Genomic DNA, 57,222 nt, shown 5'->3' on the forward strand with positions numbered 1-57,222 from the left:
TCGCCCGGAATCGAGCGATAGCGGCGCAGCGATCCATGCAGCAGTGCGTCGGTCAGCGGTGCCGCGATCGTCGCCAGTCCTTCGCCGAAACGGCGTGGACCCGGGCGGTCGCCCATCAGCAGGCCGGGCCGCAGAATGTCGAGCCGTTCGAAATCGAGCGCGCGGAGCGCCGCCTCGATCTCGCCCTTGGTGCGGAGGTAGAAATTGCTGCTGCCAGCCGACGCCCCGACGCTGCTGACGAGGATCATGTGGCGAGCGCCCGCTTCCTTCGCAGCGCGGGCGGCCGCCAGCACCATATCATGATCGACGGCGCGGAACGCGGCCTGCGACCCCGCCTGCCGGATCGTCGTGCCCAGGCAGGAAACAAGGGTGGCGGGGCGGTTCATCGCGATCACTTCGGGCCAGTTTTCCGGCGGCGCCGCGATCGCGGGATGGCCGGGAACCGGCGCGTCGGGCATTCGGCGCCCGAGCGAGGATATGCGGTGCGAGCCGGCGCCCGCGAGCACCGCCTGCCCGACCATTCCGGTCCCGCCGATCATCAGGATGGCGGGCGGCGCGTCAGGCATGCGCCAGTGCCTCGGGAACTGCACCGCGGCCGAATATCTCGGCATAGCGATCGATGGCGAACCGGTCGGTCATCCCGGCAATATAATCACCGATGTGACGGACTGTCGCGCATTCTTCTTCGGGCAGGCGCGCCGACCAGTCCTCGCCCATCAGGCGCGGATCGCTGGCATAGGCCTCGAACAGCCGCCCCACGACTTCGCTTGCCCCGGCGGCCGCAGCGAGCTGCGACGCATGATGGTAGAGATTGGCATACATGAAACGCTTGAGATCGCGTTCCTGCCGCGCCAGTCCAGCCGAGAAGCCGCCTAGCGTCCGGCCAGCCGCGCGCACGTCATCGACGCTGCCGACGCCCGCCGCCGCGACATTCGCTTCGGTGGTCGTGATCACGTCATTGACCATCACGCCGATCTGGTCGCGCACCAGCTCACGGAGCAGCCGGTCGCGCGGCGCGCCTGGGAAACGCGCCTCGACCGCCGCGAAATTGGCCGCGACGAACGGCTGTTCCATGAGCTGGTCAAGGGTCAGCAAACCGGCGCGCAGGCCGTCGTCGATATCGTGATTGTCATAGGCGATGTCGTCGGCGACCGCCGCGATCTGCGCCTCAAGGCTGGCATGGCTCGCAAGGTCGAGCGGAAATTCGGCGTCGATGTCGGACAGCGCCCAGCCGGGATGGCGGACGGGTCCGTTATGCTTGGCCAGCCCTTCCAATGCTTCCCAGGTCAGGTTGATGCCGTCAAAGCGCGGATAGGGGCATTCGAGCCGCGCGAGCGTACGAAGCGTATGGCCATTATGGTCGAAGCCGCCATGCGTCTTCATCGCCGCCTTAAGCGCATCCTCGCCCGCATGACCGAAAGGCGGATGGCCGATGTCGTGCGCGAGGCAGAGCGCCTCGGTCAAATCCTCGTTGAGCCCCAGCGCCCGCGCGATCCCGCGGCCGATCTGCGCGACCTCGATACTGTGAGTCAGACGAACGCGGTAATGATCCCCGTCGGGCGCGACGAAAACCTGCGTCTTGTGGCGCAGGCGACGAAAAGCGATCGAATGGATGATGCGGTCACGGTCGCGCTGGAACACGTCGCGCGGGCCACGCACGACGCGGCCCGCCTCCTCATGAAAGCGCCCGCGGCTCTGGTCGGGTCGGCTGGCGCAGTCGGCGACGCTCACTTGAGGGGGTCGACGTCCTGGCCGGCTTCGCTGTTGAACAGGAAGCCGTCCCCGCCCGCCTTCTTATAGTCCGTCAGCCAGTCCTGTGCCGCCTTGCGGTCCTTGAACGGGCCGACGAGCAAGCGCCGCGTCTTGCCCCATTCGGTCGTGCCACCCGACTTGCCCTTGAACACGGGAGGGCTCTTCTTCGCGAATTTTCCGAAGTCGGTTGCCAACGCCCTGGCATTGGCGCCGGTGGCAATCTGCACCCAGATGCGCGCCGGGTTTGCCTTCTTTTCAGCCGCTTCGGCCTTGGCCTTCGCATCGGCTTCGGCCTTGACCTTCGCGGCCGCGGCGTCCTTTTCGCGCTTCGCGTCCTCGGCGGCATCGGCGCGCCTCTTGTCTTCGCGCAGCTTGGCGAGCGTGTCGGCGCCGATCGCATTGTCGACCTGTGCCAGCTCCTCGGCGGGAATTTCGATCGAGCTGGCGATCGCCGCGAGCGAAGCCAGCGGCGCGTCGGCCGATATGGCCCCCGTGCTGCCCATTGTCGGCGAAGGGGCGGCGGAAGCCGTGGGCGCAGGCGCTTTCGGCCCGATATCGGCGATCGAGAATCCCGGGCCGACCGGCTGTGACGTTTGCACCGGATTGGCCCCGATCGGTGCGGATGTCGGCGCAGCGGGGGTCGGTGTCGCAGAGGACGGCGGCGATGCACTGGCCAGCGCGGGGCTCGGCGCCGGTGTCGCAGGGGCCGGCGTCACAGGAGCCGGAGCGGGCGTCAGGACAGGCTTTGGTGCCGGCGTAGGCGTCGGCGCGGGCTTCGGGGTCGAGACGGTCGCTTCAAGCTGCCGCTCGGCATAGGCCGGGCCGGGACGACGGAAAGACGATGCCGGCGGCGTCGGCGAAGGCTTGGTCGCGGCGACAGGCTTTGCCCGGTCACGCGGCTTCGCGCCCGTTGCCGAAGGCGGCGATGGCGCAGGGGTTGCCGCAGCGATCTGTACCGGCTTGCGCGGCGGTCCGAGCTGACCACCGGGGAAGCGTCCGAAATGGGCGGCGGCCGCCTGCTGCGCCGGATTGAGGCGGTCCATCTGGGTCAGATAGGGCAAGATATTCTGCGCGAGGGCGGCGGGCATCGTCGCGTTGACGATTTCGGTCGCCTCGCCGTTGCGGCCGTTCATCGCAAGAATCATGGCCCGCGTTCGCCATGCGGCGCGGTCCTGCGCGCGAAGCTGCGGCGTCAGCAACTGGATCGCGCGATCGGCATCGCCGCTGATCCCGAGCGACACGGCATAACGCCGCATCACCTCGTCATTTGGGGCCACCGACAAGGCGAGCTGATAATCGCGCTGCGCGGCATCCTGCTGCCCGAGCAGATCGCGCGCAAGGGCGCGATCGGCGAGAAAAAGCCGCTCCGGCGCGCCCAGAAGCTGAGCCTCGCCGAAATAATCCAGCGCGCGGGTCGGGCTTTCCATATGGACCATCGCCGAACCAAGCGCGGCCTTGACCGCGCCGTCGCGTGGGCTCGCCTTTTCGGCTCGGGCCAGAAAGTTCAGCGCCGCGCGATAATCCTCAAGCTCGATCGAGGCACGACCGGCATCGAGCAGCGCCACCCGGTCCTCGCTGTTGGTTGCGAGACGCCCGATCGCCGACGACAGCATCGCGCGCGCAGACGTGCGGCGATCCATGGCCGCCTTCGTCGCCGCATCGGGCGTCGCCGCCTGCATGGCATACACGGGCGCGGCGAGCGCGCTCGTCAGCAGCAATGCGCCGAGCGCCGCTGCCATCGACCGCGTGCGCCCGGAAGCAACGCTCCAAGAGGGTCGCCGCATTGCTTTTCGTAGCCGCAAGGGCAAGTCAGATCATCCCGATTTCCGGCGCGCCTTGCCCGGGGCAGCGGCCGCTAGAACCCTGTTACTGGCGCGCCCTGTTACTGGTTATTCTGCCGGCCGAGGAAGCGCGGAATATCGACCCCGTCCTCCTTCGCATCTTCGCGTTCGGTTGCCGAACCGCGCGAAAGCCGCGACATGCGTTCGAACAGCGTGCCGCCGCCCACGGCGCGGGCCGGGCCATCCTCGGCAGGCGCAGCGTGCGGAGCGGCTTCACCCGCGGGGGCCTGCGACGGCTGATAGCTACTCGCAACCGGAGCTTCCGGTTCACTGAGCACCAGTTCATCGGAGGTGTCGTCATAAGTCGCGGCGACCTGCGACAATTCCATCGGTTCGTCCTGAGCCGCTTCGCCAGCCACGGAGGTTTCCGATCCGCCACCGAGCGAGAAGCCCGGCGTGGGGTCGCTATCGCCCTCGTCCGCGGCCTCGACCGGGACTTCGGGCGCGGCCCGCTCGACCGTCTCTTCAGCGACCGGTGCGGGCGCTGCCGTGCGGGCGGGCTGGAACGAGAAGCTGCGCGTCGCGGGTGCCGGCTGGACCGCGGCGTCGCCGCTGCCGTCGATGCCGGTCGCGACGACCGAGACACGAATCTTGCCGTCGAGATTGTCGTTGAACGCGCTGCCCCAGATGATGTTGGCGTCGGGATCGACCAGCTCGCGAATATGGTTCGCCGCCTCGTCGACCTCCATCAGGCGCATGTCCTCGCCGCCGGTAATCGAGATGATGACGCCCTTGGCGCCCGCCATCGACACGCCGTCGAGCAGCGGGTTGGCAATCGCTTTCTGAGCCGCTTCGAGCGCGCGGCCGTCACCTTCGGCTTCGCCGGTGCCCATCATCGCCTTGCCCATTTCGCGCATCACGCTGCGCACGTCGGCGAAGTCGAGGTTGATGAGGCCGGGCATGACCATCAGGTCGGTGATGCCGCGAACGCCCTGCTGCAGCACTTCGTCGGCCATCGTGAACGCTTCCTTGAAGGTCGTGTTCGGATTGGCGACGAGGAAGAGATTCTGGTTCGGAATGACGATCAGCGTGTCGACATGGTCCTGCAGCTCGGCAATGCCGGCTTCGGCCGACCGCATGCGGCGGTTGCCTTCGAAGGTGAAGGGCTTGGTCACGACGCCGACGGTCAGGATGCCGCGGTCGCGCGCAGCCTTGGCGATGACCGGGGCCGCACCGGTGCCGGTGCCGCCGCCCATGCCCGCCGCAACGAAGCACATATGCGCGCCGTTCAGCGCCTCTTCGACCTGCGCGATGCTTTCCTCGGCAGCCGCGCGGCCGACCTCGGGCCGCGAACCTGCGCCCAGACCCTGGGTGATCTGTGTCCCCAGCTGGATGCGGCGCTCGGCCGGCGAAGCGTTCAGCGCCTGCGCGTCGGTGTTCGCGACGACGAAATCGACGCCTTCCACCCGCGCGGCAATCATGTTCGCGATGGCATTGCCCCCGGCGCCGCCGACCCCGATGACCGCGATCCGCGGCTTCAGTTCATCGACCTGCGGCGGGCCAATATTGATGCTCATCCACTAATCTCCCTGCGACGGCGGACCAGCGCCGCGTCCCTCACCTTGCGACCCTGCCGGACGTTAGTCCCACCGTCCGGCATTGTGTTACCGCATTGCACTATTGTGACGCGGGAATCATCCAAAAAATTAACCTTTCCGGCGTCGCTCGCTTAAAAACTGCTTTTCAAAGCCGCCATCAATCGATTGATGATGCCGGGGTTCTTCGGACGGTACACATCCTGCGCCATCATCGGCAGATCACGCAGGTCCACCGGGTCCGACGCCGCATAGAGAACCAGACCCGCAAGCGTTGCGAAAGCGGGTCCGCCATGGGCATCGGGCAGTCCGTGCAACCCGCGCGGTCGTCCGACGCGCGCGGCGCGGCCAAGCGCGCTCTGTGTATAATCGGCGATGCCCTTCAGATCGGCACCACCGCCGACAAGCACGACCTGACGCCCGACGGGCCCGACGAAATGCAGGTCTTTCAATGTCCTGCCGATCTCTCCCATCATCGCGTCGAGGCGCTCGCGGATGACGGCCACCAACTGCGCGCGCGTGATGCGCGGCGAATCGCTGCCCGCCGGTGCGCCGGGATCGAGTTCGATGATCTCGTTATTGTCGCGCGGGCTGGCCGAGGCCGAGCCGTAGAAGCTCTGCAGCCGCTGCGCCTGGCTGCGACGAATACCGAAAGCCGAGGCGATATCGTCGGTGATGTCGCTCGCGCCGAAGGGAAGCGACGCCATTTCGACGAGCATGCCACCGGCATAGAGCGATACGGTGGTGACCGCGGCGCCAAGCTCAACGAGCGCCACGCCAAGATCACGCTCTTCGTCCGACAGACAGGCAAGCCCCGCTGCGATCGGCGAGGCGACGACGGCGTTGACGTCGAGGTGCGCCTGCCGAACCGCGGACTCGAGGTTCCTTACCGGTGCGCCGTCGGCCATGATGATGTGAATGTCGACGCCCAGCCGGTCGGCATGGAGCCCGATCGGATTCTTGACCCCGGTCAGACCGTCGAGCGTGTAGAGCGCCGGCTGGGCGTGCAGGATCATCCGCCCTTCGGGATCGATCCCCGCGCGGCCCGCAGCGAGCAGGTCGTCGATATCTTCCTGCTCGATGCGGTGCCCGCCAAGCTCGCTTTCGATCGGCGCGACATCGCTCAGCAGGCTGCCCGCCGAAAAACCGACCCAGACGTCATCGATATTGAGCCCGGCGATCCGCTCGGCCTGTTCGATCGCTTCGCGCACGACATGCTCGGTCTGCTCCATGTCGGCGACATAGCCGCGCTGGACGCCGCGGCTTTCGCGCTGACCGGTGCCGAGCACATGGAGCTGGCCGTCCGCCGCCTGCCCCGCGATCAGCGCGCAGACCTTCCACGACCCGACATCGAGCGCGGTGATGATCTTTTCGATGCGCGGCGGCGGCACGGGTTATCCCTTCCCTTCCGCCGCGGCGACCGCATCGGCGGCATCGCGCGCGTCGTCGAGCTTCGAGGGCGCCACCTGCCCTTCATGGGGCAGACGCAGCACGAAGCGGTTCGGGTCGCGCATGTCGAAGCGCAGGATGCCGCGGCCAAGCAGCCGGTTGGCGCCGTCCATATGCGCGAATTTGGCGAGCGCCGCCTTCGCGTCGGTCTCACCCTCGGGCAGCGACAGCGTCTCGCCGCTGCGGAAGCGAAGATCCCAGCGGCGATTACCCACCCAGGTCGCGCCCGCCAGAAGCTCCTTGAGGCTGCTCGCTTCGGCCAGCAGGCGTTCCAGATCCTGCGCGCGCTGATTGGCTTTCGGCCCGATCACGAGCGGCAGGTCGGGCATCGTCGAAACACTCACGGGCTCGAGCACGACGCCCTTTTCGTCGATCAGCGACAGGCGACCCGAATGTTGCCAGATCGCCGCGGGCGTGCGCTCGACGATATCGACGACGAGCGTGTCGGGCAGGCGGCGCGACACACGCGCGTCCTTGATCCAGCCATATTGCATCAGGTCGTGGCGGACATTCTCCAGATCGACCGCCGCCATCGAACGGTCCTTTTGCGCCAGCGCGATGTCATAGACCTTCAGCCGGTCGATCCGGTCGGCGCCGACCACCTCGACTTTCTTGACCTGAAACCCCGCGCGGCCGACCGCCTGGGCATATTCCTCGTGGATCTTCGCCGTCACACCGGTTGCGTGCGCGGCGAGCGCCACCGCCGCAGCGAGACCGATACCGATCGTCCAGTTCGCAGCACGCTGGAGCGTCGCGGGACTCATCGGCAATGCGTTGATCAGCGTGTTGAGGCGCGACTTCTGGACCGTACGCCGCCTTTGCGGCCCCCGCGAAGGACGCCGCGGCGGAGATTTCGCGCGCTTGATCCGCGTGCTGCTCATAACGCTTCCTCCACGATCCGCTCGACCAGTTCCGCATAGTCCATACCGATCGCCCGCGCCTGTTCGGGCACAAGGCTGAGCGGCGTCATGCCGGGCTGGGTATTGACCTCGAGCAGGAAGATGCCCGCGAGGCCATGCTCGTCATCCCAGCGAAAGTCCGAACGCGATGCGCCTTTGCAACCGAGCAGGCGGTGCGACTGGACGGCCAGATCCTTCATCCGCTGCGCGACCTCATCGGGGACGTCGGCGGGGCAGACATGCTCGGTCAGCCCTTCAGTATATTTGGCATCATAGTCGTAGAAGCCCGACTTCACGCGCAGTTCGGTGACGCCGAGCGCGGTGTCGCCCAGCACCGCGACGGTCAACTCGCGTCCCTTGATGAAGGGCTCGGCGAGCAGGCGGTCGAACTCCTGCCACGGCCCCACCGCTTCGCGCGCGATCGGGTTGCCGTAATTGCTGTCGTCCTTGACGATCGCGACGCCGACCGAAGATCCCTCGTTGACGGGTTTCAGCACATAGGGGCGCGGCAAAGGGTCGATCGAAAAGAGGCTTTCGCTGTCGACCATCGTCCCCGTCGGCATGGGCACACCATGCGGCACGAGCGCCTGCTTCGTCAATTCCTTGTCGATCGCGATGACCGAGGTAACGAGCCCGCTGTGGGTATATTTCAGCCCCATCAGGTCGAGCATGCCCTGCACCGTTCCGTCTTCGCCCGGAACCCCGTGGAGCGCGTTGAAGACGACATCGGGTTTCGCGTCGGCAAGCCTGCGCGCCACGTCGCGATCCATATCGATCCGCGTCACTTTGTGCCCGCGACTTTCAAGCGCGTCGGCGATGCCCTTGCCGCTCATCAGCGACACTTCGCGCTCGGCCGACCAGCCGCCCATCAGGACGGCAACATGCCACGGACCCCGGCTCATTCGGGCTTACCCACGCGTTGAATCTCCCATTGCAATTCGATGCCGCTCTTCGCTTTCACGCGGCGGCGGACTTCTTCACCGAGCGCCTCGATGTCGGCGCTCGTCGCCTCACCCGTGTTGATGAGGAAATTGGTGTGCTTCTCGCTGACCCGCGCGCCACCGACAGCGAAGCCGCGGCAACCCGCTTCGTCGACAAGCTGCCAGGCCTTGTGGCCATCGGGATTCTTGAAGGTCGAGCCGCCGGTTTTCGAGCGCAACGGCTGCGAGGCCTCGCGGCTCGCCGATATGCGGTCCATTTCGGCCTGGATGGCGGCGGGTTCGCCGGGACGCCCGCGGAAGGTCGCACCGATCACGACCGCGCCTTCGGGCAATTCGCTATGGCGATAGGTGTAGCCAAGGTCGATGAGCGGCAGCGTCTTGCGCCCGCCCGACCGCAGAACGACCTCGCAATCGATCAGGATATCCTTGACCTCGCCACCATAAGCGCCGCCGTTCATGCGGACGAAGCCGCCGACGGTGCCGGGGATCGAGCGCAGGAATTCCAATCCCGCAATTCCGGCGTCGCGCGCCGTCGAGGAAACAAGGATGCCCGACGCGCCGCCGCCGCAGCGCAGCGTGACACCATCAAGTGCTTCGACCTTCGCAAAGGCCTTGCCCAGCCGGACGACCACACCGGGAAAGCCACCGTCGCGCACGATCAGGTTCGACCCGAGCCCGAGCGCCATCACCGGAACCGCCGGATCGAGATCGCGCAGGAAATCGGCAAGATCGTCGGCGTCCTTCGGCTCGAACAGCCAGTCGGCGGGGCCGCCCGACTTGAACCAGACGAGCGGCGCCAGCGGCGCCTTTGCCGTCAGCTTGCCGCGCACGGCCGGGAGGGTGGCAGTGGTCATATTCCACCGCCCATATTTTCATCGTCACCCTGAACTTGTTTCAGGGTCCATGGCCGGACCTCGAAACAAACGCCGCGGTGACCGAGAAGACCGGCCATGGATGCTGAAACAAGTTCAGCATGACGAGTGATAGAGAGGTTCATTTCTGTCCCTCCACCGCCGCAGCGAGGCCCGCCGCCATTTTCGTGATGTCGCCCGCGCCGAGGCAGATGATCATGTCGCCCGCACCCAGATTGCCCGCACGGATCGCGTCGGCGATGGTCGCGGCTAGCGCGGCGGCGTCGGTTACGGTCGACGCATGGCGATGGCCGCGATCGCGCAGCCCTTCAGCCAACGCATCGGACGATACGCCGTCGATCGGGCTCTCGCCCGCGGCATAGACCGGCAGCGCCAGCACCATGTCGGCGTCGTTAAACGCCTGCTGAAAATCGTCCATATGGTCGCGCAGACGCGTGAAGCGATGCGGCTGAACGACGCCAACGACACGCCCGGCCCCTGCCCCCTCGCGTGCCGCCGACAGGACAGCGCGGATCTCGACCGGGTGATGCGCATAATCGTCGATCACAGTGACGACGCCCGCACCGGCCGCAATCTCGCCGACCTTGGTGAACCGGCGCTTGACCCCGGCGAAGCCGTTGAAGCCGGTAGCGATCTTTTCGTCCGACACGCCCATGTGCAGCGCGACCGCGATCGCCGCGAGCGCATTCTGGACATTGTGGCGGCCTGACATCGGCAGGTGGATGCCCTCGATCGTCCGGCTGTTGCCGTCACGATCGCGGACAACGACGTCGAAGCGGTTGCCGTCGGCGCCCGGCGCCACATTGGTGCCGCGCACATCGGCCTGCGCCGAGAAGCCATAGGTCACGATGCGGCGGTCGCGGATGCGCGGAATGATCGCCTGCACCTCGGGATGGTCGAGACAGAGCATCGCAGCGCCATAGAAGGGCACATTTTCGATGAACTCGACGAAAGCGTCCTTGATCGCGTCGAAGCTGCCATAATGATCGAGATGTTCGGGATCGATATTGGTGACGACCGCGATCGTCCCGTCGAGGCGCAGGAAGCTGCCGTCGCTCTCGTCGGCCTCGACCACCATCCAGTCCGATGCCCCGAGCCGCGCGTTCGAGCCATAATTGTTGATGATGCCGCCGTTGATCACGGTCGGGTCGATCCCGCCCGCGTCGAGCAAGGCCGCGACGAGGCTGGTCGTCGTCGTCTTGCCATGGGTACCCGCAATCGCCACCGTCGATTTCAGACGCATCAGCTCGGCGAGCATTTCGGCCCGGCGAACAATCGGGATGCGATGCGCGAGCGCAGCCTCGACCTCCGGATTGCCGCGCTTGACCGCGGTCGAGGTCACGACGACCGCGACGCCGTCGACGTTCGACGCTTCATGCCCGATCGCGACCTTGATCCCGCGTTTGCGGAGTCCCTCGACGACATAGCTGTCGGCGATGTCGCTGCCCTGCACCTGATAGCCGAGGTTGTGCATCACCTCGGCGATGCCCGACATGCCGATGCCGCCGATGCCGATGAAGTGGATGATGCCGATATCGGTCGCAACGCCGCGCATCAGGCACCTCCCGCACGCGTGGCGGCGACGCCGGCGGCGACCGCCGCGCTGCGCGATCCCGTTCCGACGCGGATCACGTCCATCATCGGCGGCGCGGCAAAGGATTCGACCAGATCGGCAAGGTCGCGGGTCGCATTCGGCAGACCGCAACTCGCCGCACGGTCGGCGGCTTCCGCCAACGCACCGGGTTCGAGCGCCATGCGCTGGATATGCTTTGCCACCTCCGCCGCGGTGAAATCGGGCTGCTGGAACGAAATCGCCCCGCCTGCCTGAACCAGATCGACGACATTATAGGTCTGATGATCGTCCATCGCGTGCGGGTAGGGCACGAAGATCGCCGGTCGCCCGGCGCAGGCCAACTCGGCAACGGTCGAGGCCCCGGCGCGCGCGATCACCAGATGCGCCCAGCGCAGCCGCTCGGGGAAGTCGGCGATATAAGGCGCGCATTCGGCCGCGACACCAAGCTCGTCATATTTGGCGCGCACCGCCGCGATATCATCCTCGCGGCACTGCTGGACGACCTGTAACCGGTCGAGCAGCGCGCGCGGGAGCATCGCGATGGCGGCGGGGACGACATCGCTCAGCACGGTCGCGCCCAGACTGCCACCGACGACGAGAAGGCGGACGATGCCGTCCTCGGGCAGCGGCGGAAAGCCATCGTCGCGGATCGCAACAATCTCGTCACGCACCGGATTGCCGGTGATGTGAAGCTTTGCCTCGTTCCCCGCAGGAAAGCGCTGGATGTTATGATAAGCGACCGCGACCGCATCGACGCGCGGTGCCATCAGGCGGTTGACGCGGCCCAGCACGGCATTTTGTTCGTGGATGACGCGCGGACGCCTGGTTGCGCCAGCGGCGAGCAGGCTGGGAAGCGAGGGGTAGCCGCCAAAGCCGACAGCGACCGCCGGGTCAAAATCGCGGATCAGGTCGATCGCCTGCCGCCGCCCCTTGCGGATCGCAAGCGCCGCTTTCAACCAGCCGATCGGCCCGCCCTGTACGCGGCCAGCAGGCAGCACATGCGCCTCGAGCTCTGCAGGGGCGCCGGGGATCTTGAGCCCGCGGTCGTCGCTGACCAGCGCGACGCGGTGGCCGCGCGCGATCAATTCGCTCGCAAGGGCATAGGCCGGCAGCATATGTCCCCCCGTCCCGCCAGCGGCGAGCAGGAAGTGGCGCGTCGCTGTCATTTCGGGGCGCTCATTTCTTGTTCCAGTCTCGGGTCATCGATACCCGAGCCGCATAGGGGTTTCGCCGGGTCAGCGACAAGAGCAAACCCATGCCGATCGACAAGGCGATGAAGGAGGATCCGCCATAGCTGATGAAGGGCAAGGTCATGCCCTTCGACGGGAAGAGCTGGGTGTTCACCGCCATGTTGATCGTCGCCTGCCCGCCAAACTGGGCGATCAGGCCCGCCACCGCGAGTATCAGGAAGCTGTCGTCCTCGTCGAGCAGGCGAACCAGCACGCGGACGATGATCGCCAGGAACAGGATGGCGATCGCGATGCAAGCGATGATCCCGAACTCCTCGCCGATGACCGAGAAGATATAGTCGGTGTGCGCTTCGGGCAGCTTGAACTTCGCGAGACCCGCCCCTGGGCCGGTGCCGATCAGGCCGCCGGCGGTGATCGTCGCATGGGCGCGATCTTCCTGAAAGCTGTCGCCTTCGCCGAAGAGCCAACTGTTGATGCGCTGATGCGCGACCGAATAGGTGAAATAGGCGACGACGAGCCCCGCAAGACCGCCCGCGGCGAGCAGCCCGATAATCCGCATCGAAAGCCCCGCGACCATCACGAGCACCAGCCAGGTGCCGATGAAGATGATCGTCTGGCCAAGGTCGGGCTGGCCCATCAGCAATACGCCGATGATGCCCGTCAGGACGAAGGACAGCGGGACGACGGGCAAGCTCTGATCGTGCAGGCGCAGCGACAGCACCCATGCCAGCGACACCGCGAAGAAGGGTTTCAGAAACTCCGACGGCTGCAACCGGAAGACGCCGCTGCCGATCCAGCGCTGCGCGCCGTTCACCGAGGTGCCGATCAGCGGCACCATGAAGAGCAGGAACAGAAAAGCGATCGTGCCATAGATCGCGAACCGCCGGGCCTGTGCCTTCGGCAGCATCGACACGCTCAGCATCACGGGCACGCCCACGATCACCCACATCAGCTGGCGGTAGAAATAATAGAGCGGGTCGAGGCTGGCGGTGGTCGTCGACAGTTTTTGTGCCGCGACCGGCGATGCCGCTGCGACGGCGACAAGCCCCGTCGCGATCAGCATCGAGACGAGCAGCAGCAGGACGCGGTCGATTTCCCAGAACCACAGGCCGAGCGGCGTGCGGTCGGCGCGGCTGAGGCGCGGACCGCGACGTTTCGTCGTGCGCGTGGTCGCCGCGATGACCGGCCGTTCGGTGGCATCCATATTGTCGGTCCCCCCGCTCATATCGTCATCCATGCCCCAATGCCTGGACCAGCTCGCGGAAGCGGTCACCGCGCTGCTCATAATCCTTGAACTGATCGAACGACGCGCAGGCGGGCGACAACAGGACGATATCACCCGGCTCGACCGCCGCCGCCGCATGCGCCACCGCCATCGCCAGATCGCCCGACCGGTCGACCGGGATTGCGTCGCCGATCTCGGCGGCGAAAGCGTCCATCGCCTCGCCGATCAGATAGGCGCGCTTGACGTGCGGGAACCAGGGGCGGCAGGCGTCCAGCCCGTCGCCCTTGGCCTGCCCCCCGGCAATCCAGTGCAGACGCTGGTCCGGCGCCGGCGGAAAGGCCGCCAGCGCCGGTGCAGCGGAAGCCGCGTTGGTCGCCTTGCTGTCGTTGAACCAGCGGGCACCAGCGGCTTCGCCGACCAATTCCATACGGTGCGGAAGCGCTTTGTAAGTTGCGAGACCATGCTCGATCTGTTCGTCGTCCAGGCCGAGAGCGCGGCAGACGGCGATCGCGCAAACGGCATTCTGCGCATTGTGCGGTCCCTGCAACGCGGGCCAGCGCGTCTGGTCGACGGGATCGATATCCTTTGCCGAGACGCGGTGGAGGCGGTGGTTGATGCGCCCCGCGATCATCTTCGACGGATCGTCGTCGACCGCAACGATCGCGACCTGATCGCGGTGCTGCAGCGAGAAGAGCCGCGCTTTCGATGCCGCATAGCCCGCGAAGCCGTCATAACGGTCGAGATGGTCGGGGGTCAGGTTGGTGAGCACCGCGACGTCGCACGCCAGGCTGTGCGCAAGGTCGATCTGATAGCTCGACAGCTCGAGCACATAGACGCCCACGCCGTTTTCATTTGGGGTCAGCGGATCGCGGCTGAGGATCGGCAGGCCGATATTGCCGCCCATCAGCGTCGGCACGCCGGCGCTTTCGAGCATGTGGGTCACGAGCGCCGTCACGGTCGACTTGCCATTGGTGCCGGTGATCCCGACCACCTTGTGTGGCGGCAGATCGGCGCGCGCCTCGGCAAAGAGTTCGACATCGCCGAGCACCGGAACATGTGCCTCGCGCGCATGAGCCGCGATCGGATGGCGGTTGAGCGGGACGCCCGGCGACACCACGACACCCGCGAAGCCGACAAGATCGATGGTCAGCGGATCGCCGATGTCGGCGTTGAGCATCATCGCCTCGTCGCGCGCATTCTCGCGGTCGTCCCACGCGGTCACGCCGGCGCCGCTGGCGACGAGCGCCTCGACAGTCGCGAGGCCCGAGCGCGCCAGCCCCAGCACCGCATAGCGGCGGCCGGCAAAGGCACGCGAGGTGATCACCGGAGCTTGAGCGTCGCAAGCCCCGCGAGCGCCAGAACGATCGAGACGATCCAGAAGCGGATCACCACGGTCGATTCGGGCCAGCCGAGCTGCTCGAAATGATGATGGATCGGCGCCATGCGAAAGACGCGCTTGCCGGTGCGCTTGTACCAGAAGACCTGGATGATCACCGACAGTGCCTCGACCACGAACAGCCCGCCGATGATGACAAGCACCAGCTCATGCTGCGCGGTGACCGCGATCGTCGCGAGTGCGCCGCCGAGCGCGAGGCTGCCGGTATCGCCCATGAACACCGCCGCCGGGGGCGCGTTGAACCACAGGAAGGCCAGGCAAGCGCCGATGATCGCGGCGGCGAAGATCGCCAGCTCGCCGGCGCCGGGAACGTGCGGAATCCCCAGATAGCCCGCGAATTTCACGTTCCCCGAGAGATAGACGATGACGAGGAAGGCCAGGCTGGCAATGATCACCGGGAAGGTGGCGAGGCCGTCGAGACCGTCGGTCAGGTTCACGGCATTGCCGAAGCCGACGATCAGGACCATCGCGAAGACATAATAGAGCGGCCCCATCGGGATCACGACATTGCTGAAGAAGGGCAGATAGAGGTCGGTGCCGGTGCGCGACACGATCAACAGCACCGCGACAGCCGCGATCACGAACTCGATGAGCAGCCGGATTCGTCCCGGAATCCCGCGGTGGCTGGCCTTGGTAACCTTGTCCAGATCGTCGAGAAAGCCGACCGCCGCGAAGCCGCCGGTGACGAACAGACAGGCCCAGACGAATCGGTTCGACAGATCCATCCAGAGCAGGGCCGAAATCATCAGCGAGATCAGGATCATCAGGCCGCCCATGGTCGGCGTGCCCTTTTTCGCGAGGTGGCTTTGCGGGCCGTCGTCGCGGATCGGCTGCCCCTTCCCCTGCCGCATGCGCAGCATCAGGATGAAACGCGGCCCGATCCACAGGCCGATGATGAGCGCGGTCGCGACCGCAGCGCCCGAGCGGAAGCTCAGGTAGCGGATGAGGTTCAAAGCCCCCGGAAAGCCCAGCCACTCCGCCAGCCAATATAGCATCAATTGTCCCCGTTGATCAGCGCCGTCACAACGTGTGACAGGCCGACGCTGTTCGATCCCTTGACCAGCACCGTGTCGCCGGGGCGGATCAAGTCCTTCAGCCGCGTGACCGCCGCCGAGTGGGCGGCCACATGCTCGAAATCGATACGCCCCTCAAGCGCTTTGGCGAGCGGCGCCATCTCTTCGCCGACAAGCAGGGCGAATTGCACCCCTGCCGCGACGAGCGGAGCGGCGAGCCCCTCATGATAAGCCTCTCCACCCGGCCCGAGCTCTTTCATCGCGCCGAGAATCGCGACCTTGCGGTCCCCGGATTCGCTGCCGAGTTGCCCGATCGTCGCTGCCATCGAAGCCGGATTGGCGTTGTAGCTTTCGTCGATGACAAGGATATGGCCGCCGGGCACGGCGACCCTGTGGCGCGCGCCGCGGCCGGCAAGCCCGCCCATCTCGGCAAAGGCCAGCCCTGCCGCAGGCAGATCGCCGCCGACCGCTTTCACCGCAGCAAGGACGGCCATCGCGTTCGATACCCAATGTGCGCCCGCCTGCGCGATCGTGAAGCAGAGGAGCGCCTCCTGCACCTGCGCGGTGACGAGCGAACCGCCCTGTCCGTCGGACAACCAGTCGACCGCGCGCACGTCGGCGCCCTCGCCGAGACCAAAGCTGACGACATGCGCCGCATACTGTGCGGCTTTCGCGCGGAGCCGCGCATAATGCGGACTGTCGAACGGCACGATTGCGGTACCGCCGGGTTCCAGCCCTTCGAAAATCTCGCCCTTCGCGTCGGCGATCGCCTCTTCGCTGCCAAAGAATTCCATGTGCGCAGGGGCGATGGTGGTGACGATCGCGACATGCGGGCGGACCATCCGCGTCAGCGCGGCGAGTTCCCCGGCATGATTCATCCCCATCTCGAACACCCCGAAATCGGAGGTCGATGGCATGCGCGACAGGCTGAGTGGAACGCCGACATGGTTGTTGTAGCTCTTGACCGATCGATGCGCCTTACCGGGACGGAAGCGGTCGAGCGCGGCGAACAGAGCCTCCTTGGTTCCGGTCTTGCCGGCCGATCCGGTGACGCCAATGATCCGGCCATGGCTACGCGCGCGCGACGCGATGCCGAGGGCGTTCAGCGCGGCGGCGCTGTCTGCGACGCGGACATGCGGATGGGCGATGTCGGTCTCACAAACGATACCCGATGCGCCTGCTGCAATCGCCCTGTCGATGAACTGATGGCCGTCGGCGACTTCGCCCTTCATCGCGACGAACAGGTCGCCCTTCGTCACCTCACGCGAATCGAAAGCGACGCCCTGCACGGTGAAGTCGGCGCTGGCGGTGCCGCCGGTGGCAGCCGCAATGGCGCGGGCGGTCCAGAGCGGATTCATGCCGCCTCCTCGCGCGCGGCCGCTACATCGTCGAAAGGAATGACCCGCATATCGTCGCCGCGCCCGACAATCTGCCCCTGTTCATGCCCTTTGCCGGCGATGCAGACGATGTCGTCGGCCTTTGCCTCGGCGATGGCAGCCGCAATGGCGGCGCGGCGATCGCCGATCACCTGCGCCCTCGGTGCGCCCGCGGCAATTGCGGCGCGGATGGATGCCGGATCTTCTCCCCGCGGATTGTCGTCGGTGATGATCAGCACGTCGGCCTTTGCCGCAGCGACCTTGCCCATTTCGGGGCGCTTCGCCTGATCGCGGTCGCCGCCCGCGCCAAAGACAAGGATCAGCCGACCGGCCGCATGCGGGCGAAGCGCGTCAAGCGCCGCCTCGATCGCGTCGGGCGTATGGGCGTAATCGACATAGACGGGCGCGCCGGTCCGCGAGATCGCAGCGCGTTCCAGCCGGCCCCGCACCGGCTGGAGCCGCCCGAGATTGGCGAGCGTCTGCTGCGCGTTACCGCCAGTGGCGATGACGAGCGCCGCGGAGACGAGCGCGTTGGCGACCTGATAGGCGCCGATAAGGGGAAGATCGACCTTTTGCGTATGATCACCCGCCGCAATGACGAGCGACTGGCCAAGCTGGGTCGGCTCGCGCGCGACGAGGCGCAGGGTTTCGCCCTTCGCGCCGACGGTCATCAGGCGGACGCCGCGCGCGTTCACCGCATCGATCACCGCCGACGAATAGTCGTCGTCGGCCCAGACGACCGCCGTGCCGTCCTGCTCGACAACCTCGGTGAACAGGCGGAGCTTCGCCTTCAGATAGGCGTCCATCGTCCCATGATAATCGAGATGGTCGTGGCTGAGATTGGTGAAAGCAGCCGCCTTCACCGTCAGTCCCTCGGTGCGATACTGGTCGAGCCCGTGGCTCGACGCCTCGAACGCCGCATGCGTGACACCCTCAGCCGCCAGACCCGACATGTTGGACAGGAAGGTCACGATGTCGGGGGTCGTCAGCCCGGTCGAGGCGCTGTCGTTCGAGGTGGTGATGCCCAGCGTGCCGATCGAGGCAGCATGAAACCCTGCCATCCGCCACAACTGACGCGTCATTTCGACGGTCGATGTCTTGCCGTTGGTCCCCGTCACCGCGACGCAGGTAGCTGGGAAGCGGTGAAAGAAACGTGCGGCGATATGCGCGAAGGCGCGGCGCGGGTTGGCATCGGCGATGTGGACCGCACCCTCGACCTTCGCCTCGGGCCGCGCGACGATCGCGATTGCGCCCGCCTCGATCGCTGCGGCAATGAAATCCTCGCCGTTGAATTTCTCACCGACGAATGCGCCGAAGATCGTGCCGGGTGCGATTTTGCGATGGTCGATCGCGAGCCCGGTCACGACCGGGTCCGTCCCTGCCAGACCATGACCGTCGAGCAGTGCGGCGAGGCGCATTATTCGATTTCCCCGTCTCTCCGCACGAGAGGAATGAGTTCGGACACATCGACGTCGCGGGTTTCGTTGGGGAAGACGCCGAGCATCGGCGCGGCGCGCATCACGACCTTGCGGACGACCGGCGCCGCCGTCCAGCCGGCGGTGCGCTGACCCGAGCTATAGGCATTGCCCTTGGGCTCATCGACCATCGCGACGATGACGTAGCGCGGATTGTCCATCGGGAAGGCGGCGGCAAAGGTCGCCACCACCGACGTGCGGCGATAACCGCCGACGCCGGGCTTCTCGGCGCTGCCCGTCTTGCCGCCGACGCGGAAACCCGGCGCGTCGGCCTGCTTGCCCGTGCCGTCGGTCACGATCAGGCGGAGCAGCTGGCGCATCCGCGCACTGGTGGAGGCCTTGAATACGCGGCGGCCCTGCGGCGGCGCCTTGTCGCCCAGCTTTTCCAGCGTCGCCGGGCGCCAGATGCCGCCGTTGACGAGCGCCGCATAGGCGCTTGCAAGATGCAGCGGAGTCACCGCGATGCCGTGGCCATAGGCGGTGGTCATCGTGGTCAGCCGGCCCCAATCCTTGGGCCAGAGCGGAAAGGCGCGCTCCTTCAGCTCGATTTCCGGCCGCTTGTTGAATTCGAGGCTGCGGAACAGCGTCTCCATCTTTTCGCGGCCGAGTTCGTCGGCGATGCGCGCGGTCGCGATGTTCGAGCTTTGAATCAGCGTTTCGGGCACATTGTACCAGCGCCCCGGATGGCTGTCGCGGATGCGAAAACCCGCGATCGCCAGCGGTGCGCTGGCGTCATAGCGGCGCGCCATGCTGGTCACGACGCCATCGTCGATCGCGGCACCGATCGACAGCGGCTTGAAGGTCGAACCGAGCTCGTAGAGATTATAGGTCACCGCGTTGCGGCGGCCGGCGGCGTCCGCAGCGACCAGCTTGTTCGGGTTGAAGGTGGGCAGCGAGGTCATCGCCAGCACTTCGCCGGTATGGACGTCGAGGATGACGCCCGCGCCGCCGATCGCCTCCAGATTCGTTACCGCGCTCGAAAGTTCGCTTTCCAGCACGCCCTGGACACGCGCGTCGATCGACAGCGTCAGCGGACTGCCGCGCGTCGCCTTGTCGGTGAGTTGCTTCTCGAACGCGCCCTCGATCCCGGTGACACCATGACCCTGCGCATCGGTGAAGCCGAGCACCTGCGCCGCCAGGCTGAGCTGCGGATAGAGCCGCTCCTTCTCGCGCGGGAAGTCGAAACCGACGTCGCCGATCGCGTTCACCGCCGCGACCTGATCGGGCAGCGCACGGCGGCGGATGTAGGTCGGCTTCGAACCCGACAGCTTCGCGACAAACTCTTCGCGCGGGGTGTCGGGGAAGATCTTGACCAGCTCGTCGGCCAGATATTGCCGGTTGTTGAGCAGCTTCGACGGCACAACACGGATCGAATAGCCATCGATCGTGCGCGCCAGCGGAACGCCGTTGCGGTCGACGATGTCAGCGCGCGCCGGGATGAAGGTTGCGGCACCATTGCCCGCGCCCGACGAGGTGTCGAACAGCGCGAAATAGAGCAACCGCATCGAAACGAGAAAAAAGGCCGCCATGAACAGCAGCATCAGCATCATCAGGCGCTGCTGCGCGGTCAGCAATATCTGCTGCCGCACCCCTGCGGTTCGTACCCGGGTCGGACGGACGACCAGCGTGTTCATTGGGCCGACTTGCCCTCCTTCGCCTCACGTGCCGCAGCGCGTTTGAGGTCGGCGAGCGTCGATTCCGCCAGCAACTGATCCTCGATCATCTTGAGCTGTTCGCGGCGGCGCGTCGGCGCCAGACGCGCGGGGGTATCGCTGCGCACGCCGGTTTCGGCCTGCGCCAGCACGACGGGTTTCGCGGCAGCCTTGCTCACAGGCTTTGCCGGCTCGGCGGCGCGCTCGGGCGTGCCGACCGGGCTTACCATCGCCATAAGCACCGGCGCGACTTCGTTGGCGCCGCGCGCGCGTGGCAGGCGGTCGAGCGAAGCCAACTGGCGTTCATTCTCCAGATATTGCGAGGCGACCGGCGCCGAATAGCCGAAACTTTCGGCGTTCCATTGCTCGAGCTGGCGCATCGAGGCGCGCACCGCGAGTTCGGATTCGAGGTAGCGGATGTTCGCCCGGGTCCGGTCGATCTGGCGCTCGATACGCGTCAGCTCGCTGCGCGTTGCCGCGACCTTGAGCGAGACGGGATAGAGCGCCATCGCAAAGACGAGTACAAGCAGGACCAAGCCGATCCCCTGCAGCTTTCGGGCCGCCATCAGCATGACATGGACTCCTTCGTCGATTCCCGGCCGGGCCAGGCGGGGGCATTGGTGCGAACGGCGCTTCGTAGCGTCGCCGAGCGTGCGCGCGGGTTGCGCGCCTCTTCCGCCTTGGACGGGCGCACCTTGCGCGCCGGCGGACCGAAAGTTGCGGCCCGCGCCGGAGCGTGTGACGCGGGCCGGTGACGCGAACCGCCGGCGTCGCCGCCGCTGCGTTCGCGCAGGAAATTCTTCACGATGCGATCCTCGGTGCTGTGAAAGCTGACCACTGCAAGCCGCCCGCCGGGACGCAGCACGCGCTCGGCAGCAGCCAGACCGTCGACCAGTTCGTCGAGTTCGCCGTTGATGTGGATGCGGATTGCCTGAAAGCTTTTCGTCGAAGGGTCTTTCGGCGCGCCCGGCGGATGGCGGAGCGCCTTGCGGACCACCGTTGCGAGTTCGCCGGTGCGCGACAGCGGGCGCGCGGCGACGATCGCGCGCGCAACACGGCGCGACTGCCGCTCGTCACCATAGTGAAAGAGAACGTCGGCGATTTCTTCTTCGTCGGCGCGGTTCAGCCAGTCGGCGGCGCTTTCGCCCTCCTGCGCCATTCGCATGTCGAGCGGGCCGTCCTTCTGGAACGAGAAGCCGCGTTCGACCTGATCGAGCTGCATCGAGGAAACCCCGATATCGAAGGTAATGCCATCGACCGCATCGATCCCGCGTTCTGCGAGCAGACGATCGATCTCGCCAAAGCGGCCGTGGAGCAGCGTCAGCCGGCCACCCGCCTCGGCAATCAACGCCTGTCCGCCAGCGATCGCATCGGGATCGCGGTCACAGGCGATCACGTCGGCGCCCGCAGCCAGCATGGCACGCGTATAGCCACCGGCACCGAAGGTCGCGTCGACATGCTGCTCACCGGCAGCGATGGCTAGGGCGGCGATGACTTCTTCGCGGAGGACCGGATCATGGCGGGGATCCCGAGGAAGGTCGGGGGAAAGATCGGTCACTTTCGCGCCTTCCCCTTCGTTTCTTCCCAAGCCGATGCCAGTCGCTTCAGCACCGGGTCGGCCTCGACGCATTCGCCGAGGCTGGGCAGCCACCATATCTCGAACCGGCGGCCCGACCCGACGAAGGCGGTCGCACCGGCCTCGCCCACACGGTCGCGCGCGGTGAAGTTGGGAAGAAAACGCCCGCTGTCGTCGAGCGTATAGGCCTCCGTATAGCTGAAGCGCTTCTTGAACGCCTCATCCTCGTCGAAGTCGAGGTTGCGCGCGAGCGCGGTGTCGCGGTCGCGTTCGATCTCTTCCGACAGGCGATCATATTGATCCTGCCCATAGGCGACGAGGCAGGGCAGCTTTTCGTGAAAGCCGACCCAGAGCACGCGCTGGCCGTCCGCATTGAGGGGCACATTGTTGCGGAACTGCGAGGGGACGGCGATGCGTCCCTTGCCATCGATCGCGGCGAAGTTGGTGCCCGAATACCGACCGGGCGTCACAACTGCCATCGCTGAAGCCCCCCGTCTCGCGCCACCGGGCAATAGTTTCCTGTCCCCGGAATCAGTGATTCCGCGCCGAAAGACTCAGGTGGAGATTGCCCCTCTCCGCTTCCTGCCTATCAAGACTCTATCAGGGTGAAAAGGGGTAATTTAGGGCAAGATAGGGATTCCACGCCCCAAATAGGTGATTTCGGGGTGAAATGAGCGCGCTGACGGGTTCCGGCACGCCAAAGGGTGCTCCGAAGATGGAGCGGGTGAAGGGAATCGAACCCCCGTCGCAAACCTGGAAAGCTTCGGCCTGACCCTATCGGGCGCCGCGAATCCACAGCGGCTGCAGCGCCGCATCCGCTGCATCGGGCCACAGGCGGGCGCCGAGCCACTCGGCCGTGTCGGCCTTGCGCAGATGATCCGCCCATTCGGGGTCGGGCTGCCACAGCGGGGCAAAGAGCAGGTCGGCATCGCCCACCAGCCACACCTCGCCCTGCCCGATCCGGCAATGCGCGACATGACGATCGGCATAGGGTCGGCACGTCGGCGGCAGCGTTTCGAACCGACCTGCGGTGACGAGCCGCAACCGGGCGCCATCGACATCGGCCGACATCGCCCCCCGGTTGCCGGCCGGCGCGGTTCCCAGCGTCACGCCCCAATGGTCGAGCAGCGGGGTCAACAGGCTGGTGACCGGCGGATTGCGCGGATCGCCGAGCGGATGCCGCATCGGCCAGGCGGTCAGGGCGTCCGCAAGGATGACGGCACGGCCGCCCCCGCGTACAAAGGCATCGACCGCGACGAGCTCGCGCGGTGCGAGCGCGCGCGGATGCGCAAGCAGAAGCGTGCCACCGGGCACCGGCGGATCGTCGATCAGGCTGTCAACGAGCCGCAGCGGTCCCGCCGCGCTCAGGCGGAGGAGCGCAGCATCTTCATTTGCCCCCTGCGCGAGCATCGCCGAAAGGTCGGTGCCGCCCGACCAGCGGAGCGGCAGGCCGGTCAGCATCGTCGCGGACGGACCGTGCGCGACGGCGGGGCGATAGAGCGACGCAAGCAGCCGGTGCCCGCCCACGAACCAGCCCGCCACGATCGCAGCGGCGAGGAGCCAGGTGATCGCCCTGCCCCGGCGCCACCGAAACAGCGCGTCGGCCGCGAAGAGAATGAGAGTCCAGCCGGGCAAACTCATCCCGAGCTGCAACCAAGGCGGCCGCGCCGAAAGAGCGAGCGCCAGACCAGCCTGCGCGACCAGCAGAAACGCGGCGGCCAACCCGATCGTCCGCCAGCGATCGCGCCGCGCCTCGCGTAGCTGAAGCCATGCGAGCAGCAAAGCAGGCAGCGGCATCAGCGGAAAGGCAAGCACCGGGTCGATCCGCCCGAGCCGTGCCTGCCCACCCACACCCCACGCGAGGACGAGCAGCAGCAAGGCCGCAGCAGCCGCGCGGAGCGTCGACGCCGCGAGCGACTTCACTGTTTCGATTGGCGCGCCCGTGCAAGGGCCGGATCGGGCTCGAGATCGGGAACCGTCGAGGCCGGCGCCGGCGGCGCGGCCTGCGGCGTCTTGACGTCGCTCGTCTGGTTCTGATCCTTCGAAACCGGCTGAACCCCCAATTCCTCAAGCGGCGCGCTGCCCGCCTTCTGCGTAGCTCCCGGATCCACCGCTTGTGCGGTAGCGGCTTCCTGCGCCGCATTTTCGCGCGCGCGATCGCCGATCAGGCCGGCCATGCCGACGAGCAACAGCACGGTGAGTACCCCGGCGATGCCGATCTGCAACCGACGCATCGAATCATTGGTGGGCGCCTGCGGCGCCGTGCCGTTCGTCATGCAGCCAGTCCTTTGCTCACCAGCCACTCGGGATTGTAGAGCGTCGAAAGATAGCGAAACCCGCTGTCGCACAGGATGGTTGCGATGCGCTTGCCCGGACCGAGCTGGCGCGCGAGCGCCATCGCTCCGGCGACGTTGATTCCCGACGACAGACCCAGGCAAAGCCCCTCTTCGTCGAGCAGTTGCCGGACGACCGCGAGTCCTTCCTCGTCCGAAATGCGGAATTGCGTATCGATCGGCGCACCCTCCAGATTGGCGGTGATGCGATTCTGGCCGATGCCTTCCGCGACGCTCGATCCTTCGGGCTTCAACTCGCCGCACTGATAATAATTAAAAAGCCCGGCGCCGTGCGGGTCGGTGAGCGCGACCGTGATATCGGCGCTCTTGGCTTTCAGCCCCAGCCCCGTCCCTGCGATCGTGCCGCCGGTGCCCGCCGCGCAGGTAAAGCCGTCGATGCAGCCCTCCATCTGGTCCCAGATCTCTTCGGCCGTACCGAAGATATGCGCCTTGCGGTTCGCGATATTGTCGAACTGGTTCGCCCAGATCGCATTGTCGGTTTCCTCTGCGATGCGGCGCGAGGTGTGAACGAAATGGCCGGGATTGGCGAAGGGCGCGGGCGGGACGAGCACCAGTTCGGCACCCAGCGCACGGATCGTCGCCATTTTCTCGGCGCTCTGATTGTCGGGCATGACGATGATCGTCTTGTAGCCGAGCGCGTTGGCGACAAGCGCCAACCCGATGCCGGTATTGCCTGCAGTCCCCTCGACGATCGTCCCGCCGGGACGTAAGCTGCCGTTCGCTTCGGCATCACGGACGATATAGAGCGCCGCGCGATCCTTCACCGATCCGCCGGGGTTGGCATATTCGCACTTGCCCCAGATTTCGCATCCGGTGGCCTTACTCGGCCCTTCGAGCAGCACCAGCGGGGTGTTGCCGATCAGGTCCAGGCTGGTTTTCGCAATGGTCATGCCCCTGATCTAGGGCGCCGCCCCGAGCGCCGCAAGACAGCTTCGCTTGCTTCGCATATCACCGGGCTTTGTCGACCAACGGGGCATGATGACCGATGAACGACATGCCGCGCGCCCCACATGGCTTGCACTTGTAACAGTATATCATTACTGGAGGCGCGAATTGTCGCACCGAACAACAGGATCTCCCCATATGCGTCTGCTTTCCGCCGCCGGCATTACCCTTGCCCTGATGATCTCCGGACCCGCTTTTGCCCAGAGCGCGGCGCCGGCGCCGCAACCGACCGGCGACGATGATTATCACACCGACCAGCCTATCGTAGTGACCGCGCCCTATGTCCGCAGCCTCGACATCCTTGGCAATGTGACCGTCATGGAAGGCGAGAAACTCGCTCAGGACATCCGCGGGCAGATCGGCGATACGCTCGCTTCGCAGCCTGGCGTCTCGTCGAGCAGCTTTTCCCCCGGCGCGTCGCGCCCGATCCTGCGCGGCTTTTCGGGCGAACGCGCCGCGGTGCTCGTTGACGGGCTCGGCGCGATCGACGCGTCATCGACCTCGGCTGACCATGCGGTTGCCATCGACCCGCTGACCGCCGAGCGTATCGAAATCCTGCGCGGCCCATCGGTCCTCCTCTTCTCGAGCCAGGCTGTCGGCGGCGCGGTCAACGTTTTCGACCGCCGTATTCCGCGCAGCATCCCCGAAGCTCCGCTGCACTTCGATGCGCTCGCCGGCTATGGCACCGCGGCCGATGACAAGAGCATCGGCGCTTCCATCGACGTGCCGGTCAGCGAGCGCTTCGTCGTCCATGCCGACGGCAATTATCGCGATTCGGGCGACGTTCGTGTCGGCGGGCTGATCTATGCCCCCGCGCTGCGCGGCCACCTGCTCGACCTTGCCGCCGACGCGACGGCCGGTGGCGACGCCGACGAGGCGGCGCGGCTCACCGATGCGGCAAACAGCCGCGGCAAGGTGCCGAACAGCCAGAGCACGAGCAAGAGCGCGGGCGTCGGCGCCGCCTTCATCGACGACGGCGGTTCGCTCGGCATCAGCTTCGGCTATCTCCAGGACGATTATGGCATCCCGCCGCGCGCTGACATTGACGAGGTGCCAACGATCAAGGCGCGTCAGTATCGCGTCGACCTGCGCGGCGAGGTCAATCTGGGTGACGGCCTGTTCGACAAGCTGCGCGTACGCGGCGCCTATGCCGATTATGCCCACACCGAGTTCGACGATGGCCAGCCGGGCACGCGCTTCACCAACCGCGGCATCGAGGCACGCGCCGAGCTGGCGCAGAACGACCGCGGCGGCTGGCGCGGCGCGAGCGGCGTCCAGTACAGCTTCCGCGACTTCGCCGCGATCGGCGACGAAGCCTTCCTCCCCGCGAACGAAACCACGCGCATCGCGGCCTTCACGCTGCAGGAACTCGAACGCGGCCCGGTGACGCTTGAGGGCGCGCTGCGCTTCGAAAATTCCAAGGTGACCGCGAACAGCATCGGCTTCGACCGTTCGTTCAGCAGCCTGTCGGGTGCCGCGGGGCTGAGCTACCAGCTTGCCGAGGGTCTGAAGGCCAGCATCTCGGTCTCGCGCAGCGAACGCGCGCCATCGGCGGAGGAACTGCTCTCCGACGGTCCGCACGCCGCCACGCTGACCTATGAGCGCGGCAATCCGAACTTCGACAAGGAAACGAGCTGGGGCGGCGAAGCGTCGCTGAAGTACAAGCGCGACGGCTGGTCGGCGGGCCTCACCGGCTATGCGAGCTGGTTCGACAATTTCATCTATGAAACCGACACCGGCCTGATCGAAGACGACCTGCCCGTGTTCGAATTCCGTCAGAACAAGGCCCGCGTCTGGGGCTTCGAGTTCGAAGGCACCGCACCGATCGCGCAGGTCGGCGGCTTCCATATCGGCGCCGACGCAACCGCCGACATGACGCGCGCGAAGATCGTCGATGGTCCTTATGTGCCGCGCATTCCGCCGCTGCGCATCCGCGGCGGGCTTGAAGCCTCGAGCGAACGGATCGACGTGCGCGCCGAGGTCGAATGGAACGACGACCAGAACCGCATCGCGCCGTTCGAGACGTCGACCAAGGGCTTTACGCTGGTCAACGCCTCGCTGACCTGGCGCCCGCTGCCCGATACGAAGAACCTGTCGCTGACGCTCTCCGCCGACAATATCCTCGACGTCGATGCCCGCCGCCACGCGAGCTTCACCAAGGATTATGTGCCGCTCGCCGGCCGCGACATCCGCCTTACCGCCCGCGCGAGCTTCTGATCTCCGCTCGCAGGGCTACGGCCGGATCCGGCGCCTCCCGGATCCGGCCGACTAAGGGTCAATAGGGCAGGCTCTTGCGCTTGATCCAATAGATCGAGGTTGCGGCCGCATAGGCTCCGACCTTTTCCCAAACTGTCTCGTCGACCGTCTCGATATCGATGCCCGCGTCGATATAGGCGCCGACGATCTTCCCGATCTGCTCGTCGCTCATCTCCCCCGTCAGATCGGGATTGGCGCCGCGCGGACCGAAGTCGAGCGCCTTGTCGACGACGCTTGCCTGCAGCTTCGATTTCGCAATGGCGCCGACCAGCCATTCGCGCGAAATGCGCGCAAGGCTGTAGTCGAAATAGGTCGCCTTGTTTTCATCGGCGATTCCATGCTGCGTCACACAGGCATCGACGATCGTGCCCAATTGCTTGAACAGCGCATCGCGCGACGCCGCGTCGCCGGCACCGGCCATCGCCGCGCCGACCTGCGCCTTGAAGTCGGGCGTCGAAGAGGTGGCAACGCAATCCAGCTTCGCGCCGTCCTGCGCCAAAGCCGCGCCGGGCATCGCCGCCAACGCGAGTGCCGCGCCGGCCATCCAGTTTCTGATCATCGAAATGCCTTTACCCCCAGAGAGAACAACCCTCAGGAGAGCATGGCCATCCCGCCGTTCACATGCAAGGTCTGGCCGGTGACATAGCCGGCTTCCTTTGACGCGAGATAGACCACGGCGGCGGCAATATCGCTCCCCTCGCCCATCCGGCCTGCGGGAATGCGCTGGTTGAGCGCTTCCTTCTGCGCGTCGGGCAGATCGTCAGTCATCGCGGTGGCAATGAAACCCGGTGCAACACAGTTGGCCGTCACGCCGCGGCTCGCCAGTTCCTGCGCCAGCGCCTTGGTCATGCCCGTGACCCCGGCCTTCGACGCAGCATAATTGGCCTGCCCCGGATTGCCGGTCGCGCCGACGACGCTGGTGATCGAGATGATGCGCCCGAAACGCGCCTTCATCATCGGCTTGGCCGCAGCGCGTGCGAGGCGGAAATTGGCTTCGAGGTTGATGCGGATGACGTCCATCCACTCCTCGTCCTTCATCCGCATGATCAGATTGTCGCGCGTGACGCCGGCGTTGTTGACGAGGATGTCGAGCTTGCCGCCCAGTGCGTCGACGGCCGAAGGAACGAGCGCATCGACCGCCGCCGCATCGCCAAGGTTGCACGGCAGCGCAACATGATCACCGCCGAGCGTATCGCGAAAGGCGCTCAGCTTGTCGGCGTTGGATCCCGAAACCGCAAGCCGCGCGCCCTGCGCCGCCAGTGCCTGCGCGATGGCGGATCCGATACCGCCCGAGGCGCCGGTGACAAGGGCGGTCATGCCGGTGAGATCGAACATCTGATTTTCTCCTGAAATCTGTATCTTAAAGCGTCTTGAGCAGCGCTTCGATGTCGTCCATCGAAATCAGGCTGACCGTCTCGACTTCGCCCGACGCGCTGCGCTTGACCATCGGCGAGAGCACTTTGCCACCAAACTCGACGAACTGGCCGACGCCGATATCTTCCATCGACGCAACGCTTTCGCGCCAGCGGACACGGCCGGTGACCTGCTGGACGAGCAGGTCACGGATCGTCTCTGCGTCGCTGACCGGGCTGGCCGTGACGTTCGCCACAACCGGCACGAGCGGTGCAGCGGGCGGGTTGGCGCCCAAAGCTTCGGCCATCGCGTCGGCGGCAGCCTGCATCAGCGGGCAGTGGAAGGGCGCCGAGACGGGCAGAAGCACACCGCGCTTGATCCCATAATCCTTGACCAGCGCGACCGCGCGTTCGACCGCGCCCTTGTGGCCCGAGATCACGACCTGCGACGGGTCATTGTCGTTGGCGACGGTGCAGATTTCACCTTCGGCCGCGGCATCGGCAAGCTTCTGCGCGGTCTCGATATCGGCGCCGAGCAGCGCCGCCATCGCGCCGATGCCGACGGGCACCGCCGCCTGCATCGCCTGCCCGCGCGTCTTCAAAAGGCGTGCGGTGGTCGCAAGATCGAAGGCGCCCGCGGCACAGAGCGCACTATATTCGCCGAGGCTGTGCCCCGCGACATAATCGGCCTTGGCCGACAGCGTCACGCCGCCTTCCTTTTCGAGCACGCGCAGCGTTGCGATCGCGTTCGCCATGATCGCGGGCTGGGCGTTTTCGGTGAGGGTCAGCTGATCCTCGGGCCCTTCGCTCATCAGCTGGAACAGTTTCTGCCCCAGCGCGTCGTCGACTTCCTGAAATACCTCGCGCGCGACCGGCGAAGCGTCGGCGAGTGCCTTGCCCATGCCGACGGCCTGGCTGCCCTGACCCGGAAAAATAAATGCGCGCATGAAATTTCCTACTCGTCATCCCAGCGAAAGCTGGGGTCGGTTGCATTGTCACTCCAGCGATCTCAGCTTTCGCTGGGATGACGGAAGGGCAAGCGCCTATTCCTTCACCCCGCGCGATGCAAGCCGAAGGGCACGACCTTGTTCGCCGCATCGTGGCCGATGTCCGCCCGGCCGAGCCATGCGATGCCCGTCCGCGCGCACCAGTCGCGTGCGATTTCCTCAGGATCCAAGCCGAAGGGCCGGTCGTTCTCGGGCACATCGCTGACGCGGCCGAGGCGGATGCCCGCCAGCCCGCGCGGCCCCAGACAGGTCGCAACGTGGAAGAACGCGCGGTCAAAGGCATAGAGATATTCGCTGACCTCCTCGACGATCAGCACATGACCGGTGAGGTCGGGCTCGAGCGGGGTGCCGAGCAGCATCGACAGCGTCATCAGGTTGAACGCCGCGTGGCGCGCGCCATGCTCCAGCCCCTGCTCGCACGCGGCGGGATCGCGAGCGACTAGCCAGTCGAGCGCGCGCGCCACCGCAGCATCGCCCCCGTCGCGGCGGATGTCGGCGACCATCGGCCCGTGCGCGACATGATCGAAACCCTCGCGATAGAGGCAGCCGAGCAGATTGCCCTGATCCGAATAGCCGAGGAATGCCTTGCCGCGCGCGGCGGGGGTCATCGCCGCGACCGCGTCCTCGGCGATGCGGCACGCGCCATAGCCGCCGCGCGCGAACCAGACCGCCTCGATATCGGGGCGGTTCGCCATGTCGACGAGCGCGGCGAAGCGGTGCCCGTCCTCGCCGGCGAAATGGCCATGCACCGCGAAACATTGCTCGTCGAAAACCAGCTCGACCCCCGGATAGCCCAGCGCTGCGATCGCGCGCGCCGCCTCCGCATCGTCGGGCAGGATGGGGGTCGACGGCGCGACGATCCCGATACGCATGTCACTTCCCCTGCCTTGCCAAGCCTGCGGCGAGGCCATAACGCGCGGGCATGGCCGAAAACAAACCCTATTTCTTCTGCGGCATCGGCGGGTCCGGAATGCTGCCGCTCGCGATGATCGTTGCCGCGCGCGGCAGTGCGGTTTCGGGATCGGACCGGAGCCGCGACCAAGGCCGTACACCGGGGAAATTCGACTGGATCGAGCGGCAGGGTATCGCGCTTTTCGCGCAGGACGGCAGCGGCGTCGCCGCGGGCCAGACGCTCGTTGCTTCGGCAGCGGTCGAGGATAGCGTGCCGGACATCGCGGCAGCAAATGCCCTCGGCCTTGCCCGCATGACGCGCGCCGACCTCAACGCGGCGCTGTTCAACGCGGCCGGGTCAGCCATCGGCGTCGGCGGCACCAGCGGCAAATCGACCGTTACTGGCATGATCGGCTGGATTCTCGAAAGCGCGGGCCGCAGGCCGACGGTGATGAATGGTGCCGTGATGCGCAACTTCGCCAATGACCAGATGCCGTTCGCGAGCGCGCTGGTCGGCGATGCCGCGACCTATGTCAGCGAGGTCGACGAAAGCGACGGATCGATCGCGCTTTACCGGCCCGACGTCGCCGTCGTCACCAATATCAGCCTCGATCACAAGAGCCTCGCCGAACTACACCAGTTGTTCGGCGACTTCGCCGCCAAGGCGCGCGTCGCCGTGATCAATGCCGACGATGCGGAATCAGCGCCGCTGATCGGCGGTGCCAACGTCGCAAGCTTCGGCTTCGCGGAAGGTGCCGTAATACGCGGCACCGACTTCGAGCCGCTACCCGACGGGTGCCGCTTCATGGTCCACGCAGACGGCACGGCCCGTCAGGCGAGGCTCCGGATGCCCGGCCGCCACAATGCCGCCAACGCCCTCGCCGCGATCGCGGCCGCGCACGCCGCAGGCATTCCGGTCGCGCAGGCGGTCGAGGCCCTCGCCGATTTCGCGGGGCTCGCGCGCCGTTACGAGGTGCTGGGTCAGACGAACGGCGTCACCGTCATCGACGATTTCGCGCACAACCCCGACAAGGTCGCCGCGACGCTTGCCGCGGTCGCCGAGCTGCCCGGACGCGCCCTCCTCTTCTTTCAGCCGCACGGCTATGGCCCGCTTCGCCAGATGGGCAAGGAACTTGCCGCGAGCTTCGCAAGCGGAATGCGCGACGGCGACAGGCTCTATGTCAGCGATCCGGTCTATTTCGGCGGCACCGTTGATCGCAGCGCCGGCAGCGAAGCCTTGGTTGCCGATATCGTCGGGGGCGGCGCCGACGCGGTGCACCTGACCACCCGCGCCGAATGCGGCGCGGCGATGCTGGACGAAGCGAAGACCGGCGACCGCATCCTGATCCTCGGCGCGCGCGACGACACGCTTACCGAGTTCGGGCGTGAACTGCTGGAAAAGCTCGGCCGCGCTTGATTTTCGCCCGCGAATCTGTATAGGCGCGCTCATTCGGGGCGAGGCCACGTGCCATTCGCCCCGTTTGCTTTGCACCAATACGCAAAGCCGGACGACAGCCGGAGGGGTTTCGCGATTGGCGCGAAATCAGCGATCGGCCAAATTGAAGGACGCAAACCATGCCGTTTTACGAGCATGTATTTATCGCGCGTCAGGATCTGAGCCAGGCTCAGGTCGATGCGCTCGCCGAAGGCGTTACGAATATCGTGACCGAATATAAGGGTGAGGTCCACAAGACCGAAACCTGGGGCCTGAAGCAGCTCGCCTACAAGATCGCGAAGAACCGCAAGGGTCATTACGCGATGCTGTCGGTCGAAGCGCCGGGCGAAGCCGTCGCGGAAATCGAACGTCAGGCAGCGATCAACGAAGACATCATTCGCTGGATGACGATCAAGGTCGATGAACTCGAAAAGGGTCCGTCGGCAATGATGCGCAAGCAGGAACGTCGGGGCGGCCGCGGCCGTGACCGCGACGGCGAAGAATAAGGATAACGACCATGGCACGACCCTTTTTCCGCCGCCGCAAGACCTGCCCCTTCAGCGCGAAGGACGCACCGGTCATCGATTACAAGGACGTCCGCCTGCTCCAGGGTTACCTGTCGGAGCGTGGCAAGATCGTCCCGTCGCGGATCACCGCGGTGTCCACCAAGAAGCAGCGTGAGCTGGCAAAGGCGATCAAGCGCTCGCGCCACATCGGCCTGCTCCCCTACATTGTGAAGTAAGGAGGGCGGACCGATGGAAATCATCCTGCTCGAACGTATCGAGAAACTGGGCGGTATCGGCGACGTCGTCACCGTCAAGAACGGCTTTGCCCGTAACTATCTGCTCCCGAACAGCAAGGCGCTGCGCGCGAACGACGCGAACCGCAAGCTGTTCGAAGCAAACCGCAGCAAGATCGAGGCCGACAACGCCGAACGTCGTACCGACGCCGAAGGTCGCGCCAAGGATATCGACGGCAAGCAGGTCGTCCTGATCCGTCAGGCGTCGAACACCGGCCAGCTTTACGGCTCGGTTTCGGTGCGCGACATCATCGACGCACTGATCGAGGACGGCGCGACGAACATCACCAAGTCGATGGTCGAGCTGGAACGCCCGATCAAATCGCTTGGCCTGTTCGACGTCAAGGTAAAGCTGCACCCCGAGGTGGTCGTGACCGTCAGCGTCAACGTCGCCCGCTCGCCGGACGAAGCCGAGATGCAGAAGCAGGGCATCGATGTGATCGCCGCCATGTTCGAAGAAGAACAGGCTGAAGCGGTCGCCTCGGCGCTCGAGCCCGACAGCGAAGACGAATTCGACGACGTGGACGCCGCTCCGTCGGACGTCGCCGTCGAGGACGCTGCGGACGAAGGCGAAGAAGCCTAAGCTTCTTCCCCTCCTCTCGCAAGAGACAGAAAAGGGCTCTGGGACCTCGTGTTCCGGAGCCCTTTTTCTTTGGTGGCGGGGCGGAGATGGATGATGGCTTCGGGTGAAGGACGTAGCCGGCTTCGTCGTCACTCGCCGTCACCGTCTCCCGCCCGGTCGACCATATCCATGAAATCGCGCGCCGTGTTGCGCTCGCCCTCATCCTTGAACGCGACGTCGAGATCCGGCGCAACGCCGAGCATGTACATCAGCGCCCACAAGGCAAAGCGGCGGCCGGGGTTGGCTTCGAGGCCGAAGTCGACACGCATGCGTTCGGTGCCCGCAGCATGCGCCTCCGGGTGAATCGCTGCCAGGTCGGCGGTGCCGAAATAGCGGCGGAGCTGATCGTCGAAATCCATTGTGCCTTATGGCGCCAGACGGGAGGGCGCGGCAAGGCAGCCGCTATTTCTTTTTGAACAGCGATTCCGCAATGGCCTTGTGGCCGGTTGCCGCCGCTTTATGCGCCTTTATCCGTTCGATCTCGTTTTCGAGCACGGCGACCCGGTCATCCAGTTCCTCGAGCGACAAGGGGTCGAGCGATTGCCGGGTCAGCGCGGTGAGGGTGTCGTCGCGGCGGCGGGGAAGGTCGTCGTCGTCCATGATGCGTCCTTTCTCTCGCGGTCCCTGATCAAGGCGCGCAACTGTTGACCCGTGTCGCACCTCTGTCAATAAGGCGGGGCAAGGGCGTTGTGGGGACACCCGGACCAAAGTGGGGGAATTTCAGTGACTAGCCTGCCTGCGACCATGACTGCCATCACCATCCGCGAGCCCGGCGGGCCCGAGGTACTGGTGCCGGAGGTGCGGCCGGTACCGCAGCCCGGACCGGGCGAGGTGCTGATCCGGGTTGCCGCGGCGGGCGTTAACCGCCCCGATGTCCTCCAGCGCATGGGCTTCTATCCCCCGCCCCCCGGCGCGTCCGACCTGCCGGGGCTGGAGATCGCGGGCACCGTCGTCGCGGTCGGGCCGGGCGACGATCCCGAATTGCTCGGCCAGTCGGTCTGCGCGCTGGTCGCCGGCGGCGGCTATGCCGAATATTGCGTTGCGCCGGTCGGTAGCTGCCTGCCGGTGCCGGGCGGATTTTCGATGGCAGAGGCCGCGGCGCTGCCCGAAACGGTCTTCACCGTCTGGCACAATCTGTTCGAACGCGCTTATGTTCGCGAAGGGGAGACGGCGCTGATCCACGGCGGCACCAGCGGCATCGGCACGACCGCGATCGGCCTTTGCCAGCTCTTCGGGATCCGGACGATCGTCACCTGTGGCAGCGCCGACAAATGCGACGCCGCGCGCGCGCTCGGCGCCGGTCTGGCGGTCGATTATTCGAGCGAGGATTATGTCGAGGCGGTGAAGGTCTTCACCGGCGGCAAGGGAGTGGAGGTCGTGCTCGACATGGTCGGCGGCGACTATGTGCCGCGCAACCTCGAATGCCTCGCCGAGGATGGTCGCCACGTCACCATCGCCTTCCAGCGCGGCGCGAAGGTCGAGATCGACATTTCGCAGCTGATGCGCCGCCGCCTGACGATGACCGGCTCGACGCTCCGCGCGCGCAGTGCCGATTTCAAGGCGCTGCTCGCCGACGAGATCCACCGCACGCTCTGGCCGCGTCTGGCCGAGGGAGGCTGGAAGCCCGCGATGGACCAGAGCTTCCCGCTTGCCGAAGCCGCCGCCGCGCACGCGCGGATGCAGGCCGGCGCGCATGTCGGAAAGATCGTACTGACGGTGGGATAGGCGCGAAGCACGGGAGGTCATGATGAGCGAGCGACCGATCCTGCACGAATATGCGGCGAGCGCCAATTGCTACAAGATCCGGCTGACCGCCGCCCTGTTGGACCAGCCGCTTGACCGGCGCGAATATGACATCATGAAGGGAGAGACGCGGACGCCCGCTTTTCTGGAACAGGTCAACGCGAACGGGCGTATCCCGGTGCTGCAGATAGGCGACCGGTTCCTGCCCGAAAGCAACGCCGCCTGCTTCTGGCTGGCCGAGGGAACGCGGCTGGTACCGGACGACCGCTTCGACCGCGCCGACATGCTGCGCTGGATGTTCTTCGAACAATATAATCACGAACCGAATGTCGCGACCGTGCGCTTCTGGATGCGCTGGGTGGGCGAGGAGAATTTCACCGACCTGCAGCGCGCGCTGGTGCCGGTGAAGCAGGAGGCCGGGAAGGCCGCGCTCGCGCTGATGGACGAGCATCTGGCGTTGCACCAATGGTTCGCGGGGCAAAGCCTCTCGATCGCCGACATCGCGCTTTATGCCTATACGCATGTCGCCGAGGATAGCGGGCTGTTTTCGCTGGCCGACTATCCGGCGGTGCAGGCGTGGATCGCAAAGGTAGAGAGCACGCCCGGCTTTGCCCCGTTTGAGACGTAACGGAAGGTCCGGGAACGACCGTTTCCGGACCCTTCATCCGCAGCCGGCCCCTAGGGTCCTGACCCTAACCCGCCGCCTTCAATAACCCATCAGCGCGAGCACTTCCTTGCGGCTGCGCTCGTCGTCGAGAAAACATCCGAGCAGACGACTCGTCACCATTCCGACGCCCGGTGTACGGACGCCGCGCCCGGTCATGCAGCCATGCTGCGCGTCGATGACCACCGCGACGCCATGCGGATGCAAATTGTCCCAGATGCAGCGCGCAACCTCGGCCGTCAGCCTTTCCTGTACCTGCAACCGCCGCGCATAGCCGTTCAGCACGCGAGCCAGCTTCGAAATACCGACGACGCGGTCCCTTGGCATATAGGCGATCGAGGCCTTACCCGTGATCGGCGCCATATGGTGCTCGCAATGCGACTGGAACGGAATGTCCTTCAGCAGCACAAGTTCATTGTAACCGCCCACCTCTTCGAAAGTGCGCGACAGGTGGATAGCCGGATCCTCGTCATATCCCTGACAATATTCCAGCCACGCCCGCGCAACGCGACGGGGCGTGTCGACCAGACCCTCGCGCGACGGATCGTCGCCGGCCCATTCGATCAGCGTCCGGACCGCGCCCAGCACCTCTGCCGGGACGACGGGCTTGCCGTCGGGGCCCAGTTCCACCTTTGTCATCACCCTGCCTTCACTGTTGCATCGATGCCGCACATTTCGGCGTGAAAAAGACGATGCGCAACCCCGGATACGCAAGATTTTCGTGGGCCCCGGGAAGTTTACGTTGCGGAATCGGGGTTTTTCCAGCTTTGAGACTCGCCTGAATTTCTGCGGCTTTTGGCGGCAACAAGTGACTTGACGCTTTCGTCAACTCGGCGCACCTTTGGTTCATTACAGAGTTCGCCCAAGCGGACCGTAATCCGGAGATGCCGGCGTATTCCCCGACGCCGGAGGGAGAGGACGATGACCAGCACAGCTGGCAAGCGGGATTTTCGCAGGCACCTGGCCGCTTCGGCACGGCGCCCTTTGCCACGTCTGGTTACTGCCCCTCCCCTTTAAGCACAAATATGATTTGGGCGGCCCGTAAACGCGGGTTCGAAAAAGGGAGGATGTAGATGAAGTTCAAAGGACTTATCGGCACGTCGGTCGTGGCGATGGCGGTGGCGACACCAGCCTATGCGCAGGATACGGCGGGAACCGAACGCGACGCTTTCGGGGGCGAAATCGTCGTGACCGCACAGCGTCAATCGGAACGGTTGCAGGACGTGCCGATCGCCGTCAGCGCCTTTTCGTCGGAAGCGCTCGAAGCACAGCAGATCAAGACACCGTCGGATCTTCAGCTGACGCTGCCAAACGTCACCTTCACCAAGACGAACTTCACGGGCGCCAGCTTCACCATCCGCGGCATCGGCGACCTTTGCGTCGGCACGACTTGCGACAGCGCGACCGCAATCCACCTGAACGGCGACCCGCTGTTTTCGACCCGCCTGTTCGAAACCGAATTCTTCGACCTTGAACGCGTCGAAGTGCTGCGTGGTCCGCAGGGCACGCTGTTCGGCCGCAACGCGACCTCGGGCGTGGTCAACGTGATCACTGCGAAGCCCAAGCTCGGCACCTTCGAAGCTGCCGCCGAAGCCGAATATGGAAATTATGATTCCATGAAGGGCAAGGCGATGGTCAACATCCCCCTTGGCGACACCATGGCCTTCCGCATCGCGGGCATCTATCTGAACCGCGACGGCTACACGAAGAACACCTTCCTCAACACCCGCATCGACGATCGCGACCTTTATTCGGTCCGTGGTTCATTCCGCTGGGAACCGAGCCCCGACACGACGATCGACCTGCTCGCCTCCTATTTCCACGAGCGCGATCAGCGCACGCGTATCCAGAAGCAGCTGTGCCAGCGCGACCCGACCGGCATCCTCGGCTGTCTGAACAACCGCCTCGACAATTCGCCGTTCAATGCCAATGCGACCTTTACCGCGGCGCTGACATCGCGTGAATTCCTGGCAATCCGCGGCATTCCTGCGGGCTTCGCGCTCGGTAGCCTCTATGGCACCGACATCTATGCCAACACGACGATTCCCGACGACGCCCGGACGGTCAACACCGCCTATACGCCGAGCTATTTCACCAGCGAACTGACGCTGCAGGGTCAGATCGAGCATAATTTCGGCCCGATCTCGCTGCAGGTTTCCGGCCAGTATCAGAAGGTCAAGCTCGACGCGTCGCAGGACTATAACAGCAATGTCGGCAACCGGGCGCTGTACGCGACCGGCCTCGCGACCTTGCAGGCAGCAGCGAATGGGGCACTTGGCGCAGCGTTTACGCCCTATTTCGCACCGGTCGCCGCGGCGATCATCCCGAACGGACCGACCGGCCAGCTTTGCACCTCGCTGGCGGAAGAAACCGGCCAGGGCGTCTATGGCGGCAATTCGATCTGTAGCGACCAGTCGCTCCAGTTCGACCGGTCGAACCAGTATAACAGCAGCTGGTCTGCGGAAACGATCCTGACCAGCGACTTCGACGGACCGTTCAACTTCCTGCTCGGCGGTATCTATGCCGACTACAAGCTGACCGAGAACAGCTATTATGTGAACGCCTTCCCGATCGACTATCTGACCGGCGTTCTCGGCGCCTTCACCGCGGCGACCAACCCCGCCTCGGCCGGCGGCCCGCTGCCGCCGTCGTTCCTCGGCACGCCGTTCTTCCGCAACAACACCGACAGCCTGAGCATCAAGTCCTACGGCCTCTTCGGCGAAGCCTATTTCGAGTTCAATGATCGCCTGAAGCTGACCGCGGGCCTGCGCTACAACAATGACAAGAAAAGCGTGACGGCGCGTTCGACGCTGGCGAGCTTCCTTGTTCCGCACAGCCTGACCGGTGACATTTTCGCGTCGCCGTTCGTCGGATCCTTCGACGCCGATCCCGGCACGCCGGGCAATCAAATCATCCAGGCACGCAGCGTGAAGTTCAACAAGCTGACCGGCCGAGCGGTGCTCGACTTCAAGGTGACCGACGACAACCTGCTCTATGCCTCCTATTCGCGGGGCTATAAGTCGGGCGGTATCAACCCGCCGCTGCAGCCGATCTTCTCGGTGCCCGAATCGTTCAAGCCCGAACAGGTCGACGCCTTCGAAATCGGGTCGAAGAACACCTTCGGCAACGGCGCGCTGACGCTGAACCTCACGGCCTTCTACTACAAGTACAAGGACCTCCAGCTCAGCAAGATCGTCGCCCGCACCGCGGTCAACGACAATGTCAGCGCCGACATCTATGGCTTCGAAGTCGAAGGCATGGTCCGGCCCGACCCGGACTGGGTGATCAACCTCGGCTTCAGCTACCTTCACACGAAGGTGTCCGAAGACAAGTTCACCAGCAATCCGCGCGATTTCGGTGGCGGCCGTGCAGATGCCGTGATCATCAAGGATATCACGAACGCCGCGAACTGCGCCGTCGGATCGACGTCGGGCAACGCAGCGGGGGTCAACGCCTTCGTGAACGGCGTGCAGAACGTGATCAACGGCGGCTTCGTCCCCGGTGTTGCGGCAGGTGCCGGTCTGCGCCCGACGACGGCTTTCCCGTCCGACGGTGGCATCGCCTCGACGGGTGCTTTCAGCATCTGTTCGGTCATGGAAGCGGCCGCATCGGGTGCCTTCGCGGCGGCGGGTCTCAACCCCGCGAACTTCGGCGGGATCCAGTATTTCTCGGCCGGCATTCCCGTCAACATCAAGGGCAACCAGCTGCCGCAGGCTCCGAACTACAAGTTCAGCGCCGGCGTTCAGTACACCGCCCACCTCGGCGACATGACGCTCGTTCCGCGCTTCGACCTTGCCTATACCGGAGAGAGCTATGGCAGCATCTTCAACGGCAACGTCAACAAGATCAAAGGCTATGCCCAGGTCAACGCGCAGATGCAGCTGAATGGCGCCGACGACAAATGGTATGTGAAGGGGTTCATCCAGAACCTGTTCAATTCGGCCAGCGTGACCGGCCTCTACATCACCGACCAGTCGTCGGGTAACTACACCAACGTCTTCACCCTCGAACCGCGCCGCTATGGCATCGCGGCCGGCGTGAAGTTCTAAACTCCCGGCCAGCGGTCCAGAAAGGATCGCAAGCCAAAGAAAAACCCCGGCCTCTCCATCGAGAGGCCGGGGTTTCCTTTTGTCCGCAGGAACCGGGCGAAGCGGCGAACCGCCCCACCCCGTTTTCCGATCAGAACTTGAAGCGGCCGGTCACGCCATAGGTACGCGGCTGGCTGGGATAGCCCGACACGCTGCCCGCCTGGGCGACGGCGTTGAAGATGGTCGTCAGATACTGCGCGTTGGTGATGTTGCGGCCCCAGACGCCCAGTTCGAAGCCGTTGGTCAGCGCCACGGTGAACGAGGCGTTGAGCTGGTTCACTTCGCGCTTCAGATTCTGCGCGACCGTCGCGGGCAGACCCGACAGGCCGTCGACGATCTGCGTCGGGCTTTCATACTGATAGTCGATGTGCGCGATCGCCTTGGTCCCGCCCGCGAATTCATGCGTATAGGTACCCCCCATCGAGACCGACAGATCGGGGATGCCCGCGGGCTTCAGGCCCGAGAGATCGCCGAACGCCGACGCGACGAAGCTGTCATACTTGGGATCGAGGTAGGTCACCGCAAGGTTCAGGTTCAGACCCCGCACCGGACGCACCGAGCCGTCGAATTCGATGCCGAAGGTCGACTGCTTGCCCGCGTTGGCGAGCGCGAAGCCGGTTCCGGTGAAGACGTTCGACTGGAAGCCCTTGATCGACTGCTTGAACACCGCAAGGTTCAGCGCCGCGACCGACCACTGTGCCTTCAGGCCTGCTTCGTAGACCGTCGACTCTTCAGGTTCCGCAAAGCGCGTGCCCGACACGAGGTTCGGCGTGCCGAGCCCCCCCGCGATGATCGCCGGCAGATCGCTGGCAAGCGGACGGCTGTCGCGCGACAGGTTGACCGAGCTCGCCTTGAAGCCGGTCGCATAGGTCGCATAGACGTTGACCGTATCGGTCAGCTTGTACGCGAGGCGCGCGCTGTAGCTGAAGTCGCCGTCGTTGGTCTTGCCGGGTTCGACGCTGTTCGGAACGTCCAGGAACGGCGGCAGGAACTGGAACGGCTTCAGGCCGCTCAGCGGGTTCGCGCTGCTGCCGTTCGGCAGGGTCAGCGTCGGATTGGCCGCAAGGAAGGTCGCCGTCGCGGGATCGACGCCACCGCCGATCAACAGCGCGCGACGGAACGGCGCATAGGCCGCTGCATCGAGGTTGATGCCCGAGAAGACATCGGTGCTGTTGACGTCAGCCGTGAAGCTTTTCTTGTCCTTCGTATAGTTGCCGCCGAGCGTCAGCGTGAGGCGATCGGTGACTTCGAAGTCCAGCGTGCCGAAGATCGACCATGCGGTGTTCTTCATGCCATAATATTCGTCCATACCGTCGCCGGCGCGGAAGAAGGTGCCGGCATATTTGGCAGGGTTGCCCTCGAGCGCGCCGAGCGTGCCTTCGAGCAGCGGGACGCTGAGCGCGCCGCCGCTGGCGGCCTGGATCAGCGCGTTGCCATAGGCGCGGAAGTCGTCGCCGAAATAGATCTGGCTATGCTGCTTGATCTTTTCGTTGAAGTAGTAGCCACCGACGAGGAAGTTGATCGGGCCGTCGAAATCCGACGTCAGGCGCAGTTCCTGCGTGAAGGTGTTGATCGCGGTATCGTCCGACTTCTGTCCGATCAGGTCGGCGCTGGTGAAGTCCGAATCCTGGTTGGTGTTGGCACGAACCCGGCGATAGGCGGTGATCGAGGTCAGCGCCATGCTGCCGAGATCATAGTCGATCTGGCCCGAACCGCCGTAATTCTTGATCAGGTTCGACGACAGGAAATTGTTGTAGACGCGATACGAGAAGGGATTGTTCGCATCGACGCTGGGGCCGCCGGCGAGCGCATTGGTGATCGCGACGGTCGGGCCGGCGATGACGTTGCCGGCAATGCAGCAATTCTCGTCGATCTTGTCATAGTCGCCGATCAGGCGGATCGACAGCGCGTCGGTCGGCTCGATGAGCAACTGGCCGCGAACGCCCCAGCGGTTGCGATCATTGACGTCGGTGCCGAGGTTGATGTCCTTTGCATAACCGTCGCGGCGGTTGAAATTGCCGCCGAGCGAGAAAGCGATCTTGTCGCTGATCGGGCCGGTGATGTCGGCCTTGAGGACAATGGCGTCATAATTGCCATAGCTCGCCTCGACCGAACCGCCGAATTCATACTGCGGCTTCTGCGTGACGATGCTGATGACGCCCGCCGACGCGTTCTTGCCGAACAGGGTCGACTGCGGGCCGCGCAGCACTTCGATGCGCTCGACGTTCGGAAGGTCGCCGATCTGGGCGGCCGAACGCGAACGATAGACGCCGTCGATGAAGACGCCGACCGAGGGTTCGATGCCGGGGTTGTTGGCGCCGTTGCCGAAACCGCGGATGATGAAGTTGGTGTTCGCGCTCGACTGGAGCTGCGATACGCGGAGGCTGGGCACCGCCGACTGTAGGTCGATAAGATCGCGGATCTGGGCATTCTGCAGATCCGCGGCCGAGGTCACCGAGACCGCGATCGGCGTGTCCTGCAGCGTCTGCGAACGCTTCGACGCGGTGACGATGATGTCGTTGCCATAATCGGTGACGTCATTGGTCGCAGCCGGCGCCGCGGCATCGTCGGCGGGGGCGGCGTCCTGGGCAAAAGCAATAGCGGGGGTGGTTGCGGCGCACAGCATGGTGGCGCCCAACAAGATGTTGCGCAAAGTCATGGTCTCTCTCTCCAAACCACCGAAGCGCGACCCATCGGGCCTAAGGAGGGAGATGCTCCGGCGGTAACGGCGGGCTGTATCGTGCAGCGCCGCCGCGTCAACGCGTGCGGCGCTGAAGCGCCGATTTTCCGTCAGTTAGTGGCCAAAAAGCAACAGTTTACGCTACGGCGCAGCGAAATATCTCAACCAGGATTGCCCTCGGGAAGCTTCAGGCCCAGCGTCGCAGCGTTCGCCACGGCCTCCTCTCGGCTTGTCGCGCGCAGCTTTCGCATCACATTTTTGAGGTGCCACTTCACCGTTTCGGGCGCGAGCTGGAGCGTGCGGGCGATCTCCTTGTTCGACTCTCCGGCGTGGAGAGCGCTCAATATCTCGATCTCACGTTCGGTCAGGAACGAGAAGGCTTCGCCCGGTGCCGCGCTATAGGGCCCCTCGAGCGCCGGGTCGCGGCGCGACGGATCGGCGAGCTTCAATAGCGCGAGAAACGATCCCGAGGCATAGGCCTCGCTGCAGAAATTCTGCACCGCGCGGACGCCGGTCACGTCGAGCACGTCGACGATCGTCCGGCGAAACCCGACGCTGGCGGCGTGATTGAGGAAGCGCACGGTTTCGAGTTCGACCATCTTGTCGCAGCGGCCGCTGAGCTGGGGCAGGATATTGAACAACGCCGCCGACGCCCGCAGTTCGGCATCGTCGGCGTTGGACGCGAGGCGCAGCAGCCGTTCGGCAACCAGCGTCAGGCGCGGCCGATCGCCGCTCGCAATCGCTTCATAAGCACGCATTTCGGCGATCAGCGCGAAAGCACGCGCCGACGCAGAAAGCGGATCGCGCAGAGCGGCCTCTTCGTCGCCCGTCGCCACGACGGCCTCTGCATCGATCGTCGGCGGCAGGCGCAGGCGCACGCGTTCGACGACGCACATCGCTTTCAGCGGTGTCCAGTCGCGCGCGAAGGCCATCCGTTCGGCGCGATCGATCAGCGAGGCCGCATCGTCGACACGGCCGTCGGCGGCGGCAATGCGGATACCGATCTGGAATGCCTGGACGATCGCATCCTGAAAGCAACTCGGTTCGAGCGCGGCGAGCGCGGACGAAACAAGGCGCGCGGCCCCCGCAAGATCGTCGCGTTCATACCGGCAGCGTGCCAGCCCCGCATCGACCAGCGCACCGGCCAATCCGTGCGGCGCCAGCATCTGGCGTCCCTCGCGCAGGACGCGTTCGGCCTCGACGAGCTGTCCCTGCGCACGCGCGGAGGCGGCTTTGGCTCGCGTCGCCAGCGCCTGCGGAATATCGCAGCCGGTCGCCGGCTCGCGCAGCCCGAGCGGGCGGACCACGTCGTGCACCAACCCGAACAGCCCGCGCCGCTGCGCGCCGCTCGCCAACGCGGCGCGCACCATGTCGGCCGCAAAGTCCGAAAGCCCGTCGGACGAGGCGAGGAGCCGGTCCGCTTCCTCGACCGCGCTATCCGGTCTGTCGTGGGTATAGACGGCGTGAAGCAGCGCGGCGGCGCGTGCTTCGGTTTCTTCCCCCTCGGCCTTCAGCAGCGCGATCGCCGCATCGGCATTGCGCCCCGCAAGCATCACGGCCAGCCACGCCGACGCGCGAACCAGCGCGCGATCGGCGGCGACGGCGGCGACCGGCAACGCGTCGATCCAGCCGGCAAAACGATCGAGCTCTCCTTGCCCGAGCAAGGCGAGCGCATGACCGGCAGTCAGACGCGCTGCATCGGCGAGCGCGCCTGCCGCCAGAAACTGGTCGATCGCATCGGCGACCAGTCCCTGCGCTTCATAATAGCGCGCCGTCACCCGGTGGAGTTCGGCCGCACGCTGCGGCTCGCTTTCATCCAGACGCTGACGGAACATCGCCCTGACGGCCGGATGGACATGGCACCAGCCACCCCCGTCATCCGCCCGATCGACGAACGATCCGCGTGACTGAAGGTCGTTGAGGGTCTCGACTCCAGGGTCGCCCTCGCCCAGCAGCCGGACCAACTCTTCATTCAGCTGCGGCGCCACGCTGCCATGCATCAGAAACTGTCGCGTCTCCGGGTTCGCGCCGTCGAACAGCGGGGCAAGGTAACGATCGATCTGCGCCACCAGCGCAGTCGGATCGCCGCGCGCGGCCCTGTCGAGGCGCGGCACGCCCATTCGCAGACCCGCCGGCCAGCCACCCAGCAACGCGTTGAGTTTTGCGTGAGCATCCGGGCCCGACGCCAGACCGGCCGTGCGCAGGAAGTCCCCCACCTCGTCATCGGTGAGCCCGATCTCTGCCGGCCCGAGCCGCAAGACCATTCCCCGCCCTTGGGCCTCCGCCAGACGAGCCGCTGGCTGTGCGCGGCCCGTAAGGAGCAGGCGAAGCTCGGCAGGCGGATGCCGCAGCAGGCGGTCGAACACCTCGATCGCGCGCGGATCGGTAAGCCGGTCGATGTCATCGAGGACAAGCAGCATCGGGCGATCCTCCGCCTCGATCCGTTCGGCAAGCGCGGCAGCGAGGATCGCGCCCGACGCGGGCACCGCCGACAATGCCGTGATGCTGTCTTCCACGGGCGCGCCGCGGGCGATCCGGACGGCCTCGAAGAGATGCCCGATCGCGGCGGGTTCATTGTCTTCGGGATCGAAGGACACCCATCCGGCCCCCCACCCGCTGGAACGCGCGTGCGCGAACAGCGTCGCCGCAAAGGCGGTCTTTCCATAACCGGCGGGGGCATTGACGAGGCAGATCTCGTGCCGCGCGATCGCGTCGAGCGATGTCTGCCAACGCGCGACCGCGACCAGATCGGACGGGAAGCGCGGCGGCGCGAATTTTCCGCGAGCACTTCTTCGCGGCTCACCCGCTTCGTGAAGCGGCGCCTTCGCAATCCTCGATCCCTGCTGGATGGTCATTAGCCTGCCCTCCATTTGTGACGCCAAGGCTATCGCCTTGATCGCGCGGGAGCAAGCGATCGCGCCCTACCCCCCCATCGCTCCCCCCGCCGCTTCGTCTGTCGCAGGGGCTGCCGCCGCCATAGCCTGATCCCCGACGAAGACCTCTCGCACAGAAGGGGTCGAACGACGGGAGAGATGGCGTGACCAAAAAGGCTTTTCTGGCAACCTGCCTGTCCACCACCATGCTGATCGGCTGGAGCGCCCCCGCGCTGGCGCAGGAAGCGCCGCCCGCCGACGAAGCCGGCAGCGGCAGCGGGATCGCCGAAATCGTCGTCACTGCGCAGAAACGCGAGCAGCGACTGCAGGATGTTCCGGCCGCGGTCTCGGCGATCGGCGGCGATCAGCTCGCGTCGCGCGGCATCAACGAAACGTCCGACCTGATGGGCGCGATTCCGAGCCTGCAGATCTCGACCCCCTATGGCAAAACCCAGCCGAACTTCTCGCTGCGCGGCATCTCGGTCGCCAATGAATTCTCGGCATCGACCGCGTCGCCCGTCGGCGTCTATGTCGACGAAGTTTATCAGAGCTTCCGCGCCAGCCACGGCGGGCAGCTCTATGACATCGACCGGGTCGAGGTGCTGCGCGGGCCGCAGGGCACGCTCTATGGCCGCAACACCACCGGCGGCGCGATCAGCTTCTTCACCAAAAAGCCGAAGCTGGCGGGCGACGAGGGCTATTTCACCCTCGGTTACGCCAATTACGACACCAAGACGGTCGAGGGCGGCTTCGAAAAGACACTGATCCCCGACGTCCTCGGCATCCGCATCGCAGGCACGGTCGCGAAGGGCGACGGCTGGCAATACAACCCCGCGCAGGATCGCCATGTCGCCACCACCGATTCGATTGCCGGCCGCATTTCGCTGCGCTGGAAACCGACCGACACGCTCGACATCAATCTGAAAGCCTATGCGGCAAAGGACGATCCGTGGACGGCCAACGCCTATTCGATCGGCCAGTTCGCGAACGGCGAGGACATCGTCGGCTATTCGCGCTTCAATCCTGCCCAGAACGGCGGCCGCGCGCTGGGCAAGAACGAGGTGTCCGCCGATCAGGGCGGCAAATCGCTCTCGTCGTCCAAGGGTATCGCGCTCAATATCGCACTGGAACTCAATGACTATTTCACGCTGACCTCGATCACCGGTTATGACACGGGCAAATACAGCATCTCGCCCAACGACTGCGACGGCTCGCCGCTGGACGTCTGCTCGATCCGCTTCAACAGCAACAGCCGCAACTTCAATCAGGATCTGCGGCTGAACTATTCCGACGACAATATCGATTTCGTCGGCGGCCTCTATTACGGCAAGGACACGATCAAGACCCGGAACGAGCCCGACTTCTTCGGCGCCCTGCGGCCGATGCTGCTGGGGCTGGGTGTCCCGGGCGGCTATAATAACACCGCGATCGGAACCCCCGACTCCATCCGCGTGCTGCCGGCCTTCGCGCTCGATCCAACATTGACCCCGACCTCGCCCGGCTTCTGCGCGCCCGTCGTCGTCAATCCGAACGGCTTCTTCGATGCGCGGACGCTCGTCGCGTACCAGACCGACGCCGCGATCAACAACACCGGCAATTTCCCGGCGGGCGGCGCATATTATCAGGGATGTCTGGCCGCCGGCGCGGGGCCGTTCGGCCCGATCCTGGGCGAGCAGAAATTCGACGTCCGCCGCCCGTCGAAGGCGATCTATGGCGACCTCACGTGGAAGGCCACCGACCAGCTCACCGTGGCCGTCGGCCTCCGCTACACGATGGACAAGGTCCAGTTCCGGAACGGCAGCACCTTCATCTACGCCCTCGACGGCACCACGCCGGCGGTCAACCTGATCCCCTACGCCTTCCCCTATGACCCCAACCTGCCCACGATGAATCTGGGCGAGAAGGCGAACCGCCTGACCGGCCGCGCCAACGTCAGCTACAAATTCACCGACGATATCATGGGCTATATTCAGTACAGCCGCGGCTATCGCAGCGGCAGCTACAACGGCCTCGCCTATCAGGGCGTGAACCAGGTCTATTATATCAAGCCCGAAAAGGTGAACGCCTATGAAGGCGGGCTGAAGACGCAGTTCCTCGACCGCCGCGTCCAGCTCAACCTCGCCGGCTTCTATTACGACTATTCGAACCAGCAGACGACGCAGGTCGTCGGCGCGACCACCTTTACCCGCAGCGCCAACGGCCGCGTCTGGGGCGGCGAGGCCGAACTGACCGTGGCGCCGGTCGACGGCGTGCAGCTCAACGCCTCGTTCGGCTATCTCAACAGCAAATATAAGGGCAATGTCGTCGACCCCAACGACCCGGCGACGCAGTTCACCCGCAACGTCAACGGCAACCCCTTCCCCAACGCGCCGAAGGTCACCTTCAACGCAGGGTTCGACTGGGACATCTTCGACAAGGGCGACAGCAAGCTGACCTTGCGCGGCGACGCCAATTATATGGGCAAATATTATTTCGATGCCTTTGGCGACTATGGCCTCGACCCGTGCGACACCCCCGGCGCGCCGGGGGCCGTGCGCCCCGCCGGGGTTGCCTTCACCTGCGGCAATCCGGGCTATTGGCTCTTCAACAGCCGCCTGACCTACAAGGCGAACGACAATCTGTCGGTCAGCGCGTGGGTCAAGAATCTGACCAACAAATATTACTACACCTACGGGCTGAACATCGACGTCTTCGGGCTCGATTATCTGAACCGCGGCACGCCGCGCACTTACGGGGTCGAGGCGACGTTCAGCTTCTGACCTGTGGAGCGGGGATCGGCGGGCGTCCTCCCTTGCCCGTCGACCCCGGTTTTGTCCGATCTATCGAGGAGCATCGACGATGCGTTTCACCGGAAAGAGCGTCCTGATCACCGGCGCGGCGCGCGGCATCGGCCTGGCGGCCGCGCAGGAATTTGCCCGTGAGGGGGCGTCGGTGACGATCACCGACATCGACGCCGACGAGGCCGAGGCCGCCGCCGCAGCTATCCGCGCCGAAGGATTCAAAGCCGAGGCGCGGCAACAGGATGTCGCCGACGAGGCGGGTTGGGCGGCACTGGTGGGCGACATCGTCGCCCGCGAGGGCAAGCTCGACATTCTCGTCAACAACGCCGGCATGGGCTTTCTGAAATCGGTGGTCGATACAGGTCTCGCCGAATGGCAGCGGCTGATGGCGGTCAATCTGGAAAGCGTCTTCCTGGGCGTGCGCGCCGGGATTGCGGCCATGAAGGACAAGGGCGGCGTCATCATCAACGTCGCGTCGATCGCCGCGAACGTCGCCGAGCCGCTGTTCCCCGCCTACAACGCCAGCAAGGCCGGGGTCGCGATGCTGACAAAGGCGGTCGCCGTCGATTGCGCGCGCAAGGGCTGGCCGGTGCGGATCAATTCGCTGCACCCCGGCTATTGCGAGACCAAGCTCGTCGCCGATGCGGTCGGCGCGCTCGGTGATGAAGCCGCCGGTTTTGCCGCCGCGACCGCCGCCGCGATTCCGCTCGGCCGGATGGCGACGACGCGCGAAATCGCGCGCCCGCTGCTGTTCCTCGCCAGCGACGACGCCGCCTACATGTGCGGCAGCGAGCTGATCGTCGACGGTGGCTACACCGCGATCTGACCAACGACATCATGCAAAAAGGGATTGGGCTATCATGAGCAAGAAACCGGTCATCGTCTATGGGGCCTCGGGCTACACCGGCCGCCTCGTCTGCGAATATCTGCGCGAACTGGGCGTCCCCTTCATCGCCGCCGGACGCGACGCAAAGCGGGTGCAGGAGGTCATGGACAAGGTCCCCGGCATCGAGACCGCCGACTATGAAGTCGCCGAGGTCGAGCATAGCGTCGAGGCGCTGACCAAGCTGTTCAAGGGCGCCAGCGTCGTGTGCAACATGGTCGGCCCGTTCATCAAATATGGCCCCGAGACCGTCGAGGCGTGCCTGGCCGCCGGCTGCCACTATCTCGACACGACCGGCGAGCAGGACTGGATGCTGCTGGCACAGGAAAAATGGGGAGATGGCTTCGCGAAGAAGGGTCTGCTGCTCTCGCCGTGCGTCGCGCATATGTATACGACGGGCGAGATCGCGGCGAACATCGCGCTCGAGACGATGCCCGGTCTCGACACGCTCGACATGCTCGTGCTGTGGAAGGGGTTCCCGACCTATGCCTCGGTCCAGACGATCTTCACGATCCTGAAGGCGGACTGGTATTATCTTGAGAATAATCAATATGCTCAATGGCCAACTCTGACGACCACCGAATGCAATGTTCCCGGCCAGCACGCGACCGCGCTGACGCTACCCTGGGGCGGCACTTCGCACCCGTTGTGGTTCAAGAATGATCCGCGCGTATCGACGGTCAAGGTCTATGGCGGCGTCTTCGCGCGCGAGGTCATGGACAATGTCGTCGAGATGACGAAGATGATCGACACCGACATCAAGCCGCTGCCTTTCAAGGAACAGGAAGAAGCCCTCGCGAAGATGGCCGAGTCGGTTCAGGGCGACATGCCGCCGCGCGAAAATCCGCGGCTCAACACCAGCATCGATTCGGTTCATGCCTCGGGCCCGCTCGGCCGCGCGCATGTTCTGATCCACGGCAATTGCAACTATAAGCAGACCGGGCTGATGCAGGCCTGGGCCGCCGCGAACCTGCTGCAACAGCCGCCGCGCCGCACCGGCTTCGCCTCCGCTTGTCAGGCATTCGGGCACCGCGAGATCCTGGGCACGCTCCGCCAGTTCGGACTGGTGCTGAAACCGATCGTTACGGTTCACGACTGATGCGGCTGGTCGACTGGCTCGACAAGGGGGCGTCGCTGGGCGCCGAAGCGCCCTGCCTTACCATGAATGGCCAGAGCCTGTCCTATGCCGAGGTTCAGGCGCTGACGCACCGCGTCGCGCGCGGCCTCGACGCGTCGGGCATCCTCCCCGGCCAGCATGTCGCGATCCTGTCGGGCAACGACCCCACCGCCTTCGCCTGCGTCTTCGCCATCTCGCGCGCCGCCGCCGTTTGGTGCCCAGTCAACCCGCGCAACGAGGCGGCCGAGAACGCCTATGTCCTCGACAATTTCGACTGCGCGGCACTGCTGTTCCATTCCAAATTTGCGGGACTGGTCGACGAACTGCGCCAGCAGCTGCCAAAGCTCGAGCTGCTTGTCTGCCTCGACGCCGAACAGCCGTTTGCGCCGTCGCTCGATCAGTGGCTGGCGGGTGTTGCCGGCGAAACCCCCTTCACGGCAGCACCCGTCAGCGACCTTGCGATGATCCCGGGGACCGGGGGGACGACGGGGCATCCGAAGGGCGTGATGCTGACGAACCGCAATCTCGAGGCCATGACCGCGCTCACCTTGATGGGCTATCCGTTCGAGGGGCGCCCGGTCTATCTCGCGATGGCGCCGCTGACGCACGCGGCGGGCGTCCTCGCCTTTCCGATCATGGCGCATGGCGGCGAGGTGGTGATCATGCCCTATCCCGACATCGGCGAGTTCCTGACGCTCGCATCGCAGCACCGGGCGACGCACACCTTCCTGCCCCCGACCCTGATCTACATGCTGCTCGACCATCCCGCGCTTGCCGCGACCGATCTCTCGGCGATGCTGTGCTTCTGGTACGGCGCGGCGCCGATCTCGCCCACACGGCTGGAGGAGGCAATCGGCAAGCTCGGCCCGGTGATGGCGCAGCTCTTCGGCCAGACCGAGGCGCCGATGATGATCTCGATGATGGCGCCGAAGGACCATCTGAACCCTGACGGTTCGATCGCGCGGCACAGGCTGTCGTCGGCGGGCAAGCCGGGGCCGCTCGTCCGCGTCGCGATCGTCGATGCTCACGGCCGGGAACTGGCCCAAGGCGAGCGCGGCGAGATCGTCGTGCGCGGGTCGCTCGTCATGGACGGCTATTACAAGAACCCCGCCGCGACCGCCGAGGCCTCATTGAACGGCTGGCACCGCACCGGCGATATCGGCTATCTCGACGCCGACAATTTCCTGTTCATCGTCGACCGCGCCAAGGACATGATCATCACCGGCGGCTTCAACGTCTATTCGGCCGAGGTCGAGGCGGCGCTGCTGTCGCATCCGGCGGTGCAGGATGGCGCGGTGTTCGGCCTGCCCGACGACAAATGGGGCGAACGCGTCTGCGCGGTGGTCCAGCTTCGCGCCGGACAGAGTGCCGACCCCGATGCCATCATCGCGCACGTCAAGGCCGCGATCGGCAGCGTCAAGGCGCCCAAGGAGCTGGAAATCTGGGATGATCTGCCCCGATCGAAGGTCGGCAAGGTGCTGAAGAAAGATATCAGGGCGAGCAGGCTTTCGGGCTAAAACTCGGCGACGCGGGCCGCTAACGAAGCCTTTCTTCAGAAGACGGCCCCCTCTAGGGTGAGGTCGATGCAGCGATATTCCCCGATCCGGACTGCGGCAACCGCCGCGATGCTTCTGACGCTCACGGCCTGTGCCGGCGGCAATTTCCGGCCCGTCACTGATGCGCCGATACGGATCGGACCCGCCTATACCATCCGCGGCACGACCTATGTCCCCGCCGCCGCGCCCTCCTATGACATGGTCGGCTATGCGAGCTGGTATGGCAACGAGTCAGGCAATCAGACCGCGAATGGTGAACGCTTCCAGCCCGGCTGGATCACCGCCGCGCACACGACGTTGCCGTTGCCGACTTATGTCGAGGTGACCGCGCTCGATACCGGACGTCGGATCATCGTGCGCGTGAACGATCGCGGGCCGTTCGTGCAGAACGGACGCATCATCGACCTGTCGCGCGGCGCCGCCGAGCAGCTCGGAATCAAGGAGCAAGGACACGCTCCGGTTCGCGTCCGCCGCGTCGAGCCCGCCGAAAAGGATCGCAAGCGACTGCGCGAAGGCAAGCCCGCGGCATCGCTGCCACCCGTATCGGCGGCCGAACTGCAACGGTTGCGCGGGGCCCTTGCCGCAAAGCCTCGCTAGGGTCAGGCCTCTAGGCGGACGCGCTGCCGGGAGAACGCCGCGGCCGGCGGCGGCGACTGGCTCGGCCAAGGAAGCGCGCGCCGATCAGCGTCCCGCCGATCGTCACCAAAGCGATGATCGCGCCGATGCCGAGCAGATGCGCCTCGGTGATACTTTCGGCCGACCCCAGCGTCTTTACGGCGAAATAGCCCGGCGCGAACATCGCCGGCACCCACAGGACGGCGGACGTGACATTCGCGATCTGAAAACGCCGATGGTCCATTTCCATCACCCCGGCGACGAGCGGAATCGTGGCGCGGATCGGCCCCAGAAAGCGTCCTGCGAAGATCGACAGAAAGCCGAAGCGGCGGAAGAAGAGCCGCGCCCGGGCGACCATCGGGCGATGGTTTTTGAGCGGCCAGCGGCGATAGGCCGAAGGCCCGATACGGCGACCGATGGCAAAGGATATCCAGTCGCCGATCGCGGCGCCGACGATCGCCCAGCCGATGATCCACCACGGGTCGACGATCCCCGCCCCGACGAGGCCGCCAACCGCGATCATCAGCGCCGTGGCCGGGATGAAGAGACCCACGATCGCCAGAGACTCGCCAAAGGCCAGAACCCCGACGATCGGTCCGGCCCACAGGCCGTGCTGCGCGATGAAAGCCGTCGCGCGCGGGATCAGTTCGTTCACGTCACCTCCTGCGCAATCGGTCGAATCCGGGCGCTGCCTGCGTATATACCGAAATGCAGGACAGATATGTGTCGCCCCGTCGCCGGCTTTGCACAACTCATCAACTGGTCAGCAGCTTCAGCCCCGAAAACAGCAGCACGGCGGCAAGCGCCGGACGCAGAATATGGTCGGGCGCGCGGCTCGACAGCAAGCTGCCGACGATCACGCCGGGGATCGAGCCCACGAGCAGGCTGACGAGCAGCACGGGATCGACATCGCCATAAAGCCAGTGCCCCGACCCCGCGACCAGCGCCAGCGGGACGGCGTGCACAATGTCGGTGCCGACGATCCGCGACACCGGCAGCGTCGGATAGAGCATCAGCAGCGCGGTCACGCCGATTGCCCCTGCCCCGACCGACGAGATCGAGACCGCGACGCCGATGAAGGCCCCGAGCAGCACCGTCGGCAAAAGCGCTCGCCGGTCGTGACGGCCCCCTCCGCGTCGCGCGAGCCGCATGAGCCGCTTCTGGAAAAGCGCCGCAAAGGCTGTCAAAATGAGCATGAAGCCCAGAAAAACGATGATCACATGCTCGGCCTGCGCGCCGATCTCGCCCAGCCCCTGCAGCGCGACAACCGACAGCAGCGCGGCCGGAATCGAGCCGGCAGCCAGGCGGCGGAAAATGCGCCAGTCGACGGTATCGCGCCAGCCGTGCACGGTGCTGCCCACCGTCTTGGTGATCGCGGCAAAGAGCAGGTCGGTCCCGACCGCCGTCTTGGCATTGACGCCGAACATCAGCACCAGCAGCGGCGTCATCAGCGACCCGCCGCCGACACCGGTCAGCCCGACCATGACCCCGACGAACAGGCCCGCGGTCACATGCATCACGTCGAAATGGCCGAGCAAATCCTGGAACAAGCAAACCCTCCTCGTTCGCCCCATGCTGGCAGCGGTCGTTCCGTCCTGTCAAACGGTGATCGACCAAAGGCCGGCGGGCACGGCAGGCGCCCGCCGGCCAGGTACTTACGGTCGTTCGATGACGACGGTTACAGCGCGGCGGTTGTTCGCATAGGCCGCCTCGTCCGATCCCACTGCAGCCGGACGTTCCTTTCCATAGCTGATGACGTCGATGCGGCCGGAATCAACGCCGAGCGTCGCGAGATAATTTTTCGCCGAATTCGCCCGCCGTTCGCCGAGTGCGATATTATAGTCGCGCGTTCCGCGCTCGTCCGCGTGCCCTTCCAGCGTCACGCGGACACCCGGATTGCGCGCCAGCCATGCCGCCTGGCTTTGCAGCACAACCATGTCTTCGGCATCGACATTATACTGGTCGAAGTCGAAGAAGATGCGGTCGGCAGAGACGTTCGCGATGAAATCCTGCTGCGATCCGGGGATGACGCGATCGCTCTCTTCGGGGCCGCAGCAGGTCGGCGGCGGCGGCAAATCTTTCGGCGCCTTCTTGGCACAGCCGCCAACGACCAGCATCGCGGCCATGACGCCTGCCAGCATTGCATTTTTCATCATATTCCCCCTCATGTTGAAGAACCCGCCCCCCGGCGGTTCCGTAAAAATTCAATGGGTCAGGATCGCGTCCGCGCCAGCGTTTCCGCGCGGGCGTCGATCGCGGCCGTGCCGCTGTCGCCGACCAGCGCGTAGGACATGTCGCCGCGACGCCAATAAGCGACCGAATGCTCGCCCTCGCGCACCGCGTCGGGTTGCTCGGGCGCGCCTTCGCGTCCGCGCTTGGCAAACAGCGACAGATGATCGCCCTCCTGCGTCTTCAGCGCCATCACCAACGCCGGTCCGCGTTCGGTCGGGAACAGCTGCACATCGGTGACCTTCCAGTCGGCCGGAACCTGCGGCACCGAGATGCGGGTCGCGCGCCGGATTTCGCGCGCGTCGAACTTCGGCGCTTCAAGCTGCGAGGCCATATCGGCGCGCATCCCTGCGACCATATGCGACGTCAGCGCATCATCGACATAGCCGGGCGGCCCCTGAAATATCACCAGCAGCGCGGCGGCAATTCCCGTGACCGACAGACCCGCGGCGGGCGCCCAACGCCGCCAGCGCGGGTCCGCTGGGGACGAACCGCCGCGCATGGCTTCGCGTATGCCGGGCGACAGCGGATCGCTTTCGCCCGCGAGCAGTTGCAGCGCGCTCCGCGTGCCCAGATCGCCCATCACGCGCGCGGCAAGGTCGGGGTGCTGGCGCAGATAATCCTCGACGGCGAAACGTCCCTCGGTATCGAGCTGCCCATCGACATAGGCGTCGATCTCCTGATCACTCGGTGCGGCTGCCATCCCGTCCTCCCACGATACGCAGCGCCGGTTCGGCTTGCCGCTCGTCCTGTTGCCTCAGTGCCGCGCGCGCCCGCGCTATTCGCGACATGATCGTTCCCACCGGTACGCCCAACACATCGGCGCATTCCTGATAACTCAAACCCTCGATCGCCGTCAGGTGAAGCACGGCGCGGTGATGTTCGGGCAGCGCGGCGAAGTTCCGCGCGATTTCGCCGAGCCGCGCATGATGTTCCTGCGAAGCATCCGACTGCGCGACCTGCGTCTCGGCGAAGCGGTCGTTGCGCCGGGCTTCCGCCGCCTCACGCCGCGTTCCCGAAACGAAGACATTGTGGACGATCGCGAGCAGCCAGCGCCGCCGGTCGCGACCCTCCTGATAGGTCGCCTGCCGCTCGATCGCGCGGAGCAGCGCATCCTGCACCACATCGTCGGCGTCGTCGCGATCGCGCGTCAGCGACCGCGCATAGCGGCGCATCGCCGCCACATCGTCGGCAAAGCCGCCGGCTTTTCCCCGACGGATCTTCATGCCGCGCATTGTCGGTCCGGCGCCGCATATTGCAAGGCTGCATCACGCCCGGCGAGCCGCTCATAGACGCGAACCACATCGGCCAGAATCGCATCCCAGCGATAATGGTCCGCGTTCTGGGCGGCTGCTTTTCCAAGCAGGTGGCGACGCACGGGCCGCTCGATCAACGACGCGGCGGCGGCGGCATAGGCCGCAGGATCGCGCGGCGACACGAGCAGGCCGGTGCGGCCATGCTCGATGAGCGCCGAGGCGCTGTCGACGTCCGCCGAGACAACCGCAAGGCCCGATGCCATCGCTTCCAGATTGACGTTTCCGAACGCCTCGGTGACGCTGGGATTGATCAGGATATCGGCGCTTGCGATGGCTTCGCCAAGCGCCGTTCCATCGAGGAAACCGAGGAAGGTCACATTGGGAAGCCGCCGCGCGAGCCAGTCGCGGGCGGGCCCCTCGCCCACCACGACGGGGCGAACCATATGGCCGCGCTCGCGCAACCTTGCGATCGTCTCGGCAAAGACGCCAAGCCCCTTTTCGAGGACGAGACGGCCGAAGAAGAGCGGAACCATATCGTCCGGCGCATAGCCCATATGCTGCCGGAAAGCCTGACTGCGCCGCGCCGGTCCGAACATCGCGCGGTCGACCCCGCGCGACCATATCGACACATTCCCGGCGCCGAATTGCGTCGCCAGCTCGTCACGGATGGGCGGCGTCGGTGCGAGGATGTGGTCGGCATCGCCGTAAAAGCGCGCAAGATAGCGATCGACGGGACCGCGCAGCAGGCCGAGGCGATAATAGTCGAGATAGGTCTCGAAACGCGTGTGGAGACTGGCCACCACCGGGATACCGGCGGCACGCGCGTAATTCTGTGCCTGCCTGCCGAGGATATCGGGGGCCGACAGGTGGACGATATCGGGCGCGAACGCTTCCAGATCCTCGCGCGCGGCGCGGGAAAGGCCAAGCGCGAGCCGATATTCGGGGCGCCTCGGAATGCACGCGGACCGGACCGGAACGATGTCGCCGACCGACGCGAAGGCCTTTTGCGGCGCGACCGGCGAATAGATGCGTACCGTTGCACCCGCTTGCGTGAGCAGGAATGCCACCAACCGGTTCAACGCACGGTTGGCGCCATCGCGTACACAGTCATAATTTCCCGAAAACAGGGCGATGCGCAGCGGCTTGACCCGGGCCCGATAAACGGATGCGAAGGGAGAAAGGGTGGAGAAAACCTTTGTCATGCAGCGCATACGCACGCCGCACGACGATTATTCCCTCTGATCGTCTGATATGGGACAGGTCAGGAAAATGGTGCCCGGGGACGGGGTCGAACCGCCGACACTGCGATTTT

Annotated in this window: 50 protein-coding genes and 1 tRNA gene (2 of these 51 cut by a window edge); 13 read left to right on the plus strand and 38 right to left on the minus strand. The window is 65.5% G+C overall.

Going from position 1 to position 57,222, the window contains the following annotated elements; all coding sequences use genetic code 11:
- The 22 genes from ACQY80_RS02425 to ACQY80_RS02530 all read right to left on the minus strand — a co-directional run.
- Window positions 1–566 carry the 5' portion of an NAD-dependent dehydratase gene (locus ACQY80_RS02425; protein ID WP_428683290.1) on the minus strand. Its footprint begins 94 nt before the window's first position, so 566 of the gene's 660 nt are visible here — the first part of the coding sequence; the start codon lies at window positions 564–566; its stop codon lies beyond the left edge, outside the window.
- Window positions 559–1,731 (minus strand): deoxyguanosinetriphosphate triphosphohydrolase, encoded by a 1,173-nt coding sequence (locus ACQY80_RS02430; protein ID WP_428683292.1) that lies wholly within the window; start codon window positions 1,729–1,731, stop codon window positions 559–561. The genes ACQY80_RS02425 and ACQY80_RS02430 overlap by 8 nt, the downstream gene beginning before the upstream one ends.
- Entirely contained in the window at window positions 1,728–3,491 is a 1,764-nt protein-coding gene (locus tag ACQY80_RS02435) for a tetratricopeptide repeat protein (RefSeq protein ID WP_428683294.1), read from the minus strand. The genes ACQY80_RS02430 and ACQY80_RS02435 overlap by 4 nt, the downstream gene beginning before the upstream one ends.
- A 143-nt stretch (window positions 3,492–3,634) precedes the next feature.
- Window positions 3,635–5,110, minus strand: a complete 1,476-nt coding sequence (gene ftsZ, locus ACQY80_RS02440) for a cell division protein FtsZ (protein ID WP_428683296.1) — start codon at window positions 5,108–5,110, stop codon at window positions 3,635–3,637.
- A 152-nt stretch (window positions 5,111–5,262) separates the two neighbouring features.
- The gene (gene ftsA / locus ACQY80_RS02445; RefSeq protein ID WP_428683298.1) at window positions 5,263–6,519 is read right to left on the minus strand and encodes a cell division protein FtsA; all 1,257 of its coding nucleotides are present in this window, start codon (window positions 6,517–6,519) and stop codon (window positions 5,263–5,265) included.
- Window positions 6,520–6,522: 3 nt separating this feature from the next.
- Window positions 6,523–7,458 carry a cell division protein FtsQ/DivIB gene (locus ACQY80_RS02450; RefSeq protein WP_428683300.1) on the minus strand — a complete coding sequence of 312 codons (936 nt, stop codon included), beginning with the start codon at window positions 7,456–7,458 and terminating at the stop codon, window positions 6,523–6,525.
- Entirely contained in the window at window positions 7,455–8,378 is a 924-nt protein-coding gene (locus tag ACQY80_RS02455; protein ID WP_428683302.1) for a D-alanine--D-alanine ligase, read from the minus strand. The genes ACQY80_RS02450 and ACQY80_RS02455 overlap by 4 nt, the downstream gene beginning before the upstream one ends.
- Entirely contained in the window at window positions 8,375–9,271 is an 897-nt protein-coding gene (murB, locus tag ACQY80_RS02460; RefSeq protein WP_428683304.1) for a UDP-N-acetylmuramate dehydrogenase, read from the minus strand. Before murB ends, ACQY80_RS02455 begins: the two co-directional genes overlap by 4 nt.
- 139 nt (window positions 9,272–9,410) lie before the next feature.
- The gene (gene murC, locus ACQY80_RS02465) at window positions 9,411–10,844 is read right to left on the minus strand and encodes a UDP-N-acetylmuramate--L-alanine ligase (protein WP_428683306.1); all 1,434 of its coding nucleotides are present in this window, start codon (window positions 10,842–10,844) and stop codon (window positions 9,411–9,413) included.
- The gene (murG, locus tag ACQY80_RS02470; RefSeq protein WP_428683308.1) at window positions 10,844–12,028 is read right to left on the minus strand and encodes an undecaprenyldiphospho-muramoylpentapeptide beta-N-acetylglucosaminyltransferase; all 1,185 of its coding nucleotides are present in this window, start codon (window positions 12,026–12,028) and stop codon (window positions 10,844–10,846) included. The genes murC and murG overlap by 1 nt, the downstream gene beginning before the upstream one ends.
- 10 nt (window positions 12,029–12,038) lie before the next feature.
- On the minus strand, window positions 12,039–13,277 hold the full coding sequence (locus tag ACQY80_RS02475; protein WP_428683310.1) for an FtsW/RodA/SpoVE family cell cycle protein: 1,239 nt from the start codon (window positions 13,275–13,277) through the stop codon (window positions 12,039–12,041).
- Between the two features lie 4 nt (window positions 13,278–13,281).
- Window positions 13,282–14,601, minus strand: coding sequence for a UDP-N-acetylmuramoyl-L-alanine--D-glutamate ligase (gene murD / locus ACQY80_RS02480; protein WP_428683312.1), 1,320 nt, complete (start codon window positions 14,599–14,601; stop codon window positions 13,282–13,284).
- Window positions 14,598–15,668, minus strand: a complete 1,071-nt coding sequence (gene mraY, locus ACQY80_RS02485) for a phospho-N-acetylmuramoyl-pentapeptide-transferase (protein WP_428683314.1) — start codon at window positions 15,666–15,668, stop codon at window positions 14,598–14,600. Before mraY ends, murD begins: the two co-directional genes overlap by 4 nt.
- Window positions 15,668–17,044 (minus strand): UDP-N-acetylmuramoyl-tripeptide--D-alanyl-D-alanine ligase, encoded by a 1,377-nt coding sequence (locus ACQY80_RS02490; RefSeq protein WP_428683316.1) that lies wholly within the window; start codon window positions 17,042–17,044, stop codon window positions 15,668–15,670. The genes mraY and ACQY80_RS02490 overlap by 1 nt, the downstream gene beginning before the upstream one ends.
- Complete coding sequence (locus tag ACQY80_RS02495) at window positions 17,041–18,480, minus strand: UDP-N-acetylmuramoyl-L-alanyl-D-glutamate--2,6-diaminopimelate ligase (RefSeq protein WP_428683318.1); 1,440 nt, start codon at window positions 18,478–18,480, stop codon at window positions 17,041–17,043. Before ACQY80_RS02495 ends, ACQY80_RS02490 begins: the two co-directional genes overlap by 4 nt.
- Window positions 18,480–20,171 (minus strand): peptidoglycan D,D-transpeptidase FtsI family protein, encoded by a 1,692-nt coding sequence (locus ACQY80_RS02500; protein WP_428683320.1) that lies wholly within the window; start codon window positions 20,169–20,171, stop codon window positions 18,480–18,482. Before ACQY80_RS02500 ends, ACQY80_RS02495 begins: the two co-directional genes overlap by 1 nt.
- Window positions 20,168–20,761, minus strand: coding sequence for a hypothetical protein (locus ACQY80_RS02505; RefSeq protein WP_428683322.1), 594 nt, complete (start codon window positions 20,759–20,761; stop codon window positions 20,168–20,170). Before ACQY80_RS02505 ends, ACQY80_RS02500 begins: the two co-directional genes overlap by 4 nt.
- Window positions 20,755–21,747: a 16S rRNA (cytosine(1402)-N(4))-methyltransferase RsmH gene (gene rsmH / locus ACQY80_RS02510; protein WP_428683324.1), complete on the minus strand. Its 993-nt coding sequence runs from the start codon at window positions 21,745–21,747 to the stop codon at window positions 20,755–20,757. Before rsmH ends, ACQY80_RS02505 begins: the two co-directional genes overlap by 7 nt.
- Entirely contained in the window at window positions 21,744–22,244 is a 501-nt protein-coding gene (locus ACQY80_RS02515) for a division/cell wall cluster transcriptional repressor MraZ (RefSeq protein ID WP_428683326.1), read from the minus strand. Before ACQY80_RS02515 ends, rsmH begins: the two co-directional genes overlap by 4 nt.
- A 295-nt stretch (window positions 22,245–22,539) precedes the next feature.
- Window positions 22,540–23,688, minus strand: a complete 1,149-nt coding sequence (locus tag ACQY80_RS02520) for a Gldg family protein (RefSeq protein ID WP_428683328.1) — start codon at window positions 23,686–23,688, stop codon at window positions 22,540–22,542.
- Window positions 23,685–24,041 (minus strand): hypothetical protein, encoded by a 357-nt coding sequence (locus tag ACQY80_RS02525; protein WP_428683330.1) that lies wholly within the window; start codon window positions 24,039–24,041, stop codon window positions 23,685–23,687. Before ACQY80_RS02525 ends, ACQY80_RS02520 begins: the two co-directional genes overlap by 4 nt.
- Entirely contained in the window at window positions 24,038–25,009 is a 972-nt protein-coding gene (locus ACQY80_RS02530; RefSeq protein WP_428683332.1) for a cysteine synthase A, read from the minus strand. The genes ACQY80_RS02525 and ACQY80_RS02530 overlap by 4 nt, the downstream gene beginning before the upstream one ends.
- Window positions 25,010–25,202: 193 nt before the next feature.
- Between ACQY80_RS02530 and ACQY80_RS02535 the strand changes: the two genes are divergently transcribed.
- A complete protein-coding gene (locus tag ACQY80_RS02535; RefSeq protein ID WP_428683334.1) occupies window positions 25,203–27,281 on the plus strand; it encodes a TonB-dependent receptor in 2,079 nt (692 codons plus the stop codon).
- Between the two features lie 58 nt (window positions 27,282–27,339).
- Here the strand turns inward: ACQY80_RS02535 and ACQY80_RS02540 are convergent, their stop codons facing one another.
- From ACQY80_RS02540 to ACQY80_RS02555, 4 genes are all read right to left on the minus strand, one after another.
- Window positions 27,340–27,879: a hypothetical protein gene (locus ACQY80_RS02540; RefSeq protein ID WP_428683336.1), complete on the minus strand. Its 540-nt coding sequence runs from the start codon at window positions 27,877–27,879 to the stop codon at window positions 27,340–27,342.
- Between the two features lie 32 nt (window positions 27,880–27,911).
- The gene (gene fabG, locus ACQY80_RS02545; RefSeq protein WP_428683338.1) at window positions 27,912–28,655 is read right to left on the minus strand and encodes a 3-oxoacyl-[acyl-carrier-protein] reductase; all 744 of its coding nucleotides are present in this window, start codon (window positions 28,653–28,655) and stop codon (window positions 27,912–27,914) included.
- 25 nt (window positions 28,656–28,680) lie between these two features.
- Complete coding sequence (fabD, locus tag ACQY80_RS02550) at window positions 28,681–29,619, minus strand: ACP S-malonyltransferase (RefSeq protein ID WP_428683340.1); 939 nt, start codon at window positions 29,617–29,619, stop codon at window positions 28,681–28,683.
- 104 nt (window positions 29,620–29,723) lie between these two features.
- Window positions 29,724–30,551, minus strand: a complete 828-nt coding sequence (locus tag ACQY80_RS02555) for an LD-carboxypeptidase (RefSeq protein WP_428683342.1) — start codon at window positions 30,549–30,551, stop codon at window positions 29,724–29,726.
- A gap of 50 nt (window positions 30,552–30,601) precedes the next feature.
- Here ACQY80_RS02555 and ACQY80_RS02560 point away from each other — a divergent pair, with 50 nt between their 5' ends.
- The 4 genes from ACQY80_RS02560 to rplI all read left to right on the plus strand — a co-directional run bounded on the left by ACQY80_RS02560 (window position 30,602) and on the right by rplI (window position 33,387).
- On the plus strand, window positions 30,602–31,987 hold the full coding sequence (locus ACQY80_RS02560; protein WP_428683344.1) for a Mur ligase family protein: 1,386 nt from the start codon (window positions 30,602–30,604) through the stop codon (window positions 31,985–31,987).
- 158 nt (window positions 31,988–32,145) lie between these two features.
- Complete coding sequence (rpsF, locus tag ACQY80_RS02565; RefSeq protein WP_428683346.1) at window positions 32,146–32,511, plus strand: 30S ribosomal protein S6; 366 nt, start codon at window positions 32,146–32,148, stop codon at window positions 32,509–32,511.
- A gap of 11 nt (window positions 32,512–32,522) precedes the next feature.
- Complete coding sequence (rpsR, locus tag ACQY80_RS02570) at window positions 32,523–32,747, plus strand: 30S ribosomal protein S18 (protein WP_037554562.1); 225 nt, start codon at window positions 32,523–32,525, stop codon at window positions 32,745–32,747.
- A 13-nt stretch (window positions 32,748–32,760) separates the two neighbouring features.
- Window positions 32,761–33,387 (plus strand): 50S ribosomal protein L9, encoded by a 627-nt coding sequence (rplI, locus tag ACQY80_RS02575; RefSeq protein ID WP_428683349.1) that lies wholly within the window; start codon window positions 32,761–32,763, stop codon window positions 33,385–33,387.
- Between the two features lie 128 nt (window positions 33,388–33,515).
- Here rplI and ACQY80_RS02580 read toward each other — a convergent pair whose 3' ends face one another.
- Both ACQY80_RS02580 and ACQY80_RS02585 read right to left on the minus strand, forming a co-directional pair.
- Window positions 33,516–33,785: a hypothetical protein gene (locus ACQY80_RS02580; RefSeq protein WP_428683351.1), complete on the minus strand. Its 270-nt coding sequence runs from the start codon at window positions 33,783–33,785 to the stop codon at window positions 33,516–33,518.
- Between the two features lie 43 nt (window positions 33,786–33,828).
- On the minus strand, window positions 33,829–34,026 hold the full coding sequence (locus ACQY80_RS02585) for a DUF1192 domain-containing protein (protein ID WP_428683353.1): 198 nt from the start codon (window positions 34,024–34,026) through the stop codon (window positions 33,829–33,831).
- Between the two features lie 144 nt (window positions 34,027–34,170).
- Here ACQY80_RS02585 and ACQY80_RS02590 point away from each other — a divergent pair, with 144 nt between their 5' ends.
- A complete protein-coding gene (locus tag ACQY80_RS02590; protein ID WP_428683355.1) occupies window positions 34,171–35,151 on the plus strand; it encodes an NAD(P)H-quinone oxidoreductase in 981 nt (326 codons plus the stop codon).
- A gap of 22 nt (window positions 35,152–35,173) precedes the next feature.
- Window positions 35,174–35,797 (plus strand): glutathione S-transferase family protein, encoded by a 624-nt coding sequence (locus ACQY80_RS02595; RefSeq protein WP_428683357.1) that lies wholly within the window; start codon window positions 35,174–35,176, stop codon window positions 35,795–35,797.
- A gap of 78 nt (window positions 35,798–35,875) precedes the next feature.
- Here ACQY80_RS02595 and folE read toward each other — a convergent pair whose 3' ends face one another.
- Complete coding sequence (gene folE / locus ACQY80_RS02600; RefSeq protein WP_428683359.1) at window positions 35,876–36,472, minus strand: GTP cyclohydrolase I FolE; 597 nt, start codon at window positions 36,470–36,472, stop codon at window positions 35,876–35,878.
- Window positions 36,473–36,906: 434 nt separating this feature from the next.
- On the opposite strand from folE, the gene ACQY80_RS02605 reads away from it, so the two are divergent.
- The gene (locus ACQY80_RS02605; protein ID WP_428683361.1) at window positions 36,907–39,882 is read left to right on the plus strand and encodes a TonB-dependent receptor; all 2,976 of its coding nucleotides are present in this window, start codon (window positions 36,907–36,909) and stop codon (window positions 39,880–39,882) included.
- Between the two features lie 130 nt (window positions 39,883–40,012).
- Here ACQY80_RS02605 and ACQY80_RS02610 read toward each other — a convergent pair whose 3' ends face one another.
- Window positions 40,013–42,580, minus strand: coding sequence for a TonB-dependent receptor (locus tag ACQY80_RS02610; protein WP_428683363.1), 2,568 nt, complete (start codon window positions 42,578–42,580; stop codon window positions 40,013–40,015).
- A 182-nt stretch (window positions 42,581–42,762) separates the two neighbouring features.
- Complete coding sequence (locus tag ACQY80_RS02615) at window positions 42,763–45,456, minus strand: LuxR C-terminal-related transcriptional regulator (protein WP_428683365.1); 2,694 nt, start codon at window positions 45,454–45,456, stop codon at window positions 42,763–42,765.
- Window positions 45,457–45,638: 182 nt separating this feature from the next.
- Between ACQY80_RS02615 and ACQY80_RS02620 the strand changes: the two genes are divergently transcribed.
- From ACQY80_RS02620 to ACQY80_RS02640, 5 genes are all read left to right on the plus strand, one after another.
- Window positions 45,639–48,233, plus strand: coding sequence for a TonB-dependent receptor (locus ACQY80_RS02620; RefSeq protein ID WP_428683367.1), 2,595 nt, complete (start codon window positions 45,639–45,641; stop codon window positions 48,231–48,233).
- A 79-nt stretch (window positions 48,234–48,312) separates the two neighbouring features.
- Window positions 48,313–49,080, plus strand: a complete 768-nt coding sequence (locus ACQY80_RS02625) for a glucose 1-dehydrogenase (RefSeq protein ID WP_428683369.1) — start codon at window positions 48,313–48,315, stop codon at window positions 49,078–49,080.
- A gap of 34 nt (window positions 49,081–49,114) precedes the next feature.
- Window positions 49,115–50,236 carry a DUF5938 domain-containing protein gene (locus ACQY80_RS02630; RefSeq protein WP_428683371.1) on the plus strand — a complete coding sequence of 374 codons (1,122 nt, stop codon included), beginning with the start codon at window positions 49,115–49,117 and terminating at the stop codon, window positions 50,234–50,236.
- A complete protein-coding gene (locus ACQY80_RS02635) occupies window positions 50,236–51,771 on the plus strand; it encodes an AMP-binding protein (protein ID WP_428683373.1) in 1,536 nt (511 codons plus the stop codon). Before ACQY80_RS02630 ends, ACQY80_RS02635 begins: the two co-directional genes overlap by 1 nt.
- Window positions 51,772–51,837: 66 nt before the next feature.
- Window positions 51,838–52,407, plus strand: coding sequence for a septal ring lytic transglycosylase RlpA family protein (locus ACQY80_RS02640; RefSeq protein WP_428683375.1), 570 nt, complete (start codon window positions 51,838–51,840; stop codon window positions 52,405–52,407).
- Window positions 52,408–52,417: 10 nt separating this feature from the next.
- On the opposite strand, the gene ACQY80_RS02645 is transcribed toward ACQY80_RS02640, so the two are convergent.
- The 7 genes from ACQY80_RS02645 to ACQY80_RS02675 form a co-directional block, all read right to left on the minus strand.
- Complete coding sequence (locus tag ACQY80_RS02645; RefSeq protein WP_428683377.1) at window positions 52,418–53,080, minus strand: DedA family protein; 663 nt, start codon at window positions 53,078–53,080, stop codon at window positions 52,418–52,420.
- A 100-nt stretch (window positions 53,081–53,180) separates the two neighbouring features.
- Entirely contained in the window at window positions 53,181–53,942 is a 762-nt protein-coding gene (locus ACQY80_RS02650; RefSeq protein ID WP_428685720.1) for a sulfite exporter TauE/SafE family protein, read from the minus strand.
- Between the two features lie 138 nt (window positions 53,943–54,080).
- Window positions 54,081–54,578, minus strand: a complete 498-nt coding sequence (gene pal / locus ACQY80_RS02655; RefSeq protein WP_428685722.1) for a peptidoglycan-associated lipoprotein Pal — start codon at window positions 54,576–54,578, stop codon at window positions 54,081–54,083.
- 59 nt (window positions 54,579–54,637) lie between these two features.
- The gene (locus tag ACQY80_RS02660; protein ID WP_428683379.1) at window positions 54,638–55,357 is read right to left on the minus strand and encodes an anti-sigma factor family protein; all 720 of its coding nucleotides are present in this window, start codon (window positions 55,355–55,357) and stop codon (window positions 54,638–54,640) included.
- Window positions 55,338–55,880: a sigma-70 family RNA polymerase sigma factor gene (locus ACQY80_RS02665; protein ID WP_428683381.1), complete on the minus strand. Its 543-nt coding sequence runs from the start codon at window positions 55,878–55,880 to the stop codon at window positions 55,338–55,340. The genes ACQY80_RS02660 and ACQY80_RS02665 overlap by 20 nt, the downstream gene beginning before the upstream one ends.
- Window positions 55,877–57,112, minus strand: a complete 1,236-nt coding sequence (locus tag ACQY80_RS02670) for a glycosyltransferase family 4 protein (protein WP_428683383.1) — start codon at window positions 57,110–57,112, stop codon at window positions 55,877–55,879. Before ACQY80_RS02670 ends, ACQY80_RS02665 begins: the two co-directional genes overlap by 4 nt.
- Before the next feature lie 68 nt (window positions 57,113–57,180).
- Window positions 57,181–57,222 (minus strand) — tRNA-Phe (locus ACQY80_RS02675) (it continues 34 nt past the right edge of the window).

This window comes from Sphingopyxis sp. (assembly GCF_965279755.1).
Lineage (GTDB): Bacteria > Pseudomonadota > Alphaproteobacteria > Sphingomonadales > Sphingomonadaceae > Sphingopyxis.

Excerpts from the sequence above, each read along its gene's own strand:
- ACQY80_RS02560 (WP_428683344.1), top strand. The coding sequence starts at position 30,602 with ATGGCCGAAAACAAACCCTATTTCTTCTGCGGCATCGGCGGGTCCGGA.
- ACQY80_RS02635 (WP_428683373.1), top strand. The coding sequence starts at position 50,236 with ATGCGGCTGGTCGACTGGCTCGACAAGGGGGCGTCGCTGGGCGCCGAA.
- pal (WP_428685722.1), bottom strand. The coding sequence starts at position 54,578 with ATGAAAAATGCAATGCTGGCAGGCGTCATGGCCGCGATGCTGGTCGTT.
- ACQY80_RS02435 (WP_428683294.1), bottom strand. The coding sequence starts at position 3,491 with ATGGCAGCGGCGCTCGGCGCATTGCTGCTGACGAGCGCGCTCGCCGCG.
- murB (WP_428683304.1), bottom strand. The coding sequence starts at position 9,271 with ATGACCACTGCCACCCTCCCGGCCGTGCGCGGCAAGCTGACGGCAAAG.
- ACQY80_RS02610 (WP_428683363.1), bottom strand. The coding sequence starts at position 42,580 with ATGACTTTGCGCAACATCTTGTTGGGCGCCACCATGCTGTGCGCCGCA.
- ACQY80_RS02490 (WP_428683316.1), bottom strand. The coding sequence starts at position 17,044 with ATGAATCCGCTCTGGACCGCCCGCGCCATTGCGGCTGCCACCGGCGGC.
- ACQY80_RS02515 (WP_428683326.1), bottom strand. The coding sequence starts at position 22,244 with ATGGCAGTTGTGACGCCCGGTCGGTATTCGGGCACCAACTTCGCCGCG.
- ACQY80_RS02505 (WP_428683322.1), bottom strand. The coding sequence starts at position 20,761 with ATGCTGATGGCGGCCCGAAAGCTGCAGGGGATCGGCTTGGTCCTGCTT.
- mraY (WP_428683314.1), bottom strand. The coding sequence starts at position 15,668 with ATGCTATATTGGCTGGCGGAGTGGCTGGGCTTTCCGGGGGCTTTGAAC.
- folE (WP_428683359.1), bottom strand. The coding sequence starts at position 36,472 with ATGACAAAGGTGGAACTGGGCCCCGACGGCAAGCCCGTCGTCCCGGCA.
- fabD (WP_428683340.1), bottom strand. The coding sequence starts at position 29,619 with ATGCGCGCATTTATTTTTCCGGGTCAGGGCAGCCAGGCCGTCGGCATG.
- ACQY80_RS02670 (WP_428683383.1), bottom strand. The coding sequence starts at position 57,112 with ATGACAAAGGTTTTCTCCACCCTTTCTCCCTTCGCATCCGTTTATCGG.
- ACQY80_RS02630 (WP_428683371.1), top strand. The coding sequence starts at position 49,115 with ATGAGCAAGAAACCGGTCATCGTCTATGGGGCCTCGGGCTACACCGGC.
- ACQY80_RS02580 (WP_428683351.1), bottom strand. The coding sequence starts at position 33,785 with ATGGATTTCGACGATCAGCTCCGCCGCTATTTCGGCACCGCCGACCTG.
- ACQY80_RS02650 (WP_428685720.1), bottom strand. The coding sequence starts at position 53,942 with ATGCATGTGACCGCGGGCCTGTTCGTCGGGGTCATGGTCGGGCTGACC.
- rpsR (WP_037554562.1), top strand. The coding sequence starts at position 32,523 with ATGGCACGACCCTTTTTCCGCCGCCGCAAGACCTGCCCCTTCAGCGCG.
- ACQY80_RS02455 (WP_428683302.1), bottom strand. The coding sequence starts at position 8,378 with ATGAGCCGGGGTCCGTGGCATGTTGCCGTCCTGATGGGCGGCTGGTCG.
- rplI (WP_428683349.1), top strand. The coding sequence starts at position 32,761 with ATGGAAATCATCCTGCTCGAACGTATCGAGAAACTGGGCGGTATCGGC.
- ACQY80_RS02495 (WP_428683318.1), bottom strand. The coding sequence starts at position 18,480 with ATGCGCCTCGCCGCACTGCTCGACGGTCATGGTCTGGCAGGGACGGAC.
- ACQY80_RS02535 (WP_428683334.1), top strand. The coding sequence starts at position 25,203 with ATGCGTCTGCTTTCCGCCGCCGGCATTACCCTTGCCCTGATGATCTCC.
- murC (WP_428683306.1), bottom strand. The coding sequence starts at position 10,844 with ATGCGCGGCGTTGCGACCGATATCGGCATCATCCACTTCATCGGCATC.
- ACQY80_RS02595 (WP_428683357.1), top strand. The coding sequence starts at position 35,174 with ATGAGCGAGCGACCGATCCTGCACGAATATGCGGCGAGCGCCAATTGC.
- ACQY80_RS02450 (WP_428683300.1), bottom strand. The coding sequence starts at position 7,458 with ATGAGCAGCACGCGGATCAAGCGCGCGAAATCTCCGCCGCGGCGTCCT.
- ACQY80_RS02615 (WP_428683365.1), bottom strand. The coding sequence starts at position 45,456 with ATGACCATCCAGCAGGGATCGAGGATTGCGAAGGCGCCGCTTCACGAA.
- ACQY80_RS02605 (WP_428683361.1), top strand. The coding sequence starts at position 36,907 with ATGAAGTTCAAAGGACTTATCGGCACGTCGGTCGTGGCGATGGCGGTG.
- rpsF (WP_428683346.1), top strand. The coding sequence starts at position 32,146 with ATGCCGTTTTACGAGCATGTATTTATCGCGCGTCAGGATCTGAGCCAG.
- murG (WP_428683308.1), bottom strand. The coding sequence starts at position 12,028 with ATGACAGCGACGCGCCACTTCCTGCTCGCCGCTGGCGGGACGGGGGGA.
- fabG (WP_428683338.1), bottom strand. The coding sequence starts at position 28,655 with ATGTTCGATCTCACCGGCATGACCGCCCTTGTCACCGGCGCCTCGGGC.
- ACQY80_RS02585 (WP_428683353.1), bottom strand. The coding sequence starts at position 34,026 with ATGGACGACGACGACCTTCCCCGCCGCCGCGACGACACCCTCACCGCG.
- ACQY80_RS02540 (WP_428683336.1), bottom strand. The coding sequence starts at position 27,879 with ATGATCAGAAACTGGATGGCCGGCGCGGCACTCGCGTTGGCGGCGATG.
- ACQY80_RS02475 (WP_428683310.1), bottom strand. The coding sequence starts at position 13,277 with ATGAGCGGGGGGACCGACAATATGGATGCCACCGAACGGCCGGTCATC.
- ACQY80_RS02500 (WP_428683320.1), bottom strand. The coding sequence starts at position 20,171 with ATGAACACGCTGGTCGTCCGTCCGACCCGGGTACGAACCGCAGGGGTG.
- ACQY80_RS02625 (WP_428683369.1), top strand. The coding sequence starts at position 48,313 with ATGCGTTTCACCGGAAAGAGCGTCCTGATCACCGGCGCGGCGCGCGGC.
- ftsZ (WP_428683296.1), bottom strand. The coding sequence starts at position 5,110 with ATGAGCATCAATATTGGCCCGCCGCAGGTCGATGAACTGAAGCCGCGG.
- ACQY80_RS02530 (WP_428683332.1), bottom strand. The coding sequence starts at position 25,009 with ATGACCATTGCGAAAACCAGCCTGGACCTGATCGGCAACACCCCGCTG.
- ACQY80_RS02555 (WP_428683342.1), bottom strand. The coding sequence starts at position 30,551 with ATGCGTATCGGGATCGTCGCGCCGTCGACCCCCATCCTGCCCGACGAT.
- ACQY80_RS02665 (WP_428683381.1), bottom strand. The coding sequence starts at position 55,880 with ATGAAGATCCGTCGGGGAAAAGCCGGCGGCTTTGCCGACGATGTGGCG.
- ACQY80_RS02590 (WP_428683355.1), top strand. The coding sequence starts at position 34,171 with ATGACTGCCATCACCATCCGCGAGCCCGGCGGGCCCGAGGTACTGGTG.
- ACQY80_RS02660 (WP_428683379.1), bottom strand. The coding sequence starts at position 55,357 with ATGGCAGCCGCACCGAGTGATCAGGAGATCGACGCCTATGTCGATGGG.
- ACQY80_RS02640 (WP_428683375.1), top strand. The coding sequence starts at position 51,838 with ATGCAGCGATATTCCCCGATCCGGACTGCGGCAACCGCCGCGATGCTT.
- ACQY80_RS02525 (WP_428683330.1), bottom strand. The coding sequence starts at position 24,041 with ATGACGAACGGCACGGCGCCGCAGGCGCCCACCAATGATTCGATGCGT.